We start from the raw sequence: 56,438 nt of genomic DNA, 5'->3' as shown, positions 1-56,438 counted from the left end.
GGGATCTTCCACACCGGAACCTGCTTTGTGAAGTCAAAGGGCGGGTGCTGCGTGGCCCGCTGCAGATCGGCGATCTCAAGCGGCTTTTTCACGTCGACGGGCATCAGCGAGTAGATGAACAGCTCGCTCCGATAGGCGGGGTCGTCGGGGTCGATGAAGAAAACATAGCGCCCGTCCGTGCAGTTCAGCGGCCCGCCCCAGATGCCAAACAAAGCAATATCGCGCCCGGTCTCGCCGCTCTTGCAGGCCGGGACAAGCGAGCGCCCGGTCATGTCCTTGCTCGGCGCGGCGCCGAAGGCGTCCAGGATCGTCGGCGCGATATCGGTGGTCTGAGACAGCGACTTCACCGGCGCGCCCGGGGCGGTGCCGGGCATGTGCAGGAACATCGGGATCTGCGAGATCTGGTTGTAAAGCGGCATGACGCTTTTGCCCCAGTACCCGTGCTCTGATAGCATGAACCCGTGATCCGTGGTCAGGACCAGCGCCGTGTCCTCCCACAATCCCTGCGCGTCGAAGGCGTCCAGCAGCCGGCCAAGCTGTTTGTCGCAGAACCGCAGCAGCGCGCGGTAGTTCTTGCGCAAAAGCTCGGAGACGCGCGCGTCGTATTCCGGCGCGCCATAGGCGGGCCAGTCGGCGATGGGGTCGTTCGGGTCAATGCCTTCCGCCTTCAGGAACTCCATCGGGGCGTGGAAGGGCTCGTGCGGGTCGAAGACCTCCAGATGCAGCAGCCAGTCGTCCTTGGTTTGGTTTTCGTCCAGGAACTTAAGCGCGGCGGTGAAGCTCTGATGCGACGAGAATTCCGCCTCATCCCGGATATAGGCGCGGTTGATCGCGTGGCGGCGGTATTTCTCGACTGTCAGGTCATAGACGTCGGGGTCGAACCGGTCGACGATGTCGTCGTCGATGGGCGTGGCCGTGCCGCGCCAGACATCCGATTCCTGGCCGCGAAACAGCTCCCAAGAGTTGTAGCGCGTGTGAAAGCTCCAGCCGCCTTCCTCGAAGTAATGGTAATGATCGGTGATCAGATGGGTGTAGACGCCGCTGTCGCGCAGGGTGCTGACAAAGCTGTCGTCAAAGGGCTCCAGCGGGCCCCAATGGCGGTGAAAGAAGTTCAACCGGCCATTATGCAGGTCGCGCCGGGCGGGCATGCAGGGCAGGCTGCCGACAAAGTGGTTGTCAAAGCGGCCGCAGCGCGCATCCAGCCTGGCAAAGTTCGGCAACGCCTGCGGATCACCGCCATATTGCGGCAGCAGGTCCCGCACCAGCGAGTCGAACAGCAAGAAAACCATACGCATGCCGAAAAGGGTAACATGACACTTTCATAACGAGTACGGGCATTATATCGATTCTGTTATGCAAGAATTTGATAACAGCCTGGTGGCCCGGCAGCTCAAGCACTTCACGGCCATCGCCGAGGCCGGAAGCCTCAACAAGGCCGCCGAGATGCTGGGCATCGCGCAGCCAGCCCTGACCCGCAGCGTGCGCCAGCTGGAGGACAGCATTGCGTGTAAGCTCTTTGAGCGCGGGCCGCGCGGGTCGGCCATCACGCCGCAGGGCGAAGTCCTGCTGAAATACGCGCAGCGCATCAAGAGCGAGACCAATCTCGCGCTCATGGCGATCTCTCTGCTCTCCAAACAGGCCGCACCCACGATCCAGATCGGCGTTGCCCCGGCCTTTGGGCTGGGGGTCTTGCCTGACGCGATCGCCGGGTTCCAATCCGAGCATCCCGGGACCAAGATTCAGATCCGGCAGGCCGCCCCCGCCGGGCTGATCAAACGGCTCGTCGCGGCGGAGTTGGACCTTTACGTGGGCCCCTTCGCCGGAACGCCTCCCTCGTCTGATATCGTGCTGGCCGGAACCTTCGAGATACCGTCAGAGGTCTATGCCCGCCAGGACCACCCCCTGACGCGCATGCAGACAGTCGGCCCGGCCGAGCTTGTGGAGTTCGAATGGGTCTCATTGATCGAGGAGGCCGGGACCGCGATGCCGGGCAATTGGATGGACGAGTTGACGCGGCTCGGCTACGAGCACGGCCTAAAGCCGCCCTCCGTGGCGATCGAAACCACCTCCGCCATAAACGCGCTCAGCATCGTTTCAAAAACCCTCTGTCTTTCGTGCCTGTCGAGCCTGCTGCGCCACGAGGCCGAGGTCCGTGGCGTCACCAGCCTGGCCCTGCCCAAGCCGCTGACAAATCACAGCACCGTCATCGCGTACCGACAGACTGCACAGCGCAACCCGCTGGTCATGGATCTGGTGGATCGGGTGCTGGGGCTGATGCCACGCGCGTAGCTGCGTGAGCGTCACCGCTTGGGTATCGTCAAGCTTGGTCGCAAGGTCCTTGGGCAAGGCCAACCCGGCGCGCGCGCAGAGGGGAAGGGGGCTGTACGACCGATGCGGTCTTCTTCGCCTGCGGCGGCGCTACGGGATCAGCACCGTCGAGCCAGTCGTCTTGCGCCCCTCCAGGTCGGTATGCGCCGCCGCGGCGTCGTCCAGCGGTCGCGTCGTGGTGTTGATCCGCAACCGGCCATCCGCAATGCCCGCGAACAGCGCCGCGCTTGCGCGCTCCAACCACGCGCGGGAGGCCGCGTATTGAAACAGCGTGGGGCGCTGCAGGTAGAGGGACCCCACCGCGAGTTGGGCGATGCGAAAATCCTCGGGCGGGCCAGAGCTTTGGCCGAAATTCACCAATGTCCCAAAGGGCTGCAGGCAGTTGATCGAGCCCTGAAGGGTGTCCTTACCGACGCTGTCATAGACCACGGGCACGCCCGCCCCGTTGGTGATTTCCTTGACGCGGGCGACGAAATCCTCGGCGCGGTAGTCGATGACCTCGTCATAGCCATTCGCCTTGGCCAGGGCGACCTTCTCGGGACCACCCGCCGTGCCAATGGCACGCGCGCCCTTGGCGGCCATCCATTGGCCCGCCAAAAGCCCGACGCCCCCCGCCGCGGCGTGGAAAAGCACCGCCTCGCCCGCCGAGACGCGGTAGCTGTCATGCAGCAGGTAATACGCCGTCAGGCCCTTAAGCATCGCGCCCGCGGCCTGGATGTCGCTGACATCGTCGGGCAGGGGCACAAGCATCTTGGCAGGCACCGCGCGATGCGTGGCATAGGCTCCGTTGGGAATGGTGTAAGCCACGCGGTCCCCGGCGCGGAAGCCGTCCACATTCGGCCCCAGAGCCTCGACCACGCCGGCGCCCTCGCTGCCCAGGATCAGGTCGCGCTCCACCGGCCAGGGATAAAGCCCCGAGCGGATGTAGATGTCGAGGAAGTTCACTCCAATTGCGGTCTGGCGGATCAGCACCTCGCCTTCGCCCGGCGTCGGAGGCGTAATCTCTGCGCGGGTCAGTACATCCGCGCCGCCCGGCACGCTGGCGGTGATCGCATAGGCCATAAAGTCGTATTCCTTGTGTGAGTGTCCCAATCCTTTCAGCCTAGGGGCGCATTGCTGGTTTTGGCAAGTTCCAGCGACGGCGCGCGGCCACCGGGCGGGCTGCTATGTGAACCAAAACTCAAGATTCTCTCTCATTTTTCGCTTAATCATTTGTCGCTTAAAAGACTCAGGTTTCGGTGAGAGTGGCCAGGAGCGTGCCTTGCAAACACGCGCGACCCTAACAACGCTTGCCGACACCAGACGCAACGCCGCCCAAGCCGCGCCACCGCCCGAGCTTGCCTCGGGCAGCGGCCGACCTCCCCCAGGAGGCCGCTTTTGCTACGTTGCAAAATACTTAAACAACTGCGTTAGCAGGGCCCGCGTGCCAAGTGTCTACGCTGCGCAGGCGACCTCCAGGTCGGCCGCTGCCCGCGTTGCGCTTGGTTCAAGGGGGAGGCCCCGAGGCAAGCTCGGGCGGTCGCTCTATGTGAGTCCCGTTGCATCTGGTGTCGGCGTGCGCCCCTCGCGGGCGGCCTCGGTGCAGATATTCGCAAAGCCCTCCTGCAAGCGCAGGCTGCGTGATCTCATACAGCGCCCATCCGAGCCTCAACAAAACCCAAACCCACCGCGCGGTCCGTTAACTCGGGCGCTTTCCGCCCATCTGCCATACGAGGTGCCATACGCATGGCCGACGTTTTTCCGACGCTTTGCCGACACGGGATTTCTCAACAAAATAAGGCATTAACCCACCGATGCGCGGCTTTACCCCCAGAACCGCCGCGCGCAGGGTTAACCTTTCGGAAATGCCCGCCGCGACGATGGACGGGCCGGATCCCCAGCTCGGCGCGGTGCGGGAAGGGTCTCGTCAGGTCGCCGCAGCCCTGCGCATCCAAAACGGCAACGAGAAGATGCGCGGCTTTGGCATGGCCCGCTTGGCCTTTGGTATGGCCCTCTTGGCCAATGCACGCATCTCATCGGCGCGCGCCTTACGCCCGATTTTGATGTAATAGCCTGTATCTATTGACCCATTCAGGTGGCGTTTGATCTCTGGCGTTTCAAATTGTGTCATGGCGGGAACTCCTTTTTTGTCCTGACATCATTGGACGGCAATCGCCTGGCCAGTGCTTGAAGGCAGGCTTTAGAATTCCTTGTCATTTCTATATTTCTGCCCCGCCTGGGCCGAAATTCCTTGAGCATCGCCGCCGTTTCGCCGTTCAATGTGCCATGGCGTATGCGTTCGCAAACTGCTTGATCGACCCTGAGAGGCACCTGTTTCGGTGCGATGGGCGGCCAGTGCATCTCGAGCCGCAAGTCTTTGATCTTCTGTGGATTCTTGTCGATCGGAAGGGCCGGCTGGTCACCAAGGACGAGCTTGTCGAAACCGTTTGGCACGGGCTAAGCGTGTCCGACGCCACGATAAGCGCCCGGATCAACGCCGCCCGAAAGGCGGTTGGGGATACGGGCCGGGCGCAGGCCGTCATCAAGACGGTCCACGGCAGGGGCTTTCAGCTGAATGTCGAGGTGAAACCCGCTGCCCCAGCCGCCGCGCAACCGCCCGATCAAGCGCCCTCGGAGACGCAGAATATCAGCTTCACCCGATCCTCTCACGGTGCCAGAATTGCGTTCGCCAAGAGCGGCCATGGCCCGCCGCTGCTCCGGGTCGCGCATTGGCTGTCGCACTTGGAGTTCGATTGGCAAAGCCCGGTCTGGCGGCCCTTGATCGAAGCTCTGGATGGCAAGAACACGCTTTATCGCTACGATCAAAGGGGCACCGGGCTGTCCTCGCGCGACCTCGAAGGCGCTGATATTGATGCCTTTTCCGACGACCTAAAGGCCGTCGCCGACGCCAACGACTTGGACCGCTTCCCGATCTTCGCCGCGTCGCAGGCCGTCCCGGTCGCTATTCGCTTTGCCCAAAGACATCCCGAGCGGGTCAGCGGATTGGCTTTGTATGGCGGCTATGCGAAGGGGCGCGGATTGCGCCAAGCGGCGCCGGGCGACATCGACGAAGATACTCTTTTGGGCCTCATCAAGGCGGGTTGGGGCAGGGCGGACAGCCCATTTGTGAACGCGTTCTCGACCCTGTTCATGCCCGACGCCACGCCCGAGCAATTGGCCAGCTTTGTGAGGATGCAGACGCAAACGATATCTCCAGAGAACGCGGCACGCCTGAGACAAATAGTTGACCGGTTTGATGTCTCAGACCAATTGGCGTCCATTCGCACCCCGACGCTGGTCATACATGCGATCTCTGATGCGATTCAGCCCGTCGAACAGGGGCGCATACTCGCAAGTGAAATCCAGGGCGCAAGATACGTTTCGCTGGAAAGCCGGAACCATGTCCCGCTTCCGCAAGAGCGCACATGGACCACGATGATTCACGAAGTTCAGTTGTTTCTGGACAGCTTACAGCGGCCTGGGAAATCTTAGGACGGCAACCCGCGGTTTGAATTGCTGGAATTCTGACAGCTTGGCTATTCGCGGTTGCCTGTCCCGCATCCGCAGGCTACACAGCCCGCAATGCACCCATAGCTCAGCTGGATAGAGCGCTGCCCTCCGAAGGCAGAGGTCAAAGGTTCGAATCCTTTTGGGTGCGCCACCATCTATAGTTTTCTATGCGAAACGCGCCTTGGGCGTAGACGCCGAGCGCCATCTATGTGTTCGTAAGCTAAGAGCGCGAAGAATCGCACCTTGCCAACATGTTACGCTGGGATCTTAACATGAAAGATGTGGCAGAGCGGCGGGACGAGGCTCGGCAAACCGGCGTCACGTCTGGGCGCGGCCAAAAACCAATGTCGCGTTGATGCCACCGAAAGCGAAGGAGTTCGACATCGCATAGCGGCCATCCAAGGCGCGCGCCTCGGTGACCGGGGTGAATCCGATCTTTGGGTCCTGCTCGGTGAAGTGCAGGTTGGGCGGCGCGATGCGTTCGCGCAGCGCATTGATCGTCACGATCGCCTCCAGCGCCCCCGCCGCACCCAGCCCATGGCCGTGCACCGGCTTGGTCGAGGACACCGCGACCGCGTCGAACCCGTCCCCGAAGACCTGGCGCATGGCCTCGGTTTCGGAGACGTCATTGGCCACCGTGGCCGTGCCATGGGCGTTCACATAGGCCACGTCCGACGGCGCCAGGCCGCCGCTTTGCAGCGCCTGCGTCATCGAGCGCGCGGCCCCGTTGGGGTTGGGGCGCAGCAGATCGCCCGCATCGGCGGTCGTGCCATAGCCCGCGACCTCGGCCAGGATGGTGGCCCCGCGCGCCTGGGCGCTCTCTTTCGTCTCTAGCACAAGGATGCCCGCGCCCTCTCCCAGCAGCATCCCGTTGCGATCGCGCGAGAAAGGGCGGCACAGGGTCGGCGTCATCACGCGCAAGACCTCCCAGGCGCGGAACACGCCGGCCACGACGCAGCCCTCGGTGCCGCCGGTGATCGCACGGTCCAGCATGCCGGACTTGATCATGTGGTACGCCATGCCGATGGACTGCCCCGCCGAGGAGCAAGCGGTGGAGTTGCAATAGATCGGACCGTTTGCGCCAAAGGTCATCGAGATCCAGGACGCCGCCGCATTGGTCATGATCTTGGGGATCGAGAACGGATCCATCCGGACATCCAGATGCGGGCGCGCGTGGAAGTAATAGTTGTCGTCCAGCGTGTTCGCGCCGCCAAAGCCCGAGCCCACAATCACGCCCGCGTCCTTGAAGTCGGCTTTGCTGAGGCCCGACTGCTGCACCGCCTCCTCGGCCGCGATCAGCGCCATATGCACCACGCGGTCCTGCATCCGTGGCCGCACATGCACCGCGTTTTCGCTGACCGTCTCCGGCGGCACGCCAGCGGCCTGCGTGACCTTCTGGTCCTCGATGCGGTCAAACTCGTATGTGCGCGCGCCGCTCTTACCATCGCGCGCCGCGCGCCACAGTGTGTCTGCGCCCGCGCCATGGCAAGAGATCGCCCCGACGCCGGTTATGACAACTGCGCGTTCGCTCATTCCGTTTTTTCTTCGGCGATTTTCTGCGTGGCGAGGGTCAGCAGGTCTTGCACCGTCTCAATCGTAGAAATCTCGTTGTCTACGGGGATGTAAATTCCGTATTTTTCCTCAATTGCCAGCAGCACCAAGACGAAATCTGCCGAGGCGATGTCGAGATCCTCTAAGCGGGCGTCCGGCTTGAGCAGCGCGCGCTCGACCATGGTTTCATCCGCGACGATGTCCAGGAGTTCGTTCTCAAGTTTTTGCGTCGGGCTCGAGTTATTGCTCATCTGCCGTCCTTTGGTCATAAGGTCACCGGTATTAGAGGGAAATCCAAGCTGAAAGCAAGCCGATGACGCGGTCACTGGACAATACGCCGATCATTGCCGCGCGGTCGGTGCTATTTCACCTCTGCTCGGTACTGGCGACGCTGTTCTTTCTGCTGTTCGTGCCGTTCCTGCTGGCGCCCGTCCGGATCGGGTGGCCGGTGCTGCGGGCCTATATCCGGGTGCAGCTCTTCCTGCTGCGGGCGATCTGCGGGCAGCGGTTCCATGTGCTTCAAGATGCGGAGTTTCCGTCCGGGCCAGTGATCCTCGCCAGCCGGCATGAGGCGCTCTGGGAGACGCTGGTTTTGCCGCTGCTGTTCGAGAACCCGGTGGTGCTGCTCAAGCAAGAGATCCTGCGCTACCCCGTGGCGGGGGCGATTGCGCGCAAGCTTGGGCATATCGGGCTGGATCGCTCTGGCGCGGCGGATCGTGCGCGCGAGGCATTTGGGGCTGCGCGTGCGCGTGCCAAAGAGGGCCGCAGCTTTTTGATCTTTCCCAGCGGGACGCGCGACCCGGCGCGGCGGTTCGAGGTGCAAAAAGGCACGGCGGTGCTCTATCGCGCGCTGGGTTTGCCCTGCGTGCCCGTGGTCTTGGACAGCGGCACGTTTTGGCCATACCGAAGCTGGCTGCGTCGGCCGGGCGTCATCACCGTGCGTGTCCTGCCAGCGATCCCGGCGGGGCAAGAGACCGCCACCTTTTTGACCCGACTCCAGGCCGATCTGGGGCGCCCTGCGTGAACGGGCGCTGGCGTGTCGTTTTCGGTCATTCAGGGGGCGTAGAAACGTGCTTTTAGCACGCCAGAAAATCGGAGAGTTGCCATGCAGTTTGGGCTGAGCCAAGAACAAGAAATGATCGTCGAGACGGTGCGCAGCTTCGTCGAGCACGAGATCTACCCGCATGAGGCGGAGGTCGAGCGCACCGGTACCGTGCCGGTGGAGCTGGGCAACGAGATCAAGCAAAAATGCATCGATCTGGGGTTCTACGCCTGCAACTTCCCCGAGGAGGTCGGCGGCGCCGGGCTGTCGCATTTCGACTTCACCCTGGTGGAGCGCGAGCTGGGGCGGGGCTCTATGGCGCTGACGCATTTCTTTGGCCGTCCGCAGAACATTCTGATGGCCTGCAATGACGAGCAGCGCGAGCGCTACCTGCTTCCCGCCGTGCGCGGCGAGCGGATGGACGCGCTGGCAATGACCGAGCCCGACGCGGGCTCGGATGTGCGCGGCATGAAGTGCCAGGCGGTCAAGGATGGCGACGATTGGGTTGTGAACGGCTCCAAGCACTTCATCTCTGGCGCCGAGCATGCTGATTTCTTTATCGTTTTCATCGCCACCGGGGTGGATGAGACACCGAAGGGGCCGAAGAAGCGCATCACCACTTTCCTGGTGGACCGCGACACGCCCGGCTTTGACGTGCGCCACGGCTACAACTCGGTGAGCCACAAGGGCTACAAGAACTACATCCTGAGCTTTGATGACTGCCGCCTGCCGCAGGCGCAGGTGCTGGGTGAGGTCGATGGCGGCTTTGCGGTGATGAACGAGTGGCTCTATGCCACGCGCCTGACCGTGGCGGCCTTCAGCGTGGGCCGCGCGCGGCGCTGTTTTGACATGGCGCTTAACTACTCCGCCGAGCGCAAGCAGTTCGGCCAGCCGATTGGTAAGTTCCAGGGCGTGGGCTTCCAGATCGCGGATATGATCACCGAGATCGACGCGGCGGACTGGCTGACGCTGAGCGCCGCCTGGCGGCTGGATGAAGGTCTGCCCTCGAACCGCGAGATCGCCTCGGCCAAGCTTTATGCCTCCGAGATGCTGGCCCGGGTGACCGACACGACGCTGCAGATCTATGGCGGGATGGGCCTGATGGACGACTTCCCGATCGAGCGCTTCTGGCGCGACGCGCGGGTCGAGCGGATCTGGGACGGGACCAGCGAGATCCAGCGCCACATCATCAGCCGCGATCTGCTGCGACCGCTTGGGGCCTGATTTGGTTTCGCCGCCTTCGGCGTCGACCAATTGGGGGGCTGTCTGCCCCCCAAACCCCCCGAGGATACTTAAAAACCGAAGAAGTAACGGACGGTTAACCTTGTTCTTGAAAGATGAACCCGCGGTACAGGCGGGGACGCCGATGACCGCAACCGGAGAAGGCCCCTCGCATTCGGAGACGGATCGGGGGGCTGGACCCCTCTGCTTCTCCGGTTCTACAAATATCCCCGCCGGAGGCTCCCGAACTCTCCGCGATTGCGAGGTCAGCCGATGACACGCGACCTCAGCCGCCTGCTGCGGCCCAAGAGCATCGCCGTGATCGGCGGCGGGTTGGTCGGGCGCTATGTGCTTGAGAACTGCCGCAAGCTGGGCTTTGCGGGCGAGATCTGGCACGTGCATCCCACGAAGGGGGATTTTGCCGACATCGCGGATCTACCCGCGGCGCCGGACGCGGTATTCGTGGGCGTCAATAGGATCGCGACGATCCCAATCGTCGCCGCCCTGTCAACGATGGGCGCCGGGGGCGTGGTCTGCTATGCCAGCGGTTTTGCCGAGGCCGCGCAGGAGCTCGGCGATGGCGGCGACATGCAGGCGCAGCTTCTGGAGGCCGCGGGCGAGATGCCGCTGATCGGGCCGAACTGCTATGGATTCTTGAACTATCTCGACGGGGCAGGAATCTGGCCGGACCAGCAGGGCGGTCAGCCCGCCGAGTGCGGCGTGGCGATCCTCACACAGAGCTCCAACATCGCAATCAACCTCACCATGCAAAAACGCGGCTTGCCGATGGCCTATCTGGTCACCGCGGGCAACCAGGCGCAGCTGGGGCTGGCGGATCTGGGATCCGCGCTCCTGGCCGATGATCGGGTCACAGCCCTTGGCATGCATATCGAGGGCGTGGGCGATATCCGCGCCTTCGAGGCGCTGGCGGAGCAGGCCCGCAAGCTGGGCAAGCCCATCGTTGCGCTAAAGGCGGGCCGCTCGGAGCAGGCGCGCGCGGCCACGATCTCGCACACCGCCTCGCTGGCGGGCAGCGCGGCGGGCGCGCAGGCGCTCCTGCGTCGGCTGGGGATCGCGGAGGTGGCGTCGCTCTCGGAGATGCTGGAGGCGCTGAAACTTCTGCATGTGCACGGGCCCCTTGCGTCGAACAAGATCGGCTCGATGTCCTGCTCGGGCGGCGAGGCGAGCCTGATGGCGGATCGGGCCGAGGGCAGGGCGGTGATCTATCCCACCCTGCTTGAGACCCAGAAGGCGGCGCTGCGCGACGCGCTCGGCCCCAAGGTTGCCCTGGCCAACCCCTTGGATTACCACACCTATATCTGGGCGGATGCCGATGCGATGGGGGCCGCCTATAGCGCCATGATGCTGGGCAGCGAGCTGGCCCTGGGCTGCGTGGTGGCGGACTTCCCGCGCGCGGATCGCTGCTCGGAAGCCGACTGGGACCCGGTGGTCGCGGGCGTGGTGGCCGCCATGGAGGCCAGCGGCAAGCCCATGGCCATCGTGGCCTCGCTGCCTGAGACCCTGCCAGAGCACCGCGCCGAGGAACTGATCGCCAAGGGTGTCGCGCCGCTGAACGGCATGGACGAGGCGCTTGCGGCCATCGAGGCCGCAGCCTTCCTGGGTAGGACGGGCGCGGTGCCCGCGCCGATCCTCTTGCCGCAGGTGCCGGGGGAGACGCGTGTTCTCACCGAGGCCGAGGGCAAGGCCGCGCTGCGCGCCTATGGTGGCGACGTGCCGAACGCGGAGCGGGCACAAGGGTCCGGCCTCGCAGAGGCCGCCACCCGGGTGGGTTTCCCGCTGGTGCTGAAGGGCGAGGGGATCGCGCATAAGACCGAAGCGGGCGCCGTGGCACTGAACCTCAACTCCGCCGCGGAAGTGACTGCGCGTGCTGCGAAAATGCCCACCGACAGCTTTCTTCTGGAAGAGATGATCACCGGCGGGGTGGCCGAGCTTTTGATCGGGGTCACCCTGGACGAGGCGCATGGTTACTTGCTGACCCTGGCCGCGGGGGGCACCCTGACCGAGATCCTCAAGGACAGCGCCAGCCTGCTGCTGCCCGCCACTGATGAAGAGATCACCGCCGCGCTGCAAAGCCTTAAAATCGCGCCCATGCTCGCGGGGTACCGCGGGGCGGCGGCGGCCAATATGGCCGCGATCCTGGACAGCGTGCGCGCGGTGCAGGACTATGTCACCGCCCATCAGGGCCAAGTCGCCGAGATCGAGATCAACCCCCTGATCTGCACCCCCACCCGCGCCGTGGTTGCGGACGCATTAATAAGGAGAGCGCCATGAGCGACAGCCTAAAAACGACCCGCAAGGGCGGCATCCTGGAGGTCGTGCTGGACCGCCCCAAGGCCAACGCCATCGACCTGGCCACCAGCCGCGAGATGGGCGAGGTGTTCCGCGACTTCCGCGACGACCCCGAGCTGCGCGTGGCGATCATCACCGGCGGCGGAGAGAAGTTCTTCTGCGCAGGCTGGGACCTGAAGGCCGCGGCTGGCGGCGACGCGGTGGATGGTGACTACGGTGTCGGCGGCTTTGGCGGTTTGCAGGAGCTGCCGCATCTGAACAAGCCGGTCATCGCCGCGGTGAACGGGATCTGCTGTGGCGGCGGTTTGGAGCTGGCCCTGTCGGCGGATATCATCCTGGCCGCGGATCATGCCAGTTTTGCGCTGCCAGAGATCCGCTCCGGCACGGTGGCTGACGCCGCCAGCGTGAAGGTGCCCAAGCGCATCCCCTACCACATCGCCATGGAGATGCTGCTGACCGGGCGCTGGCTGGACGTCGAGGAGGCCGCGCGCTGGGGGCTGGTGAACTACGTCCACCCCGCCGAGGCGCTGCGCGCGGAGGCCTGGAAGATGGCCGAGCTTCTAGAGAGCGGCCCGCCGCTGGTCTACGCGGCGATCAAAGAGATCGTGCGCGAGGCGGAGGACATGAAGTTCCAGGACGCGATGAATCGGATCACCAAGAGCCAGTTCAAATCGGTGGAGGCTCTGTATCGCTCCGAGGATCAGCTTGAAGGCGCTAAGGCGTTCGCTGAGGGCCGCGACCCCGTTTGGCAAGGGCGGTAAGAGCGGTTCTGGCCTGGAGCGGGCGTTTGGGGGCGCCAAATCTCTTGCAAGAGATTTGCACTTTCCTTCCAAGGAAAGTGGCCCCGCGCGCCGGTAAGAGGTTGCGATAGAAGAAGCATTTCGGGGCGCGCTGAAGAAACTCTTGCAAGAAAATTGCGGCGCGCCAATGCCCGCTCCCGGTCAATGGCGCGCCCAGGGAGGCCATCACGACCCGTGTCGCATAGAGTAGTCACAAAACGCTTGGGCGACAGCCGGGTCTGGCGCTGATCCGGTGAACCCCTCCAGGTACTCTGTGGTGCGCCGCATCCGCTCGACCATGGGTTCGCGCACCTCTAGCGCATGGTATCCGAGCTGCATATAGTACAGGATGCGTGCGCGTGCGTCCGCGGCCATCGGCTCGAAGCCGAACCGCGCGTACATCTCTTTCACTGCCGCCAGCCGCGCCGCGTCCGCGGCGTCGATCCTTTGGCGCACGGCGCCAGAGCGCCGCGACCACTCGCGCACCGCGAAATCCAGTCCCTGGTCGAAGAGGTCAGGGTTCACGAAGCACTTAAAGAAGTTGCAGACGGCCGCGTGGATCGAATCCGCTGGCATCGCGCAATGGGCCACGATTGTGGCGGTGTTCTGTGCCTCCCAATCGTCCAGGAGCCCGTCCAGCAGGTGCTTGCGGCTCTTGAAATACCAATAAAAGCTGGACCGCGAGACGGCCAAGCGCTCGCTGATCGCCAGGACCTTCACCTCGGCCATGCCATCGGTGACTAGGATGTCTCGGGCGACGTTGATCCAATCCTCACGGGTGACCTTCACATGGCCAACCAGCGGGTCTTTGTCTGGGTCGTCGCGGTGCAGCAGGATTTTGTCGCTCATGGGTTTGGAGTATTGGACATGCCTGTCTAGACAGCAAGGGGGATCGCGCCTAGGCTCGCGCGGAATTTGCATTGGGAGGTTGGCATGAAGTCGCAATACCGCGTTGTGGTCATCGGCGGGGGCGTGGTGGGCGCGTCGGTGCTTTATCACTTGGCGAAGTTCGGCTGGACCGATGTCTGCCTGCTTGAGCGCTCGGTTCTGACGGCGGGGTCCTCCTGGCATGCGGCGGGCGGCATCCACGCGCTGAACGCTGATCCGAACATGGCCGCATTGCAGGCCTATACGATTGATCTGCTCAGCGAGGTCGAGGCCGAGAGCGGCCAGAATATCGGGCTGCACATGACCGGCGGGCTGACCATGGCGGGCACGCCGGAGCGCTGGGAATGGTTGCAATCCGCCTACCGCGTCTTTCAGTCCATCGGCATCGAGGATTGCGAGCTGGTGACCCCGGAGGAGGCGCAAAAGCGCTGCCCGATCATGTCCACCGACGGCCTGCTGGGCGGCATGTGGGCCGACCGCGAGGGCTATATCGACACGACCGGGACCGTGCATGCCTATGCGGTCGCCGCCAAGAGGCGCGGCGCGGAATATTTCGAGCACACCAAGGTCGAGGCGCTGGAGCAGGTCCATGATGGCTGGATCGTCAGGACCGACAAAGGCGACATCCGCGCCGAGCATGTGGTCAACGCGGGCGGGCTCTGGGCCAAGCAGCTGGGGCGCATGGCGGGGATCGAGCTGCCCGTCTCGCCCCTCAAGCACCATTATTTGATCTCGGACACGATCCCGCAACTAGAAGAGCTGGATTTCGAGGTGCCGATGACGGTGGACCTGGAAGGGTTCACCTATCTGCGCCAGGACCAGAAAGGCGTTCTGCTGGGCATCTATGAGGTCGACCACGAGCATTGGGCGATGGACGGCGCGCCCTGGGATTACGGCATGGAGCTGTTCCAAGAGCAGACCGACCGCATTGAGCATGAGCTCACTTGCGGGTTCGAGCGCTACCCGGCCCTGCAGGATGTTGGCGTCAAGACCTGGGTGAACGGGGCGTTCACCTTCTCGCCCGATGGCAACCCCCTGGTGGGCCCGGTGCCTGGCAAGCCGGGCTATTGGTGCGCCTGTGCTGTGATGGCGGGCTTTCTACAGGGCGGCGGTGTCGGCAAATCGCTGGCGGAATGGATGATCCATGGCCACCCAGAGGCGGATGTCTTCTGCATGGACGTGGCGCGCTATGGCAAGTTCGCCGAGAACCGGCAATACATCAAAGAGACCACCGGGCAGTTCTATTCGCGCCGCTTCGTGATGACCTATCCCAACGAGCAGCTGCCCGCCGGGCGGCCCCTAAAGATGGCCCCGGCGCATTCCGAGATGAGCGCGGCGGGCTGCCGCTGGGGGCAAAGCTGGGACCTGGAGGTGCCTTTGTACTTCGCGCCAGAGGGCTATGAAGAAGAGGGCACGCTAAAGCGCTCCAGCGCCTTCGACATCGTCGCCGCCGAGTGCAAGAACGCCCGCGAAAACGTTGGAATGGTTGATATAACCGGCTTTAGCCGTTTCGAGGTGACGGGGCCGAAGGCGCGGGAATGGCTCGACGGGTTGATGGCGTCCAAGATCCCCGAGGCCGGGCGCGCGGGCCTTGCACCGATGCTGGCCGACGACGGGCGGCTGAAGGGCGACCTGACTGTGATGAACTGGGGCGATGGCAGCTTTTGGATCATGGGCAGCTATTACCTGCGCGCCTGGCATATGCGCTGGTTTGACGATCACATGATGGATGGCGTGCAGGTGCGCGACCTGGGCGAGGAGATGGCCGGTTTCGCCCTGACCGGGCCCAACAGCCGCAAGGTGCTGCAAGAGCTGGTCGCGCATGACCTGGCGCCGATGCCGTTCATGGGCTGCGCCAGCTTTGATGTCGGCATGATCTGGGGCCGCGTGGCGCGCATGAGCGTGGCGGGCGAGCTGGGCTACGAGATCAACTGCCGCATGGGCGACCATATCACGCTGCGCCGGACGCTTCTGGAGGCCGGCGCCAAATTCGGCCTGCAGGAATACGGGTTCAACGCCATGCTGTCGCTGCGGCTGGAGAAGAGCTTTGGCATCTGGTCGGCGGAGTTCACCCAGCTTTACACCGCGGCGCAGACCGGCATGGATCGCTGGATCGACTGGGACAAGGACTTCGTCGGCAAGGCGGCCGCCATGGCCGAGCGCGAGGGCAACGGCCCGGCGCAGGTGGTGGTGACGCTCGAGGTGGAGGCCAGGGACGCCGATGCCAGCGGTTATGAGCCCATCTGGGCGGGCGACAAGCGTGTGGGCTTTGTGACCTCGGGCGGGTTTGGCCACACGATTGGCAAGTCCCTGGCCATGGCGATGGTGGACCGCGAGCACGCTGCTGAGGGTAGCGAATTGAGCGTGCATGTCGTGGGTGTGGAGCGCCCGGCGCGGGTGATCGCGCCGTCGCCCTACGACCCTTCTGGGAGAGCGATGCGCGGATAAGCCGCTGGATATGTTGATGAATTATTAACTGGAGGGGCGGATACTGAAAATGGGTGGGCAACGTTGCTCTTTTGCAGGGTTCCCCAACCACCACCCGTTTAGGGTGGCATGATTCGCCCTAATATTTTCCAAAGATTTCACCTCGGGCCCGCCCTCTGCGGCATCTCGCCCGGGGCGCAGAGGAGGGCGGAACCATGGCGCGACGCGGCAGGAAAGCACATCTGGAGGACAGCTCCCCCAAGCGGCGGGTGAACTACCGCCAGCTTAAGAACCCGTTCCCGCCGATGGACGTGTTCTCGTCGGATGAGATCGCCAGCATGCATGACGCCGCACTGCGTGCGCTGGAGGAGCTGGGCATGCGCGTGCTTCTGCCCGAGGCCCGAAAGATCTTTATTGCGGGCGGTGCAAGGGCTGACGGCGATATGATCTATATCGGCCGCGAGATGGTCGAGGCGGCCCTGGCAAGCGCGCCGAAATCGATCCTGGCGCGGGCCGGCGCGCGCGACCGTGACGTGCTCTTGGAGCTGGGGAGCCTGGTCTTTCAGCCCGGCGCCGGGGCCCCGCATGCGACGGATCTGACACGGGGGCGGCGCCCCGGCACGGCGCGGGACTTCAAGGAACTCGTCCAGTTGACGCATCACTATGACGTGCTGCAGATGATGCCGCCACTGATTGAGCCGCAGGACGTGCCCACGCATCTGCGGCATTACTTCACCATGCGGGCGCAGTTGGAATTGAGCGACAAGCTCCCCTTTGTCTTCTCACGCGGCACGCCCCAGGTGCGCGAAAGCTTCGAGATGCTGCGGGACTTCCGCGGGCTGAGCGACGCGGATTTCCACGCCGCGCCGCATTGCTACACGATCATCAACACCAACTCGCCGCGCACGCTGGATATCCCCATGGCGCATGGGGTGATTGATTTCGCGCGGGCGGGGCAGGTCTCGATCATCACGCCGTTTACGCTGATGGGGGCGATGGCGCCGATCACGGTGGCGGGGGCGGTCACGCTCAGCCATGCCGAGGCGCTGGCGGCGATCACGCTGGGCCAGCTCGCCCGCCCCGGCGCGCCAATATGCTACGGCACGTTTACCAGCAATGTGGATATGAGGTCCGGCGCACCCGCCTTTGGCACGCCCACGCATTTCCAGGCCTCGCTGGCAGCGGGTCAGCTCGCGCGGATGATCGGACTGCCCTGGCGTTCTGCTGCGGGCTCGGCGGCGAATATCAACGACGTGCAGGCCGCCAACGAGAACCAGTTCGGGCTGTGGGGCTGTCTGATGGCGGGGGCGGCCGTGGTGATCCATTCCGCTGGCTGGTTGGAGGGCGGGCTAACCGTCAGCTACGAAAAACTGATCTGCGATGTGGAGATCCTGAACATGGTGGCAGAGCTTTGCGCGGGCGCTCAGGCGGGCGCGGCCGAGATCGGCTTTGATGCGCTGCAAGAGGTCCAACCGCAGGGGCATTTCTTTGCCGCGGCCCAGACGATGGCGCGCTATAACACGGAGTTCTACGAGCCGGTCGTGCACGACTACGCCAATTTCGGCACATGGACCGAGCGTGGCGCCGAGGATGCCTCGGCCCGTGCGACGCGTGTCTGGCAGGATATCCTCGCCGCGGATCAGCGTCCGCGGGTCGACGGCACCCGGCTGGAGGCGCTGAAAGACTACATCGCTCGACGCACCGACGCGGGTGGCGCCGCGCCGGAGAGTTAATCGCAAGGACTGAGAACGGCGGTCATCAGTTGCGATGACGGTGCCCCGGGCGTCGGAAGCTTTGAAAGCTTCCGACGCCCGCGAAGGCCGGTCACATTGACAGTACGTTGAATCGGGTGCAGGCGCGGCCCTAGAACGGGATCTCGTCGTCAATGTCGCCCGCCGGGGCCCCACCACCAAAGTTGCCGCCTTGCTGGCTGCCACCGCCGCCGAAATTGCCGCCGCCAGAGCGGTCTTCGATATAGCCGCCGCCGCCACCGCCGCCGCCAAAGTCACCACCGCCGCCGCCACCGCGCGGATCAAGCATCACCAAGCTGCCGCCGAAGCCCTGCAGCACCACCTCGGTCGAATAGCGATCCGCGCCGGATTGGTCCTGCCATTTGCGGGTCTGTAGCTGGCCCTCGATATAGACCTTTGAGCCCTTCTTGAGGTATTGCTCGCAGACGCGCACCAGCCCCTCTTGAAAGATCGCAACCGAGTGCCACTCGGTCTTTTCGCGGCGCTCGCCGGTGTTGCGGTCCTTCCAGGTCTCAGAAGTCGCGATGCGCAGGTTGCAGACCTTGCCGCCGTTCTGGAATGTGCGGACCTCGGGGTCGCGCCCTAAGTTCCCGATCAACATCACCTTGTTTAACGACCCGGCCATGCCATGCTCCTTACGAATCTCATCTCTCGGATGGCAGTTACACCACCGGATCAAGGTAAAGGGAAGGTAAATATCGCGTCGTTCGGAGCCGGGGCCGCAAAATCGTGAGGCCCTTGGGGCTGGCTCCCGCGGCAGAAAGAGCTATAGTACGCGCTGAGCGAGGGGGCTGGTCTCATGCGAATTCTTGTGAGCCTTTTTATCATGATATCGATTATAGCCATGCCTGATTTGGGCGCGGAGGATGGGGTTACGTTCGGCTCTAAAAACCGCAAGTTGCTGTTCAAGAACCAGACCAGTGTGCTCGACAGCCGCGCGTCCACGCAATACGCCGCGTCGGTGCGCCTGCAGCCGCGCAACTTTGACTATTTGACCGACGCGGGCCCGGCCTTTCGCGGCAAGTACAACGGCCCATACCTGGCGATGGCCCGCGCGGCGGCGTCTCGGCACGGGGTGCCAGAGGATCTGTTCCTGCGGCTGGTGCAGCAGGAAAGCGGCTGGAAGCCCACCGCCAAATCGCACAAGGGCGCCTACGGCCTTGCGCAGCTGATGCCCGCAACAGCGCGCGCGCTTGGGGTGGACCGGTTGGACCCTTACGAGAATCTGGACGGCGGCGCGAAGTACCTGCGGCAACAATACGACCGGTTCAAATCCTGGCGCCTGGCGCTTGCGGCTTATAATGCCGGTCCCGGCGCGGTGGAGAAATATGGCGGCGTGCCGCCCTATAAAGAGACCAAGAACTACGTGCGGATCATCTGGGGCAGCTGACGCGCCGCGGCGCCCTCCCGGATCTATGATCCGGCACGAATCGCTGAGATTCCCCTAACTTCGCCCATCGCTCTCCCGGCGTCGCCACGGCCACCGAATGATCACTCATCGTCATGCCCAACAGCCCCCCTTCGGCGAGCTTAGGACTGGGTGCGAAACGGCACATTTTACAATAATTTGGTCGTCCACTATTGGTATTTAACATATCATGCCGTATCCGGTATTGAACTTAGCCAGCCAATGACGCGTGCATCCCCGGAAAGCGCGACGCGGGCAGAATTTATGCGAAGAAGGTAAGCGGGCAGGGTGTGTGTCTAAGGTCAAAGATTTAATCTAAAGGGGCTCGCGCAATCTGGAGGGAATTTGGACTGCGTACCTCATCACAGCCGACCGATATTCGTAGGTCTGGCGCGTGGTGCGGACTAGGAACTAGGTGAATGTCGGAAATAGTGAGTTATCAATCTGCTTTTTGTGTGCCGGGAGATCGAGTCAATAGGCAGATAACGACGTTCGGCATTTTCGACGAGCATGGAAGTCTTGTCGAAAATGCAGAGATAAGAACATCTTCATGGACAAACGCTCCGCCCAAAAAAATTCGAGAGACCCGTAGCGAGTTGCAGATCTTCGGGCCAGCGATGTTTGCTGGCAGCGCTGACAAGCAATTCGGGTTCGTTCTTTTGAACTCTCTTGGACGGCTTTGGGCGCTCGACGCACTGCCGCCAGAAACAACCATAGTGTACACTCACAAGACCCCAAATAGATTCATAGTATACCAGTATGTCGCGATGATCTTGCGGTCACTTGGGATCCACAATCCAATTTTGGCCTTGAGGGTCAAAACACATTTCGAAACATTGCATGTCCCGAAGGAAATTTTTGGCGAAGTCAAAGGGGGCTGTGGGACTTCGGAATTCTATGAGTGGATCGATAGGAAATGGAACTGTCAACAGGTCCCCAAAAAGGGACGAAAACTATATGTAACGCGTTCTGCGCTCGGGCAAAAGGCCGGCCGATACGCTTGTGAGGATCATTTGGAACGGCTCCTTCAAGAGGAAGGGTATGAAATATATGCGCCTGAGCAGCATCCAATTCTTCACCAGATTGAGACCTTTCTTTCCGCCGAGAAACTGATTTTCGCTGAAGGCTCGGCACTGCATCTGTTTTCCCTTATTCGACAACCTCATCAAATATCAGCGGTCATTATGCGCCGTCATAATTTTCCGCAGGTTCTGACGAACCAAATGGCTGACCGGACAGGTCCAGCGACGGCTGCGATTGACGCAATCGTGACTATTGGTTGGCCCCCTTTACACGGCGCTCATCAATCGCGTGCCGAATTGAATTTCTCGACCCTACGCGATCAGCTTGTATCGGCGGATTTCATCTCGGGTCACACATGGAAAAATCCATCAGCTGAAAGCATCTCGACGTCTATGCGCGCGGGTCTTTCGTCAGATGAAAAACTTATGACTAGAGCCGAGCATAGAGCTTGGAGAAGGGCACGACGTGGATTATCGGACTGACGATTTCAATCAAGCTAACGGAATGCGATATGTTCGTTTCCTATCGAATATTCTGGATCGCCATATCTTCGATTGGTACCTGGAAGTTGGATGCCGAACCGGCCGAATATTCCAGAGATCGCGCGGCAAGACGATTGCCGTTGATCCGTATTTTCAGGTGGAGAGAAATGTCATTGGGGTAAAGCCTGGCCTTCATATTTTCCAGGAAACGAGCGATGATTTCTACGCGTCGAATTTTTTGAAGGCCATGAAGGTCAAACTATCCTTTTCCTTTCTGGACGGGATGCATTTGTTCGAGTTTCTTTTGAGGGACTTTATCGAAACAGAGAAGCATAGCACAGCTGACAGCGTGATAGCTTTGCACGATTGTTGCCCGTTCTCGCATGAAATGACGACACGGGATCTGGAAAACTTACCCGACGGAAACTGGACCGGTGATGTCTGGAAGCTTATCCCCATACTCAAGAAGTATCGCCCCGAATTGAATGTCAGAGTTCTCGATTGCGCCCCAACGGGCTTGGTTTTGGTAAGTGGTCTTAAGCCGAAGTCTCGAGTTCTTAAAGAATCCTATGATGAGATCGTTGCTGAGTTCGAAAGCATCGACCTGAAGACGTTCGGTGTGGACAGTTTCAATGGATTATTTGAATACGAGAGCGCGAAAGACCTACTGGCCGAAAGCCATGTTTTGTTTGACAAAGTCTCACAAGGGCCAGACGCAGTTCTTACGCCAACGAAAATCACGCCTTGAGGCAGGGCTTCCCTAACGTTTAACCTCTATGGGCATCACGTAACATCCGATAGCAGCTGCGCAGGATGGGGCGGCGATCCAAGCCGGAACACCGTCCCTTGGGGCCGCCCCTTAAGCGTTGGCGCGGCAATAGCAGCTTGCCTTGATCTCAATATCCGACCGGGCCATGGCTAGATCAAGCTGCGCACGCACGTGATTGATCTCTTGATCCTCATTTCGCTTGGCCAAGCACTCGTGCAACCCGTGCAGGGCCCAAACGTTGCCTGGGTGTTGGCACGGGCGGGCCAGCGTGGCGTCTAGGCCCAGATCGGCGCGATACACGGACTCGGCCTCCTCGTAGTGCTGCTGATCCATCAACAGACCGCCAAGCGCGTGCCGAGCGGGCTGCATCCAGCCCCAGGGCTCATCATAAATGAGCCCATCATCCAGGCGCACCGCATCTCGGAGATGCTCTAGCCCCTCAGCATGGCGCGCGGCCTTATAGGCCAGCTCGCCCAGCAGCATTGCCTCGGCGACCTCAAGCACTGCGGCGCAGGGGTTGTTGAACATGTAGCGGTCCTCGGGCACGGCGTCCCGCGCCGCCATGAACGCGTCACGCGCGGCTTCTGCCTCGGCGATGCGATCCAGATTGGCCAAGGCCACGCCGCGCGCATAATGCGTCAGCGCCGTGGTAAAGCAGTATAGCTCCGTATCCGAGGGCAGCTCTAGCGCCAGGATTTCCTCCCACTTGCCAAACCGCACCAGGATATGGCGGTCCATTGCGACGAAGGCCTCAAACAGCTCCGGCAGGTAGCGCACGGTGGCTTCGGGCAGGGCGTCGCGCAGCGCCGCGCAAGCCTCCAACGCTGGCGTGGGCTGGCCTAGAAACATCGCGCCATAGGCGATGAAATGGATATTGTGGATGCGGTATACGGTGTAGAAATTCTCACTCCCCGCCTGCGCCTCATAGGCCTTGTCCACCTGCGCCGCCACCTTGTTGCGCGCAATCACGTTTTGGTAGTCGCCGCAGAGCACGTCGATATGGGTGGCCATGTGCACCAGATGACCGGCATCCGGGCAAAGCGTCATCAGCCGGTCGCCATGCCGCAGCGCCTTTTCGGGCCAGGGCGACATCTCCATGAGGTGGATGTAGAGGTGCAGCAGACCGGGGTGGTCCCAGGCGCCGGGCAGGTTGTCAAAGGCGTTTTCAATAACGCGCCGGGCCTCCTCGGTGTCCGCGCCCTCCGCTGGCTGCCCGCTGGCGAGGTCCCAGAGGGCCCAAGGCGTGCGGTTCATCATCGCTTCGACAAAGACGGACGTCACATCAAGGTCATCCGGGAAGAGGTTGTGAACTCTGCGCATTTCAGCGGCGAAGGCGTCATTGAACGGGCGAAAATCCTCCAGCGTGGGATCGGTCGGGTAACGCGCGGCCAGCGCCTCGATCAACGCCATCTCGGGCTCGGAACCACCGGCGTCTTTGCCCAAGGCCAGCGCGGCATGGGCGCGGTCGAGCATCTGCTGACGTTCCTCAACCGCGTAAAAATCCCATTCCTGGTTGTAGTGCGGGCCGACCGCGAAGGCGATGCCCCAATGCGCCAATGCGCAGCTTGGATCAGCGCTCAGCGCGCGTTCGAAACAGCGGATCGCCTCGGCATGGTTGAAGCCGAAAACCCAAATGAGCCCCCGATCGAACCAGGTATGAGCCTCTGGTGTCGCGTTTGAGAGTGCCCGCGAATAGTCTCCAAGATCATAATAAGACATATTTACCCCCATCAATGTGGCGGCAGTATACACTAAATTAGCGTCCCTCGGGGCCGGAATATTGCCGCTCAACCTTGGCCACGCGCAGGGTGTAATGGCTGTACCATTTGTCCTTGCCCATGGATTGCGCGACCAGGTGCTTGGCGTCGGCCTTCCAGGCCAGCAGCGCCGCCTCGCTGTCCCAGTAGCTAACCGTGATCCCAAGCCCCGCGCCGTCGCGGGTGGTCTCCATGCCGATACAGCCGGGCTGCTCTAGCGCGCGGGCCGCGATCACGTCGGCCATGGCGCCATAGCCCTCGGTGTCATCGGATTGCTGCGCGGTGAAGATCACCGCCCAATAGGGCGGCTCGGGCAGGGGGGCGAAACGGGACATAAAAGAGCTCCGGAAAGGCTACCTGCCGGAGCCTACACCGGATCGCAACAAACCTGAATCAGGTTTTCAGGAACGCTTTGGAAGTTTGCCATCCAGGCGCAAGCTACTCTCCCGCGATCTGGCGCGCGTAGTCCTCGGCATCGAACCAACCGCGCGAGGCCTTCACCTTAAGATCCGGGCCGAGATCCCACTCCTCCCAACCTGACACGCGCAAAGGGTTCTTGGTCTCTGTGTCATGCCCGGTGAAGGTCCATTGGAACACCGCGTGGTCCCCCGCGACAAGCACCCCGTCGCATGTCAGTTCAAGGTCCGGCACCGCGGCGTAGAAACCCGCGACCATCGCCTGCATCGCGGCTGTGCCCATATGCGGGTCACCTTTGTTGATCACGATGCCCGCATCGGGCGCATAGAAGGACGCCACCTTTGCCGGATCGCCGGAATTCCAGGCCTCGGTGTAATCCGCCGACATGCGCTCGATTGCCTGGGGGTCCAATGCCATGTTCCAAATTCCTTTCCGAGCCCTGCACAAGATGCGCGGGGCAATAAGCAGAGAGGGCGGGTGGCCCGCCCCCTCCTATGCGTTGTTACTCCGCTGCGACCTTGATCACCGGCATCATCTCGGCCAGCAGATCATTCGAGAGGTGGCATTTGATCTGGTGCCCGTCCGCCAGGGTCTTCTGCTCTGGGATCTCCGTCTCGCAAAGCCCGCCAGGCACCTTATCCTTCCACCGGCAGCGCGTCTGGAACGGGCAGCCCGGTGGCGGGTTCATTGCCGAGGGGATGTCGCCTTCGAGCACGATATGCTGCTTTTCGATCTTGGTGTCCGCGATGGGCACGGCCGACAGAAGCGCCTCGGTATAGGGGTGGTAGGGTGGGGCGAAGACCTGCTCGGTATCGCCCAGCTCGACCACATGGCCCAGATACATCACCATCACGCGGTCGCTGAGGTAGCGCACAATCGACAGGTCATGCGAGATGAAGAGCAGCGTCGTCTTCTCCTCGCGCTGGATCTCCATCAGAAGATCCGTCACCGCCGCCTGCACCGACACATCCAGCGCCGAGACCGGCTCGTCCGCCACCACGATCCGCGCGCCGCCGGCGAAGGCCCGCGCGATGCCCACGCGCTGCTTCTGGCCGCCCGAGAGCTGCCGCGGCATACGTTCGGCGAACTCGCGGGGCAGCTTCACCAGGTCGAGCAGCTCCAGCATCCGATCATGGCGCGCCTTGTCGTTGTCGCCGATGCCAAAGATCTCCAGCGCGCGAATGATCTGCCGCCCGACCGTCATCGACGGGTTCAGCGTGTCAAACGGGTTCTGGAACACCATCTGCACCGAGCCCACGGTCTTGGTGTCGCGCTCCTCGATGGGCACCGCCTCGATGTTGCGGTTGTCCAAAAGGATCTGGCCGTCCGTGGCGGTCTCTAGCCCCATCAGCACCTTGGCGAAGGTGGACTTGCCGCAGCCGGATTCGCCGACGATGGCCAGGGTCTCGGATTCGCGCGCCTCGAAGGACAGCGTCTCGTTGGCCTTGACCACCTTCTTGTCGCCGCCCCCGAACAAGGCGTTCGCGGCCACCTCGTAGTGTTTCTTGAGGTTGTCCATCTTCAGGACGACATCGCCGACCTTGGCCTTCTCCTTTTGCTCGGTGACGACCATCGGCGCGTCCCAGTCGATCTCCTGCCATTTCAGGCAGCGGCTGCCATGGCGGTCATCGCCGGGCACGTCCGACATAAAGATGTCGCCCTGGTTGCAGCGCCCGTCCTCGAAATAGTCACAGCGCGGGCCAAAGTTGCAGCCCGGCGGGCGCTCGTGCGGCAGCGGGAAGTTGCCCGGGATCGCCTTGAGAGGCCGCGCGTTCTTGTCGGCGCCGGGCAGGGGGATCGAACGGAACAGCGCCTGCGTATAGGGGTGGCGCATTTTATCGAACACGTCCTCGATCGAGCCGGTCTCGACCGCCTCGCCGGAATACATCACGCAGATGCGGTCGCAGGTCTCCAGCACCAGGCCCAGGTTGTGCGAGATAAACAGCATCGAGGTGCCGTATTTCTTGCCCAGGTCCTTGACCAGCTCGACCACGGCGGCCTCCACCGTCACGTCAAGCGCGGTGGTGGGCTCGTCCAGGATCAGCAGGCTGGGGTTGGCCATCAGCGCCATCGCGATCACGATCCGCTGTTGCTGCCCCCCCGAGAGCTGGTGCGGGAAGCTGTCCAGCATCCGCTTTGGGTCGGGCAGCTTCACATCCGTGACCACCTCCAGCGCGCGGGCATAGGCCTCTTCCTGGCCCACGCCCTCATGGATCATCGGCACTTCCATCAGCTGTTTGCCGATCTTCATCGCCGGGTTCAGCGAGGCCATGGGCTCTTGGTAGATCATCGCGATCTCGTTGCCGCGAAGATGGTTGAGATCCTCCATCGACATCTCGTTCAGGTCGCGGCCCTTGAACTTGATCGAGCCGCCAACGATGCGCCCGTTCACACCCAGGTCCTGCATCACCCCCAGCGCCACGGTGGACTTGCCACAGCCGCTCTCGCCGACGAGGCCCATCGCCTCGCCGGGTCGCACGGTGCAGGAAAAATCCATCACCGCCGGGATCTCGCGCAGCCTGGTGAAGAAGGAGATCGAGAGCTTGTCGATCTCCAGGATCGGGCCGTCATATTCCTCTTTAGACATGATAGCCTCCTAGTCCTTCAGGGATTCTTCGCGCAGGCCATCGGCCAGCAGGTTCAGGCCAAGCACCAGGCTCAGAAGCGAGAGCGCGGGCGGCAGGGCCGGATGCAGGTAGATCGACAAGAGCTTGCGCCCGTCATTGATGGTCGAGCCCCAGTCCGGGCTTTCCGGCGGCAGGCCCAGGCCAAAGAAGCCCAAGGTGCCAAGCAGGATGGTCACATAGCCAATCCGCAGGCAGAAATCGACGATCAACGGCCCCCGCGCATTTGGCAAGATCTCCCACAGCATGATGTACCAGGCGCCCTCGCCGCGGGTCTGGGCGGCGGCCACATAGTCCCGCGTCTTGATGTCCAGCGCCAGCCCGCGCACGATCCTAAAGACCGTGGGCGAGTTCACAAAGACCACCGCGACGAAGACCACCAGCACCCCGCCGGGGATATCAAAGAGGTCCATCCAGGCCGGCAGCAGGTCCACGACCGTGCCGCGCTCCCATTCCGAGACCATCGAGGCGTAAAGCCAGAAGCCCACCGCCAGCACGATGATCAGCAGCGGCGTGCGCACCGAGGGCTGCGTGTGGTAGCGGCTGTTCAGCAAGACCCCGATGAATATCAGCGGGAAGGCGAACAGGACCGCCGCCATATAGGCCGGGATGCCCGTGGCGCGGATCTCTGGTGTCACCAACAGATAGAACAGCAGGATCACCGGGAAGGCCAGGATCAAGTTGGCCGCGAAGGACAGCAGCGTGTCGAAGCGACCGCCGTAATAACCCGCCGGCAGGCCCAGCGTGATGCCGACCATAAAGGCGAAGATCGTCGCCAGCGGCGCAATCGCAATCACGATGGGCGCGCCCTTGATCACACGGGTGAACACGTCTCGCGCCAGGTTGTCGCCGCCCAGCAGATACCAGGCATAGTCGCCCTCTTCGGCGCCGCGCAGCGGCGTGCCGGGCACCTTGTTCTTCATGCCCGAATACTGCTCTAGCGGCTCGTGGGTCGCGATCATGTCGAAAAGACCGGTGAAGATCGCGGTGAAGACCCAGAACAGCACCAGGCCAAGCCCGATCATGCCCACCGGGCTGTCAAACAGCTTGCCGTAAAGACCCAGCCTGCGCTTATAGACCATCGACGCCGCGAAGGTCAGGATCAAGGCGATCCAAACCGGCGCCATCTGCGCCGAGAGCGCGCCGATGATGCCCGCGCCGCGATGGCCCAGGAACATGCCCACCACGATGTAGCCCAGCACCACCGCCACCAACGCATAGAAGCTGTATTTCAGCGCATTGTTGCTCAGCCCGGTAAAGCCCGCCTCGGCGACGGCAACGCCGTCCTCGCCATAGCGGATCCGGTCGGCCCCGGCGAAGGTCGTGGCCAGGAATTGCACCACCACCGAGACCACAAAGGCGATCACGGCGATCAAAAGAAGCGGGTTCAGAACTGTGCCCAGCCCGCCTGTCCAAGTAAGAGGTTCCATTGCTCTCTCTCCTCGCTACGCGATGCGGATCCGGGGGTTCAGATAGACATAGCCGATATCCGAGATCAGCTGTGTCGTGAGAACCACGATGACCGACACCACCGAGACCGCCAGCAGGAGGTCGATGTCATTGTTGCTTGCGGCCTGCACCAGCAGCCAGCCGAAGCCCTTATAGTTAAACAGCGTCTCGACGATCACCACGCCATTCAGCAGCCAGGGGAACTGCAGCATGATCACGGTGAAGGGCGCGATGAGCGCGTTGCGCAGCGCGTGCTTCATCACGATATTGCCGAAGGAGACGCCTTTCAGCCGCGCGGTGCGGATATACTGCGCGGTCATAACCTCGGCCATCGAGGCGCGCGTCATCCGGGCGATGTAACCGATCCCGTAAAGCGCAATCGTCATCACCGGCAGCGTGAAGTTCACGAACGTTATGTCATCCATCGCCGATGTGGCGCTGCCCTTGAACCATTTCAAACCCACCGCGGACGAGGCGAAGATCGCGATGAACAAAACGCCCGAGACGTATTCCGGCGTTGCTGTGGTGGTGATCGAGAAGGTCGAAAGCGTCCGGTCCAGGCGCGAGCCTTCGCGCATCCCCGCCAGCACCCCGATGATCAACGCGCCGGGGATCATCACCAGCATCACGCAGAGCATCAGCTTGGCGGTCAGGCCCAGCCGCTTGCCGACGATGCCGCCGACCTCTTCCTTAAAGACCGTTGAGAGCCCCCATTTGCCTTGCAGCACCCCGCAAAACCGCGGCGCTTCCTCGGCGTCCATGCCCGGCAGGATACACCGGCCCAGGACCTCGCCGTTCTCATCGGGCTCGGACACATGCCCCGGCAACACGCCCAGCCATTGCGCGTATTTTATCGGCAGCGGTTCCAGGTAGCCGCGCGGCTCCAGGAACGAGGCCACCTCGGCGTCCGTCATGCGGAAGTTGCCCTGCGTTTTCGCCAGTTTTTCAAGGTTTGGGTAGAGGTTCGTTAGAAAGAACACCACGAACGTCAAGCAGAGCGCGGTCAAGATCATAACCCCGACGCGCCGTAAGATAAAAAGTCCCATGATTTCCCCTGTCGTCGGGACGTGGCGGCGTTGTTATCTTGGTTCGTAGGTGCCGCCTACGTTACTTTGCTACGCGCCCGAGATGGCGCTTGGCTGAGTAGTAAAAGGCCGCGCCCCTCGGGGGGACGCGGCCAGTTTCGTCTGCCTTAGGCGGCCCAGCCCCATTTGTAGATCTGGGGCAGGTAAGCGATGTGCATATCCACACCGACCAGGCCCTCTACGTGGTGGCGGGTGATCGTGCGGAAGTAGGGCTGAATTATCACGCCCTCGTCGATCATGATCGCCTGCAGTTTGCCCATCACCTCACGGCGCGCGTCCACATCAGCGATCGAGTTAGCCTCGTTCAACAGAGCGTCGAACTCGGCATTGGCAAAGGCTGTCTCGTTCCAGGCCTCGCCAGAGCGATAGGCCAGACCCAGCACCTGCGTGCCCAGCGGGCGGTGGTTCCAGTTCGTCGAGGAGAACGGGTACTTCGCCCAGTCGTTCCAGAAGGTCGAGCCCGGCAGGATGGTCCGCTTGACCTTGATGCCCGCGTCGCGCAGCTGCGCGGCCACGGCGTCGGTCGTGGGACGGCGCCAGTCGTCGTCGATCGAGATCAGCTCGTGCTCGTAGTCACCAAAGCCGGCCTCGTCCATCATGGCTTTCGCCTTGGCGGGATCGAAGGCCGCGCGGGTCACAGAGCTGTTCCACTCGGGGTGCACGGGACCCACGTGGCAGTTGTCGGCCACGATGCCCAGGTCGTTGACCCCCAGCTCAAGCGGCACGGCGTTGTCGACGGCCATCGCCAGCGCCTGGCGCACGGCCTTGTTGTCGTAGGGCGCGTTGTCCTGGTTGGGACGGATCACGATGGTCGTACCCGATACAACGTCGGACTGGGTTAGGCCAAGGCCGGTCATCACGTCGATGAACTCGCCGGTGGATTCCCAGTTCATGTCGATCTCTTCGGCCTCGAACGCCACCACGAAGGCGGACATATCGGTGCCGTAGTCGATGAACTCGATGCGGTCGAGATAGCCGCCCTTACCTGCGGCAGTGCCCCACCACTCGTGGTCCTCGTTGCGCACGACCACGCCCTTGACGCCAACCTCAAGGCTTTCCGGCAGCATGTAGCCAGTGCCCACCGGGTTGCCGAGCATGTTGTCGGGGTCGTGGCTGGAATGCACGATGGCGGCCGGATAGTCGGCCATGCCCGGAATGATGGTGATGTCGGGCGCGTTGGTCTTCAGCTTCAAGGTGTGGCTGTCGACAACGGTGATCGCGCCTTCGGACGCCTTGTTGGTGTCGGGGTCGATCATCGACGACATACGTCCGGCCATCGAGTTGCCCTCGACATCCTTCTCGCACCAGCCAGCGATGTTGCGCGCCACGTCCTCGGCGGTGAAGTCGTCGCCATTGTTCCACTTCACGCCCTTGCGAACGTTCAGCGTGTATTCGGTGGCGTCATCGTTGGCTTCCCAGCTTTCCAGGAGCATGCCCTCAAAGGAGCCGTCCGAGTTGTACTCGACCAGGTACTCCAGCCAGCCCGCGGTGAAGGTCGCAATCTGGGTCCAGTCATAGGTGCGCGGATCTTTAAGCGCGCGGACTTCCATCTGCATGCGCAAAGTGCCGCCTTGTTGGGCGTGGCCTGCGGCCTTCGCCGGGCTGGCGCCGATCAGTCCATAGGCCGCGGTCGCGGTCAGTCCAAGCGCGGTGGCGCGCGAAAGGAATTCGCGGCGGTCCAGCTGGCCTGCCTTGTGCTCCTTGGCATACATTGCTGCCGCAGGATGCACCCGCAGGTTGGTTGCTTTACTCGTCATCATTTTCTCCCTGTGTGACGTAGTGTTTCTATTTGGGTGATTGCAGGCGCGATCCGGTCCCGGCTGCTTTTTCTTTTTGGTTGCCGTCAGTTCACGCTGTCTCATCTCCCCTTGGTGTATTCCGCACAGAACAACGCGGCCCGTCTACGGCCGCTTTCGCCCTTTCGGGGGCGAAAAACGACATGGTTATAGGAAAAACGACACGCGGCGAATTCGCAAGAAAAAAACGGGCCTAGCAAGCAAAGTTGATGGGCCGGACGGTCTCTTGACGTAAGGGGATGCCTAGGTTTGACGGCGAAACTCGGTGGGCGTGAGGCCGGTCTGCTTCTGGAAGGCGCGGGTGAAATACGCCGCCGAGCTAAAGCCCAGATCCTTCGCGATGTCCTTCACGGGCCGCGCTGTGTCGCGCAGCATTCGGCGCGCCTCAAAGTGCAGCCGGTCCGCCAGGATGGCCGAGGCGGGCCGCCCGCAGGCCACATTGCAGCTTCGCGTCAGATGGGTGGGCGTCACACCCAGCCGCGCGGCATAGTCGTTGATGGACCGGCCAGAGCGGAACTCGCGCTCCACCATGGACGTGAACGCAGCCGCCAGCCGGCGCGTCGCGTCGGACACCAGGTGGTGCAGGTTTTCCTCGATCATCTGCCGGTCAAGCCAGACCGACAACAGCCCGGCATGGGCCAAGAGCGCGCGGTCCTGGCCGCGGCGGTCGCCCTCAAGCTCTCGTGACAGGTTGTCGATGAGCCCGGTCAGCTCGGCTTGCTGCTGCACGTCGCGGAACCGGAAATGCACCGGAGCCTCGGGCAGGCTCAGCTCGCTTTCCTTGGGGAAGGACACGCTCATGCCGAAAACTTGGCCAAGCATCTCGTAGCTGTGCATGGTGCCCGCGGGCAGGAACACGGCGTGATGCGGGCCGAAACCGTGGCGGACGCCCGCGATGGTGATGCGGCCCTGGCCGCGGGTGAACCACAGCAAAATGGGCTGATCGTAAGAGCGCATCGCCTCGATGCGCCACTTGTTATCCGGCGTCAGGCGCGGCAATTGCTCGACGCGAACGCGGTTGGATTTGACACTCGAATTAATGTCAGGTCGTGTTGGATCAAAGATCTTCATAGATCGATTTGTGCAGCTATACCGGGATCACCGGCACCGTCCCCAGGTTTTTATGTTCGGTCTGTGCGATTCCTGTTATCCCTAATCCAGCAGAATCGCACGCCATTCCCCCATTCTCGACCGAAACCATGTTCGTTGTCGCTTGGCATATTGCCGGGTAAACCGTTTTCCTTCGGCGACTGCGTCCTTCAGGTCACGGTTACCGCGCAGATGCGCAATGAGGCCAGCGGCTCCGATGGCCTTGGCGCTTGGCCAGGCTGGGTCCCAATCGGCCAAGTTCTGGCGGGCCTCTTCCAGCGCGCCTCCGGCCACCATAATGTCAAAGCGCCGGTCGATGCGCGCGTTCAGCCAATCGCGATCCGCGCTTAAGAGAATCGGTTGCGCGCCGGACAGCGGAAGGAGCGGGGCAGGGGTCTCGTTCTGCCATGCGGCGATGCCGCGCCCGGTGGCGCGTTGGACCTCCCAGGCGCGCTGCACGCGCATCGGGTTAAGCTGGTCAATCCGCGACAGCGTGTCCGCGTCAAGCTCTGCCAGCATTGGCGCGGTGCCCTGCTTGGTCCGCAATGCATCAGCCTCGGCCCGTATCTCTGCGGGGGTCGGCGGGATCTCGGCCAGGCCCTCGGTCAGCGCCGAGAAATTAAGCCCGGTGCCCCCGACAATGATCGGGCGCGGGCCGCCGGAGAGATGCGGCGCGAGGTCGCGCAGCCAATGCCCGACCGAGTATTCTTTGTCCCCCGCCACGTGCCCATAGAGCCTATGCGGGGCCTGCGCCTCTTCCTCGGGCGAGGGGCGCGCGGTCAGGACCCGCCAGTTGCCAAAGACCTGCAACGCGTCCGCGTTCACGATGACGCCGCCCTGCGCGGCGGCGATCTGCAGCGCCAGGCCCGATTTGCCCGACGCCGTCGGCCCCGCAATCAGCACCGGAAGCTCCGGCGACAAACCGCCTATCAGTTTGGTAAACAATCCGCGCTTTCCCCGTTGATCATGTCGACGTTTTGCGACATTTAGCGCGCCAAGCAAAGAGCAAGACGGAGCGGGCCAATGACTGAGACATCCACGCAGGACCCCGCCACACAGTATCAACGCGTCATGCTCAAGATCTCTGGCGAGGCCCTTATGGGCGACCAGGGCTACGGGCTCCACCCTCCCACGATCCAGCGCATCGCCAAAGAGGTGCAGACGGTTCACGAGATGGGCGTCGAGATCTGCATGGTGATCGGCGGCGGCAACATCTTTCGCGGGCTGCAAGGCGCGGCCCAGGGGATGGAGCGCACGACCGGCGACTATATGGGCATGCTGGCCACGGTGCTGAACGCGCTGGCCATGCAGTCCGCGCTTGAGGGTCTGGGCATCTTCACCCGCGTGATCAGCGCCATCCCGATGGACCAGGTCTGCGAGCCCTATATCCGCCGCCGCGCGGTGCGCCACCTGGAAAAGAAGCGCGTGTGCATCTTCGCCGCCGGCACCGGCAACCCGTATTTCACGACCGATACCGGCGCGGTGCTGCGCGCCTCCGAGATGTCCTGCGACGCGATCTTTATGGGCAAGAACGGCGTGGACGGGGTGTATGACAAGGACCCGGCCAAGCACGATGACGCCAAGCGCTATGACAAGATCACCTATGACGAGGTGCTGGCGCAGCATCTGGGCGTGATGGACGCCACCGCGATCGCGCTGGCCCAGGGCAACAGCCAGCCGATCATCGTCTTCCCGCTGGACGAGCCCGACGGGTTCCGAAAGGTGCTTGCGGGCGAAGGGACCTTTACGACGGTAAGCGGCTAGGCCTCACGACCTTTACACCGCGCAGCGACTCGCGCTATAAGAGCGCATAAATCGAACTCAAAAAACACGAGCGGCGCCCATGTCTGACGAAGAAATCATTGAACCCGACCTGGATGATCTGACCCGCCGGATGGACGGCGCGATGAGCTCGCTAAAGGCCGAATTCGCCTCGCTGCGCACGGGCCGCGCCTCGGCCAGCATGATCGAGCCGGTCACGGTCGACGCCTATGGCGCCCAGACGCCGATCAACCAGGTGGGCACGGTGAACGTGCCCGAGCCGCGCATGGTCACCATCAACGTGTGGGACAAATCGCTGGTCTCGAAGGTTGAGAAGGCGATCATGGAGAGCGGCCTGGGCATCAACCCGCAGACCAACGGCACCATCATCATGCTGCCGATCCCCGAGCTGAACGAAGAGCGCCGCCGCGAGCTGACCAAAGTGGCGGGCGGCTATGCCGAGAATGCCCGCGTCGCCATCCGCAACGTGCGCCAGGACGGCATGCAGCAGCTCAAGAAGGCCAAGAACGCCGGCATGTCCGAGGACGAACAGAAAATCTGGCAGGACGAGATCCAAGAGCTGACCGACGGGCATATCAAATCCGTCGATGACGCGCTTGAGAACAAACAAGCCGAGATAATGCAGGTTTAACCCCTCGATTTTCTTATCGTTTCTATTATGAGAACAGCAGTCGCAGCAATATTAGCGGCAGCCCATAACATAGACGATGAAATTCAGGGTGAGCAGTATGAGGGACAAAGTCATGGCCGGCCCACGCCACGTGGCGATCATTATGGACGGGAATGGTCGCTGGGCCACCCAGCGGGGCAGGCTGCGGCTGTTTGGCCACCACGCTGGCGCCCGCCGCGTGCGCGAGATCGTTCGGGCCTGCCCGGATATCGGCGTGAAATACCTGACCATCTTTGCCTTCTCCACGGAGAACTGGAAACGCACCCAGACCGAGGTCGCAGGGCTGATGTCGCTGTTTCGGCGCTACATCATGCGCGAGGCCAAGGCGCTCTTCGAGGAAGGCGTGCGGGTGCGCTTCATCGGCGACCGTATCAAGCTTGATGAAAAGCTGGTGCGGATGATGGACGATCTAGAGCTGATGACGGCGGATAATTCTAAGGTTCACCTGACGATCGCGCTGAACTATGGCGGCCGCGACGAAGTTGCCCGCGCGACCAAGCGCTTAGCCCGCGAAGTTAAGGCCGGGAAGATCGACCCAGAGAGCGTCGATGGCGAGACCCTGGCGCGTTACCTCGACACCTGGCTCCTGCCCGACCCGGATCTTGTGATCCGCACCTCTGGCGAGGCGCGCATCTCGAACTTCCTGTTGTGGCAGTCGGCCTATGCGGAATATGAGTTCATCGACACGCTCTGGCCCGACTTCACCCAGGACATCTTCGCGCAGATCGTTGGCAATTACGCCGAGCGCGACCGCCGCTTTGGTGCCGTCCCTGCATGAGCGGCCCGCGTCGATGGGATGACCTTAGGCCGCGGGTGATCACCGGCGGGCTCTTGATTGCGCTGGGGATCACCGTGATCTCGATGGGCGGCATGGTCTTTGCGCTGACCTGCGCCGCCGTGACCGGGATCATGGTCTGGGAACTCAGCCGGATGATCGACGATGATCGCGCGTCGCAGGCGATCCAGCTTGGCGTGGTGACGGCAATCTGTCTTCTGTTGGCGCGGCAACTGCCTGATATCTATACGCTTCCCTTATTGCTCATCCCGGCCGTCTCGGGGGCATTTCTGCTGCGCAAGCACCCCTGGCTCTTCGCGGTCTACGCGGTGGGGATCACGGTTGCGGGGTTCGGCCTGACGGCCTTCCGCGACACTTACGGTGTGGTCTGGCTGTTCTGGCTAGTGATCGTGGTCGCGATGACCGACATCGCGGGCTACTTCGCCGGCAAGATGATCGGCGGGGCCAAGTTCTGGCCCTCGATCAGCCCCAAGAAGACATGGGCGGGCATCATCGCGGGCTGGCTGGCGGCGGTGCTGGTGTCTTTCGTGTTCCTGGCGATCACCGATGCGGGCCGCGACCTGATCTGGATCTCGGCCTTGCTGAGTTTTGCCTCGCAGATGGGCGACATCGCCGAAAGCGCCGTGAAGCGGCGGATGGGCGTGAAGGACAGCTCTAACCTGCTGCCCGGGCATGGCGGTCTTTTCGACCGCTTCGACGCGCTGCTGGGCGCCTCGCTGTTCATGCTGCTGACGGCGTTGATCGTGGACGTGCCGGAGCTACAGTTCTAGCCCATGCGCCGCGTCTCCATTTTCGGGTCCACCGGATCGATTGGTCAGAACACGCTGGATTTGATTCGGCGCGACCCCGGCGCGTTCAAGGTCGTGGCGTTGACCGGCGGCGCGAATATCGCGCAGCTGGCCGCGGACGCGCGGGAGTTCGGCGCCGAGGTGGCGGTTACTGCCTATCCTGAGCACTTGCGCGCGCTGCAAGAGGCCTTGTCTGGGGCGCCTATAGTGGCGGCGGCTGGTCCGGACGCGATCCTTGAGGCGGCAGACCGCCCCGCGGATTGGATCATGTCGGCGATTATTGGCGCGGCGGGATTAGAGCCCGGATTGCGCGCGCTGCGCCACGGCTCGACCCTGGCGCTGGCCAACAAGGAAAGCCTGGTGACCGCGGGACCCTTGCTGATGCAGACGGCGGCAGCGCATGGCGCCACGATCCTGCCCGTGGATAGCGAGCATTCCGCGGTGTTCCAGGCCCTGATCGGCGAAGACCACGGCGCCGTCGAGCAGGTGATCATCACCGCAAGCGGTGGCGCGTTTCGCAACACGCCGCTGGATGTCCTGAAGGATGTGACCCCCGACCAGGCGATGCGCCACCCCAACTGGTCCATGGGCGCGCGCATCACCATCGACAGCGCGTCCATGTTCAACAAGGCCCTGGAGTTGATTGAAACCAAAGAGTTCTTTGGCTTCGCGCCGGACCAGATCAGCGCCGTGCTGCACCCCGAGAGCATCGTGCACGCCCTTGTAGGGTTCAGCGACGGTGGGTTCATGGCGCATCTGGGCGCGCCGGATATGCGCCACGCGATTGGGTTCGCGTTGCATCACCCAGAGCGGCGGGCGCTGCCGGTGCAACGCATGGACCTGGCCAAAATCGGCCAGCTCAACTTTGCCACGCCGGACGAGACCCGCTGGCCGGCGCTGCGCCTCGCCCGCGAGGTCATGCAAATCGGCGGCCTGGCGGGGGCCGCCTTCAACGCTGCCAAAGAGCGCGCGCTGGATGCTTTCATCGCCAAAGAGATCCGATTCACCGACATGGCACCGGTCGTTGAGACCACGATTAACCAATTGTCATTGAATTCTGGCCTTAGTTCAGCCCAGATTACGCTTGATATGGTGCGCGAGATGGACCATCTCGCACGTATCCGCGCAAAAGAGGTGATTGAAACCACCCACGCGGCGTAAGGGCAAACAAACACTAATAAGGGGCGCGCAGGCCTTGGAACTGATTAACCTACTCCCGAATTTCGGAAACCTGTTCTTCACCGTGGCGGCCTTCATCATCGCGCTGAGCGTGATCGTGGCGATCCATGAATATGGCCACTACATCGTGGGCCGCTGGTGCGGGATCAAGGCGGATGTGTTCTCGCTGGGCTTTGGGCCGGTGATCTTTTCGCGCCCCGACAAGCACGGCACGGTTTGGCAGATAGCGGCCTTGCCGTTGGGCGGGTTCGTGAAGTTTCGCGGTGACGCGAACGCGGCCTCGGCGGGCGATGACGGCTCGATTGCCGAGCTGACGCCAGAGGAGCGCCGCGCCACCATGCATGGCGCGCCGCTTTGGGCGCGCTCCCTGACTGTGGCCGCGGGGCCCGTCTTTAACTTCATCCTCTCGACCATCGTCTTTGGCGCGTTCCTTTATGTGCAGGGCACCACTTCGGACCCGCTGACCATCAAGGAGGTCAAGACCCTACCGGGGATAGAGCAAACGCTGGAGCCGGGCGACGAGATCCTGCAGATCGCCGGCACGGATGTGCCCACCATCGACAATATGAGCGGTTTTCTAGAGGCGCTGCCGCGTGACAGCGCGTTGCTAGAATATACCGTGCTGCGCGATGGGCGCGAGGTGACGCTGCAGGCGCCGCACCCATACACCACCATTGTTTCAGCCCTGACGCCGGGCGCCTCGGCCATGGCCGCGGGCGTGGCGCTTGATGACGTCATCGTGGCCGTCGACGACGCCCCGATCCGGCATTTCTACGACCTCTTGACCACGGTGGAGACATCCGAGGGGCGCACCATGAAGGTCTCTGTGGTGCGCGGCTCGGACGAAATTGACTTTCAGCTGACGCCCCGTGTGATCGACCTTCCCAATGCGGAGGGCGGGTTCACCAGTGATTACAAGATCGGTGTTGGCGCGCAGCTGTTGTTCTCGGCGGACACCGAGACGCCGGGCTTTGGCGAGGCGATTTGGTTCGGGCTTGATCAGACCTGGTATATCATGAAGGTCTCTGTCTCCGCGCTCTACAACATCGCCACGTTCCAGATCGACCGCTGCAACATGCGCGGCTTGGTCGGCATCGCCCAAACCAGCGGCGAGGCGGCAAGCCAGGGGCTGGACACTTTCATTCGCTTCATCGCGGTGTTGTCCGCGGCGGTGGGGCTGCTGAACCTGTTCCCGATCCCGGTGCTGGACGGCGGGCACCTCGTTTTCTTCGCCTACGAGGCGGTGCGGGGTAAGCCGCCCGGTGACCGCGTGATGCAGGTTCTGATGGTCGGTGGATTGATGATCGTGCTGTCTTTGATGTTGTTTGGGTTAACCAACGACTTCACCTGTCCATAAAAGTTCTGCGTTCTGCCTCAATCGCGCCACAATGCCTTTGTAGCTAGGGCGCGAGCCAGCAAAGGGAGGCCGACATGCAGACCATCAAAGAGGGAGTGGAAAGCCTATCCCTGCTTGCGTATTTGAACATGGACCGCTTCTTGGTCTTGTTCGCGACCGGATCTGGGCTGTTCGTGGCGAGCTACCTCGTTTCGCTCTAAGTCCTGGTAACAGAACGGTTTATTGGCGCTCGAATCTCGGGCGCCTTTTTGTTTTCCACAGGGGTGCGCGGATTCTGGCCGGGCCTGTGTATAACTTTCCCGCCTGGCAACACAAGGTGTTGTGGTCGGGGTGCAAATCAAACCCATTCGGTGGGGGCAAAGCGCTTTTGACAAGCCAATTTATTCCCGATACTCAGACAGAAAGCCTGGGCACGACGGGGATCGGTAATGGGACGACACTTAGGGGCTGACAGCCAAGGCTGTGGTTTGGCAGCACGTTTACTAAGCATAAGATTTTCCTTGGTAATTCTTGCGTTTTCGATTTTCTCGCTGCCGCTTACCAGCCCTGCCGAGGCGCAGACCTATCGATTCACCAACGTGACCGTTGAGGGCGCGACGCGCATCGAGCCGGCGACGATCCTGACCTATGCGGGCATCGCTCAGGGCGAAACCATCTCTGCCGGGCAGTTGAACACGGCGTACCAGAACGTCCTTGGATCGCGCCTGTTCGAGACCGTGGAATTTGTGCCCAGCGGCAACACTCTGATCATCCGCGTCGTGGAATACCCCACAGTGAACCGCATCAATTTCGAGGGCAACCGCCGCCTGAAAAACGAAGAGCTGTCGCAGGTTGTGCAGTCCCAGGTGCGCCGCGTTTATTCGCCCAGCATCGCCGAACAGGACGCCGCGCGGATTACGCAGGCCTACGAGCAGCAGGGCCGCCTTGCCGCAAGCGTGGACCCGGTGATCATTCGCCGGTCGAACAACCGCGTCGATCTGGTGTTTGAGATCCGCGAAGGCCGCGTCTCTGAGGTCGAGCGGATCAGCTTTGTCGGCAACCGGAACTACAGCGACCGCAGGCTGCGCCGGGTCTTGGAATCCAAGCAGGCGGGCATTTTCCGCCGTATCATCCAACGCGACACGTTCATCGCGGATCGGATTGAGTTCGATAAGCAGGTGATCCGGGATTTCTACCTGGCGCGCGGCTTTGTCGACTTTCAGGTGCTGTCGGCCACGCCGGAGTTCAGCCGCGAACGCGATGGGTTCTTCGTGACGTTCAACGTGCGCGAGGGGCAGCGATATTCCTTCGGTGAGATCACGGTCACCTCCGAGCTTGGCAACATCGACCCAGATGAATTCGCGCGCGAGGTCAAAATTCGCCCCGGTCAGACCTATTCGCCCAATGGCGTCGACGACACGATCCGTCGACTAGAGCGGCTGGCGGTGCAAAAAGACCTGGACTTCATTCGTGTTGACCCACGCGTGACGCGCAATGATCGTAACCTGTCTTTGGATATCGAGTTCGCCGTGGTCAAAGGCCCGCGCGTCTTCGTTGAACGCATCGATATCGAGGGCAACGCGACGACGCTGGACCGCGTGGTGCGTCGGCAGTTCGAAACCGTGGAAGGTGACCCCTTCAACCCGCGCCAAATCCGCGATGCGGCAGAGCGCATTCGCGCCTTGGGCTTCTTCTCGAATGCGGAAGTGAACGCCCGCGAGGGATCTTCGCCCGAGCAAGTGATCGTGGACGTCGATGTCGAAGAGCAGCCCACGGGCAGCCTAGGTTTTGGCGCCAGCTACAGCGCATCGGGTGGCGTCGGAGTAAACGTCAGCTTCTCGGAGAGAAACTTTCTGGGTCGTGGTCAGCGCTTGCAGTTGGAGTTTACGACGACAGCGGACACAGGCACCTATGGTTTCAACTTTGTCGAGCCGGGGTTTTTAGGGCGAAATCTGCAGTTTGGCATCTCCGCCAGCTATTCAGAAACCACGACTGCCACCAATACCAGCTATGACACTGTCCGCGGCCTCTTCTCTCCATCGTTGGAGTTCCCCGTGTCAGAAAACGGTCGGTTGCAGGTGCGTTATGTTTTGAACGCGACCGAGATTTCGGATGTTCCGGCCACTTCCTCTGCGATTTTGCAAGCCGAGGATGCCGTTGGGATGCAGATCGCCAGCGGCGTCGGATACACCTATAGCTATCGCACGTTGGACACCGGGCTTAACCCAGATGCGGGCATTCTGTTCCGGTTCGGTCAAGATTTCGCCGGGCTTGGGGGCGATCTTGAGTATGTGCAGACGAACGCGCTGCTGGTTGCTGAACGGAAAGTGCTAAACAATGACGTGACCTTGCGAGCGGTGTTCGAGGGCGGGGCGCATTCATCGCTCGGCGGCGACGTCAGCCGTATCACGGATCGCTTCAATCTGAACGGAAAGATGCGCGGGTTTGATTCCTTCGGAATCGGGCCACGGGATCTGGGTGCCGCGAACCAGGACGCGCTAGGCGGCAACTACTTTGCCGTCGCCAAGTTCGAGGCAGAATTCCCGCTTGGCCTGCCAGAGGAGTACGGCGTCCGCGGCGGCGTCTTCCTGGATGTTGGCTCGGTCTGGGGGCTGGACAATGTCGCGGGCACAGGTGGTCCCGTCGACGATAGCTTACATCTTCGCTCGGCGGCGGGGGTCTCGTTGTTCCGGGACACGCCCATTGGACCCTTGCGGTTCAACTTCTCGAGGACGCTTGAGAAACAGCCCTATGACATCGAGCGCGACTTTGATCTGACGATCTCCACCCGGTTTTAACCATGTTCAGATACACGGGCCTTGCATTGGCGACTGCCCTATGCGCTGCACTGGGCTCAGCTGGCGTGCGCGCGCAGGACGCATCGGCGCCCCTGATCGCGTCGCGCATCGTGGTCGTCGACCGCGATCGTGTGCTCGAGAGCATTGGCGCCGAAATCTATGCGGCATTCGACTTTGATGGCAAACTCCGGGAGCTAGAAGAAGAGGTCCGGCGCATCGAAGACGAGCTGAAGGCCGAAGAGCTGGAGCTGACCGAGCTTCGGCCGGATTTGCAACCAACAGAGTTCCGCAGGCTCGCGGATGCCTTTGACGAGAAGGTCCGCAAAATTCGCACTGAGCAGGACAATAAGCTGGCGAGTCTAGAGCAGCAAAGAGTTGAGGTTGTTCAAACCGCGTATGTCCAGAACATTCTACCGGTTGTCGAGGTCATCGCCCGTGAGCGCGGCGCGCTCCTGGTGCTGGACAAAAGATTAACGCTACTGTCCGCGGATGTTATCGACATCACAAACGAAACGATTGGGCGGGTTTCTGCTGCACTCAACCTAGATCAGCAACCCCCCTTGGACGTCACCCCACCGTAGGAGTAACCCGGCCTTGCTTGTCTCGACCTGGACCAGTTGCTACCCTTTGCCAAAACAAGGACCAAGACCAACCCCATGAACGCGCCTTTGCCGTCCGCAGATATTGATCTGATCCAACGGATCATCCCGCATCGCTATCCGTTTTTGCTGGTGGATCGCGTCGTTGACATCAACGGCACGACCTCGGCCACCGGGCTTAAGAATGTCAGCTTTAACGAGCCGCATTTTCAGGGTCACTTCCCCGGCGCGCCGATCATGCCCGGGGTCACGATCATCGAGGCCATGGCGCAGACCGCGGCTGTCATGGTGGGCGTGACCGAGGACATGGCGGATCAGAACTTTCTGATCTATTTCATGGCCATCGACAAATGCAAGTTCCGGCGCAAGGTCGTCCCGGGCGACGTTCTCAAGCTGCATGTCGAGACCATTCGCGGCGGATCGAAAATCTGGAGGTTCAGAGGCCGCGGCGAGGTTGATGGAGAGCTGGCCGCGCAAGCCGAGTTCACCGCCATGATCGATATCCCCGAGGCCGATTCGTGAGCATCTCTGCCAACGCGCAGATCCATCCCAGCGCCGTTATAGAGCAGGGGGCGACAATCGGCGACGGCTGCATCGTCGGTCCGTTCTGCGTTATCGGCCCGCGGGTGACGCTGGCCGACGCGGTCGAACTAAAGAGCCATGTCGTGATCAGCGGTATCACGCGCGTCGGGTCGGGGACGATTGTGTTCCCCTTCACATGCCTGGGCGAGATCCCCCAGGATCTGAAGTTCAAAGGCGAAGAGACCAGGTTAGAGATCGGCGCCCGCAACCGCATCCGGGAAAACGTCACGATGAATACCGGCACCGATGGCGGTGGCGGTGTGACCCGCGTGGGCGATGATGGGCTGTTCATGGCCGGGTGCCACGTGGCCCATGACTGCCAAATTGGCGACCGTGTGATCATGGTGAACAACTCTGCCTTGGCCGGGCATTGCGTTGTGGGCGATGACGTGATCATCGGCGGCCTGTCTGGCGTGCATCAATGGGTGCGGATCGGTAAGGGCGCGATCATCGGCGCCGTGACCATGGTCACGAATGACGTGATCCCGCATGGCTTGGTTCAAGGCCCGCGTGGGACCCTAGATGGGCTGAACCTGGTGGGGCTTAAGCGCAAGGGCGTGTCGCGGGCCGACATCACCGCGCTGCGCGCCGCCTATCAGATGCTGGCGCAGGGCGAGGGCACGTTCCAAGATCGCGCGCGCCGCCTGAACGAGGAAACGGACAGCGCCTATGTGCGCGAGGTAACTGCGTTCGTGATGGGGGCGACGGATCGCTCTTTCCTGACGCCGGATTGATGCAAGTGACCAATTCGTTAACGCGTCATGCGCTGAAGTTACCCCCTCCCTACCGCCCTTTATCCTTTGGCGATTCGGTTAATTTTTGCTGCATGGCCGCGAATGCGCATGTATTTTGGCGACAGAGCGCCGCGCGGGGCTGTGAAATCCAGCCACGAGGCGCCGCATGAACCGCCTCGCGATCCTTGCCGGGCAGGGCAGCCTGCCCAACCAACTTGCCGCGGCGCATGCGCCTGCGCTTTTCGTGACCTTCGAGGGGCTGGACGTCTCGCCGCCCGACAATGAGCATCTTCATACCTCGTATGAACGCTTCGGCGAGATGTTCGATGGGCTGAGCGTCGCTGGCGTGACAGAGGTCGTCTTTGCCGGCGGCCTGGCCCGACCGCAGCTGAACCCCGCCAATTTCGACGCCAAGATGATGCAGCTCGCGCCGCGGTTCATGGCGGCGATGCAGGGCGGCGATGATGGGCTGTTGCGGGCGGTGATCGCGGCCTTTGAAGAACATGGGTTCGCGGTGCGCGGCGCCCATGAGCTCCTGCCCGGGCTGACCTGTGCGGCGGGTCTGCTGACCGGCCCCGAGCCTTCGGATGCCGATCGCAAGGACATCGCACGCGCGCGCGATGTGCTGAGCACGCTCGGGCCGCTAGATGTGGGGCAGGGGGCTGTGGTCGCGGGCGGGCAGGTTCTGGGCATTGAGACCGCGCAGGGCACGGACGCGATGCTGCGCTTTGTGGCCGAGACGCCCGAGGGTCTGCGGCGCGGCAAGGGTGTCTTGGTCAAAGCGCCCAAACCAGGGCAGGACCTGCGCGTCGACATGCCCGCCGTTGGCCCCAAAACAGTCGAAGCCGCCGCAAAGGCGGGATTGGCGGGCCTTGTCTTGGATGCGGGCCAGGTCGTGCTTCTTGAGCGAGAAGAGACGCTGCGCCGCGCAAAGGCTCTGGGCGTCTTCATCCTGGCCGAAGAGCCGTGAGGGTTTTTGTCATCGCGGGCGAGGCCTCTGGCGATCGCCTGGGGGCGGCGCTGATGTCGGGGCTCAAGGACCTGGTGGGAGAGGTCAGTTTTGACGGCGTGGGCGGTCCCCTGATGCAGGCCCAAGGCATGACCAGCCGCTTCCCCATGGAAGAGCTCACCGTTTTCGGCATCCTTGAAGTCTTGCCGAAGTATCGCCAGCTCAAGCGGCGCATTCGCGAGGTGGCAGAGGCGGTGATCGAGACCCAGCCGGACGTATTGATCACCATCGACAGCCCCGATTTCTGCCTGCGCGTCGCGCGCCTCGTGAAGGCCGCCAGCACCACCCATACCGTGCATTACGTGGCGCCGTCGGTCTGGGCCTGGCGCGCGGGCCGGGCCGAGAAGATGGCCAAATGCATCGACCAGGTGCTGGCAATCCTGCCCTTCGAGCCGCCCTATATGGAGGCGGCGGGGATGCGCTGCGACTTCGTGGGGCATCCGGTGGCGACGGAGCCTCAGGCATCCGATGGTGACATCCAGGCCTTCCGCGCGGAACACGGCATAGGCGCCGCACCGCTTTTGATGGTGCTGCCGGGGTCGCGGCGGGGCGAGATCTCTCGCCTGGGGCCGGTCTTTGGCGAGGCCCTGCGACCCGTCCTGGCGCAACATCCCGAGATGCGGGTGGTTTTGCCTGCGGCGCCCTCTGTGGCAAGTGCTGCGATTGAGGTGGCCAAAAGCTGGCCGGGCAACCCCGTGGTGCTGGACCCGCGCGATCAGACCACCGAGGCCGCCACCCAAGAAAAGAGCCGTGCCTTTGCCGCGGCGGATGTGGCGCTGGCCGCCTCGGGCACCGTCTCGCTGGAGCTTGCAGCCGCTGCGACGCCCATGGTCATCGCCTACGATATGAACTGGCTCAGCTGGCAGATCATGAGCCGGATGCTGAAATCCGACACGGTGACGCTGGTCAACCTGGTCAGCGAGACCCGCCATATAGAAGAGTTCCTGGGCCCCGCCTGTCGACCGGACGCGATTGCCGGGGCGCTGAATGACCTTTTGAGCGACCCCGCGCGGCTTACCGCACAAAAGGCGGCCATGGCCGAGGCGATGATCAAGCTTGGCGCGGGCGCCGAGCCGCCGGGGCTCCGCGCCGCGCGCGCCGTACTTGACGGCCTGGCCCGCGCCTAGGCGGTCTGCACATTATATATGGGGCGTAGCGGCCAAAGCAGCGCCGCCGCGAAGGCGATATTGCCCAACACGTTCATTGGCGCGCCGGCTATGATCGAAAACACGCTGTCCACGCCGAACCACATTAGGACCGAAATCGCCACCGCGCGCCGGACGGTTTCGCCCTCGACCGTGGCCAATTGCCAGATCAGCGCGCTACTGCGCTGCCAGACCTCAATATCCGCGCCAGATCCAGCCGCCGCCATAGATGCGCGAGCCATTCGGGTCATAGAACACGCAGGCCTGGCCGGCCGAGACGCCCTCTTCGGCGACGATCAGTTCCACCTCGGCCTCGGTCTCTGACTTCGGGCGGATCACCGCGTCGCGCGGCGGCCGGGTCGAGCGCACCTTGACCGCCAACGGCCATTCATCCTGCGAGGTGAAGGGCGTATCGCCGAGCCAATTGATCTCGCGCACCGGCACCACGCGGGTGGCCAGCATCTCTTTCGGGCCCACAATCACGCGCCGCGCCTCCACGTCCAGCCGGACCACGTATAGTGGCTCGTCCAGCCCGCCGATGCCGAGGCCCCGCCGCTGCCCAATCGTGTAATGGATCACGCCGCGGTGCTCTCCCAGCACGCGGCCATCGACATGCACAATCTCGCCGGGGTCCGCGGCACCCGGGCGCAGCTTTTCGATCACCGAGGCATAGTCGCCGTTGGGGACAAAGCAGATATCCTGGCTGTCGGGCTTATCCGCTACCATCAGGCCATGCTTGCTGGCCAAGGCGCGGGTCTCGGCCTTGCTGGGCAGGTGCCCCAAAGGAAACCGCAGATAGTCGAGCTGCTGCGGCGTGGTGGAGAACAGGAAATAGGACTGGTCCCGCGCCGCGTCTGCCGCGGAGTGCAACTCGGCGCCGCCCGCGCCCATCTTGCGCTGGATATAGTGCCCCGTGGCCATGCAGTCCGCGTCCAGGTCTTTGGCGGTCTCCAAGAGGTCCTTGAACTTCACCCGCTCGTTGCAGCGGATGCAGGGCACCGGAGTGGCCCCTGCGAGGTACGAATCAGCGAACTCGTCGATCACCGCGTCCTTAAAGATATTCTCGTAATCGAGAACATAATGCGGAAATCCCATCTCCTCGGCGACGCGCCGCGCATCATGAATGTCGATTCCCGCGCAGCAGGCGCCTTTCTTGGCCAGCGCCGCGCCATGGTCGTATAGTTGCAGCGTGACGCCCACCACGTCATAGCCCTCGCCTGCCAGCTCGGCGGCCACCACGGACGAATCGACGCCGCCCGACATGGCCACCACCACGCGGGTCTCTGCGGGGGGCTTGGCGAAGCCAAGCGAATTTAAGGCGCCGTCCAGGCTCATGAAGACCTCCTTAATGGCCGTTCAGAATATAGGAAAATCCTAACTACTCACAAGGCGCGATTTCACCCACTGTTAAGCCTGCCGCCTCACAATCCAGGTGTTTCCACGAGGGGTAGCAAGATGTACCTGCGAAAAATAGATGGGCCTAGGACGGTCACTTTGCCAGATGGCACTGTGATGTCGCGCGCGGATTTGCCGTCGGCGAATACGCGGCGCTGGGTGGCCAGCCGTAAGGCCGCCGTGGTAAAGGGTGTCGCATATGGATTATTGTCGCTAAATGAGGCGCTTGAGACATATGGGTTAAGCGAAGAAGAGTTTGACGCATGGCGTGGTGCGGTTGAAAAGCACGGAGAAGCGGCTTTGAAAGCGACGGCGTTGAAAAAATATAGACAACTTTAACTAGAACGGTTTTCTCTGTAATGGTTGGTAACCGGGCGTTAACCTTTTTTGATCACAGTAACGTTAACGGTTCAAATGATGCGGAGAGACTTGATGCGCGTTCTATTGGTAGAAGATGATCCCACCACCTCGCGCAGTATCGAATTGATGCTGACGCACGCCAACCTCAACGTCTACGCGACGGATCTGGGGGAGGAAGGGATAGATCTCGCCAAGCTGTACGATTACGATCTGATCCTGCTTGATCTGAACCTCCCGGATATGAACGGGCATGACGTGCTGCGCCAGTTGCGCCTGGCTCGGATCGAGACGCCCATTTTGATTCTCTCCGGCGCGGACGATACCGAAAACAAACTAAAAGGGTTTGGATTTGAGGCCGACGATTACATGACCAAACCGTTCCATCGTGAGGAACTGGTCGCGCGTATTCACGCCATCATCCGCCGCTCCAAGGGACATTCCCAATCGATCATCCGCACCGGCCAGATCGAGGTCAATCTCGACGCAAAAACCGTTGATGTGGAAGGAAAGTCCGTGCATCTGACCGGCAAGGAATACCAGATGCTAGAGCTTCTTTCTCTGCGTAAAGGTACGACTTTAACCAAAGAGATGTTCCTCAACCATCTTTACGGCGGCATGGATGAACCGGAATTGAAGATCATCGACGTCTTCATCTGCAAGTTGCGAAAGAAATTGTCTAAAGCCACCGGTGGAGAGAATTACATCGAAACCGTATGGGGCCGCGGCTATGTGCTGCGCGATCCAGAGCCATCGGTTATGGACGAGCAGTTTGCCATCGGCGCCTAGCGCGTAATCGCATCAGAATTACACTCACGGTATGGACCTTGCCAAGGTGCGCTCCTATCACTGGAGCACATCTTGGGAGGGTCCAATTTGTCTGAGAAAGACGTTTCCTCATTAACCGAAGAATACGCGAAGGCTGAGCTGGAAAGGCTCTCCTCGGTGTTGAGTGTGGCGAATCGTGCGTATCATACTCAAGATGCACCCGAACTTTCGGATGCCGAGTATGACGCCCTAAAACGGCGCAATACGGCAATCGAGACCGCGTTCCCGCATCTAAAACACGTCGATAGCCCGTCAGAGCAGGTCGGCGGCCCGGTCAACGAGACGTTTTCCAAGGTAACGCATGCCGTGCGGATGATGTCTTTGGCCAACGCGTTTGACGATAATGATGTCCGCGAATTCGAGGACACCGTGCGCCGTTACCTTGGCTTACAAAAAGACGCGCCCTTGGCCTTCACGGCGGAGCCAAAGATCGACGGCCTGTCGCTGAGCTTGCGATATGAGGACGGGCGTTTGGTGCAGGCGGCCACGCGTGGCGATGGCGCGACCGGTGAAAATGTCACCGCAAATGCGCTGACCATCGCCGACATTCCAAAGCAAGTCTCCGATGCCCCGGCGATCATGGAAATCCGCGGCGAGGTTTATATGAGCCACGCGGATTTTGCCGCCCTTAATGCCCGCGCCGAGGCGTCTGGCGGCAAGAGTTTTGCCAACCCGCGCAACGCTGCCGCAGGCTCGCTGCGACAGCTGGACGCCGAGATCACCCGGGCCCGCCCGCTGCGCTTTTTCGCCTATGCATGGGGTGAGCTGTCTGAACCCCTCGCCGATACGCAGAATGGTGCCATCGAGAGGATGGCGAAGCTGGGGTTCAAAACCAATGAACTCACGAAGCGCTGCCAAAGCGCCGAGGAGGTGCTGCGGCATTACGCTTCGATCGAGGAGCAGCGCGCGCTCCTGGGCTATGACATCGACGGCGTGGTCTACAAGGTCGACGACCTGGAGTATCAGCGCCGCCTGGGGTTCCGCTCTGCGACGCCTCGCTGGGCCATCGCGCACAAGTTCCAGGCCGAATTGGCCTGGACCGAGCTGCTTGGGATCGACATTCAGGTCGGCAGAACCGGCGCGCTGTCGCCCGTGGCCCGACTGAAACCGGTCACGGTGGGCGGGGTCGTGGTCTCGAACGCCACGCTGCATAACGAGGATTACATCGCGGGGCGCGGCGCGGATGGCCAGGAAATTCGCAATGGCAAGGACATCCGTGTGGGCGATTGGGTGCAGGTCTATCGCGCGGGGGACGTGATCCCAAAGGTGGCCGATGTTGACCTGTCCAAGCGGAGTAACGGGCAACCCTATGTCTTCCCTCAGAAATGCCCGGAATGCGGCAGCGACGCTGTGCGCGAGCAGGGCGATGCTATCCGGCGCTGCACCGGCGGGATCATCTGCCCTGCCCAAACGGTTGAGAAGCTTAAGCATTTCGTCAGCCGGGCGGCGTTCGACATCGACGGGCTGGGCGCAAAGCAGGTCGAGATGTTCTTTGCGGACCAGGCGCTGCCCATTCGCGAACCGGCGGATATCTTCACGCTGGCCGAACGGGATGCGGGGAATGTCTCGAAACTGGCGAACCGAGACGGGTTTGGCACCAAGAGCGTCAAGAACCTGTTCCAAGCCATTGAAGAAAAAAGAAAGATACCTCTCGAACGCCTCATCTTCGCGCTTGGCATCCGGCATGTCGGGGAAAGTGCAGCCAAGCTTCTTGCGGCCAATTACGTGACCTGGCCCAACTTTGAACACGCCATGACCCATGCCCAAATTGGGGACGGCCCCGATTGGGTGGCGCTGAATGCGATCGACGGCGTGGGGCACGTGCTGGCGGCCTCTGTCGTGACAGCGTTTCAGCAAGAGCAAGAGCGGGCCTCAATCGACCGGCTGGTCGCGCAGCTCAACGTGCAAGACGCCGTGCAGCGGGGCAGCGCCGACAGCCCGGTCGCGGGCAAGACGGTTGTGTTCACCGGAACGCTCGAAAAGATGACCCGGGCCGAGGCCAAGGCGCGCGCCGAAGCGCTCGGCGCGAAGGTGGCCGGCAGCGTGAGCGCCAAGACTGACCTCTTGGTGGCCGGCCCCGGCGCGGGCAGCAAGGCAAAGAAGGCGGCGGATCTGGGTATCGAGACCATCGACGAGGATGGTTGGTTAACCCTTATTGGCGAGGCATGACCGGTCGCCCGCCCATCCTGTTCCCGCTCTTTGCCGGGCTTGAGACGCTGGACGGCGTTGGCCCCAAGACCGCAAAAAGCCTGCCCGCGCTTGGGGTGCACACGCCCAAGGACCTGCTCTTTACCTTGCCCTATTCCGGCGTGGATCGGCGCCGCCGAGATACGATCCTGGGCGCCGAGTTCCCCGCCGTTTTGACCGTGGAGGTCGAGGTTGGGCGGCACCTGCCGCCGCGCCGCCGCGGTCATCCCTACCGGGTGGAGGTGCAGGACGCGAAAACCACCTTCAGCCTTGTGTTCTTCCACGCCCGCGATGAGTGGCTGCGCGGGCAGTTGCCCACCGGGCAGCGCCGCGTGGTGTCCGGCAAGGTCGAGCTCTACGACGGCGTGGGCCAGATGCCGCATCCAGACCACATCCTGCGCGTCGAAGAGGCCGACACGATCCCGGCATTCGAGCCCGTCTACCCGCTGACCGCCGGGGTGACCCAAAGGGTCATAGCCAAGGCCTCGGATTCGGCGCTGATGCGCGTGCCCGAGCTGGCGGAATGGATCGACCCCGGGCTTCTGAGCAAGGAGGGCTGGCCCGCTTGGCATGACGCGGTGGACCGCGCGCATCGCCCGGAGGGCCTTGATGAAATTGCGGTGACGGCTCCGGCGCGGCAGCGCCTGGCCTATGACGAACTCTTCGCGCATCAGGTGACACTCGCCCTAGCGCGGGCGGAGGTGCGGCGCGGCAAGGGGCTGGCCTCGACCGGCGACGGCGCGCTGCGCGACAAGGTGCTGTCGGCGCTGCCATATGAGCCAACCGGCGCGCAATCCCGCGCCATAACCGAGATCGCCGGCGACATGGCGCAACCGCTGCGGATGAACCGACTGCTTCAGGGCGATGTCGGCGCGGGCAAGACGCTTGTGGCGCTGATGGCACTGCTGGTGGCGGTGGAAGCGGGCGGGCAGGGCGCCTTGATGGCGCCAACCGAGATCCTCGCGCGCCAGCACCTAGAAGGGCTGCGCCCCTTGGCCGAAAGCGCCGGCGTGGTGCTAGAGATCCTGACCGGGCGCGACAAGGGCAAGGACCGGGCGGCTAAACTTGCGGCGCTGCGGGCGGGTGAAATTCAAATCCTGGTCGGCACCCACGCGGTGTTTCAGGCCGATGTGGAATTTGCCGACCTGCGCCTGGCCGTGGTCGACGAGCAGCACCGATTCGGGGTGACGCAGCGCATGGAGCTGGGCGCGAAAGGCGCCGCCGCGGATGTGCTGGTGATGACCGCCACGCCGATCCCGCGCTCGCTGTCGCTGGCGCAATATGGCGATATGGACGTCTCTATTCTCGACGAGAAACCGCCGGGACGCAAACCCATCACCACCGCGCTGGTGTCCACGGGACGGCTAGACCAGGTGGTGGAGCGTCTGCGCGAAGCCATGGCCGAGGGGCGGCAGGCCTACTGGGTCTGCCCGCTGGTCGAAGAGAGCGAAACCATGGACATGACCGCCGCCGAAGAGCGGTTCAAACGCCTGCGCGCCAGCCTGGGCGAGGGTCAGGTGGGCTTGGTGCATGGGCAATTGCCCCCGGCGGAAAAGGACGCCGCCATGGCGGATTTCGTGGCCGGGCGCACCCGCGTGCTGGTCGCCACGACCGTGATCGAGGTGGGGGTCGACGTCCCGAATGCCTCGATCATGGTCATCGAACGCGCCGAAAGCTTTGGCCTGGCGCAGCTGCACCAATTGCGCGGGCGCGTGGGGCGCGGCGAGGCCGCATCGACCTGCCTTTTGATGTATCAATCTCCGCTGACCGAGACCGGGCGGCGCCGGTTAGAGATTATGCGCGAGACCGAGGACGGGTTTCGCATCGCCGAGGAAGACCTGGCCATTCGCGGCGCGGGCGACCTGATCGGGACCGCGCAATCGGGCGTGCCGCGGTTCCGTGTGGCAGACCTGGAACGCCAGGCGGCCCTGATGGCGACCGCGCAGTCGGACGCGCGCAAGCTGCTGCATGACGACCCGACGCTAGATTCCCCGCGCGGCGCGGCCACGCGCAATCTGCTGTGGCTGATGGAGCAGGACCGAGCGATCCGTTTGATTTCAGTGGGTTAAACCCGCGGATGGCAATTTGTTCGCAAATGTTCTCAAAAAGTTCTTTACAATCCGTTCGCAATTTGAGAACAAATGGGCAACAAACAACAGAGAGCCCGCCCCGATGCTAACCGACCTTAAAGCCACGATCGCCCGCTCCGGCCACACAATGCTGCAAGACCTGGCGGGCGCGGCAACGCTGATCCTCCTGCTCGCAATCGGCCTGCACCTGCCTGTTATTACTTAGGTTTCTGCCTGCGTCCGTATCCCGGTCGGCTCTCTGCGTCCCTGTCCCAATAGACGCAACGTGCCGCTACCTGTCCCTGGCACATCGGGCCTTCCCCAACGCCCATCCCCGCCGACCGGAGCAATTCGACGCCACTACCCGCCGCCTCGTTCCCCCGAGGCGGCGGTTTTTTTGTTAAGGAGCGTGATCCAAATGTGTGCTTCCGCACGCTCTTTTTTTCGGCAAGGCACAAGGTGCCGTCGAACGCACCCGCTGCGGTCTGCGCGGGGTCGGGAATTGTGAATTTCATGCGGGCGGCCGCTAGGCGCAGGCGGATTTCTCGGCCTCGGCCATAGCCTCTGCGGTGGCCTCCAATGACAGCAAGATCGAGGCGTGCCGGTTCCGGAACTCCTTGGCTGGGATCAGCACCTCCAGGCCATCAAAAGGCGCATCCGGCGCCGGGCCATCGGATTTCAACATGGCCTTGAGTTGGTCGCGCGCCGTTTCTACCTCGACCCGGTTGCGCCCGATGATGTTCCCGCCAACGACCGAGGCCGCTGCTTGTCCCAACGCGCAGGCCTTCACATCCTGACCGAATGCCGTGACGCGCCCGTGATTCATGGAAACATCCACGGTGATCGTAGAGCCACAAAGCGGCGAGCGCTTTTTCGCGCTGGCATCCGGCGCCGAAAGACGCTCGGTGAAAGGGATATCGCTGGCGAGTTCCAGAATCCGCCCCGAATATAGCTTGATCAGGTCCGCGTCGCTCATGGCTTCCCTCACCTCGTTGGACCCCCTACATAGGGTGTCCGAGTGATGTTGAAAAGGATAACTGATGGCCTTCGATCCGGCGACACTGAAATTCAATGACCAGGGCCTCGTGCCGGTCATCGCCCAGGCGGAGGGGACCGGCGAAGTCCTAATGCTGGCCTGGATGAATGCGGCGGCTATCACGCGCACGCTTGAGACAGGGCGCGTGACATACTGGTCGCGTTCGCGTCAGGCGTTTTGGGTGAAGGGTGAGAGCAGCGGACACACGCAAGAGCTGGTGGATCTGCGGGTGGATTGCGACCGCGATTGCCTTTTGGCGATCGTGCAACAAACGGGCCCGGCCTGCCACACCAACCGCCGGAGTTGCTTTTACACCTCGGTGACCGGCGAGGAGGAACGCGAGTTAATGGCACCGATGGTGGAATGAGCGTCAAAATTAGAGAAATCTTTGCCGAATCAACGCAACAATCGTTTCAGGGCGGGCACGGCGCCGGGTCAGAGACCGACCATCGACCGGACCTCGTCCGGCGTGGCCCCCTCGGCGCGGTACGTCGCGATGGATCTTGCATCGTCCCGCTTGGCCAACCGCTTGCCCGCGTCGTCCCGGATCAGGCGGTGATGCCAATAGCTGGGCGTTGGCAAGCCCAGCAGGCGCTGCAGCACCAGGTGGATCTGCGTCGCGGGCTGCAGATCTTCACCCCGCACAACCTCAGAGATGCTCTGATCTGCGTCATCCAGCACGGCGCAAAGGTGGTAGCTGCCCAAGAAATCCTTTCGTGACAGCACGATATCTCCGACGCTCTCGCTGAGGTCCGGGGCAGCTTTGGTCATGTCCAACCTTAGCGCCACCTGGTCCGGCATCTCTTCGGGACAAGTTCCGCGGCAGGTGCCGGGATAGATCACACCATCTGGGCCCATCGGCGGCTCGCCTTCGTGGGGCGCGCTAGAGGCGGTCTCAATATCCCGGCGCGAACAGCTGCACGCAAAAAGCTGACCGCGCGACCAAAGCTCTTGCAGGGCATCCCGGTACCGGTCTAACCGGTCCGACTGCCGCATCACCGGCCCGTCCCACGTCAAGCCGAGCCAGGTCAGGTCCTCGTAGATTTGCTGCTCCCAGGCGGGCTTTGATCGCTGCCTGTCGATATCCTCGATCCGCAACAGGAACCGCCCGCCGCGTTCCCGCGCGCGGTCATGCGCCAGGATGGCCGAGTAGGCGTGCCCAAGATGCAGCGGACCGGTCGGCGAGGGCGCGAACCTTGTGACGTAGCTCAAATCTTCTCGAGCACAAAGATCTTTGACATCGGGTTCGATCCAAGGCCGGGCAGATGCGGGCCATATTCCTCGGAGACCAGCCGCGCCTTGTCGGCTTCGGTGTAGCTCTCAAGCTTTTCCATGTACTCGGGATGCTCCAACGCGTGGTCGTTGTAGCTCAGCACAAAGAGCCCGCCCCGGGGCCAGGGCCGCCATCACATCATCAAAGACCGAGACCGGTGCGGCACCAAATCCGATCACGCCGACCGCCGCGATCGCGTCATAGCCCAAGGGCAGGGCGCTGCCGGGTTCGATTTGCGTCAGCGTGCGATAGACGCCCTTGGCCCGCGCGCCCTCCAGCATTTCGCCCGAAGGGTCGATCCCGTCGATCACAGTGAACCCCGCCTCGGCGAAGGCAAGGCCGGACAAGCCAGTGCCGCAACCGAAATCCAGGATCGCGGAGCCCTGGTCCGCCACCGCCGCCGCCAACGCCTTTGCGGCGCGCCCCGGTGTGGCATAGCCCGCGCTTCCCACATCGGCCTCGTATTGATCGGACCATTTGTCATAGAAATCACGCGTCTGGCTCTCGTCCATCGGCGTGTAGACTTTGTTAAGTAAGTTATCTGCCATGCGGCATTGGTAAACCGTCCGTTTAGGCCGCGTCCAGTACTGATTGCGCGAGCCAGGTCGTCCAGGCCTGTTTTGCGCGGTCCGTATAGGCCTTGTAGCGGGCCGGGCGGTTCCTGCGCCCGCCCTTCAGGTCGACGGGCGGGAAGAGCCCGAAATTGACATTCATAGGCTGAAAGGTCTTCGCCTCTGCGCCGCCGGTGATATGGGTCACAAGCGCGCCGGTGGCGGTCTCGGGTGGCGGCGCGTGCAGCGCCCGGCCAAGCATCTGCGACGCCGCAAGCCGCCCTGCCAAAAGACCCATCGCGGCGCTTTCCACATAGCCCTCGACGCCCGTGATCTGCCCGGCAAAACGGATATGCGGCATGGCGCGAAAACGCATCTGCTGGTCCAGGAGCGTCGGAGAGTTCAGAAACGTGTTGCGGTGGATCCCGCCGAGCCGCGCGAATCGCGCCTCCTGCAGGCCGGGAATCGTTTTGAAAACATCCGCCTGCGCGCCGTACTTCATCTTAGTCTGGAAACCCACGATGTTGAACAAGGTGCCCAGCTTGTTGTCGCGGCGCAACTGCACCACGGCGTGGGGCTTGACGTCCGGGGCATGCGGGTTGGTCAGGCCCACCGGCTTCATAGGGCCGTGGCGCAGCGTTTCGCGACCGCGCTCGGCCATCACCTCGATGGGCAGGCAGCCGTCGAAATATTTGGCGGTCTCGCCCTCGTGGAATTCGGTCTTGTCGGCCGCAAGAAGTGCGTCGATGAAGGCCTCGTATTGGTCGCGGTCCATGGGGCAGTTCAGATAGGCGCGGCGCTCGTCCTCGGTCTCGCCTTTGTCATAGCGCGACTGGAACCAGGCCTGGCTCATATCAATGCTCTCGGCATAGACGATGGGCGCGATGGCGTCGAAAAAGGCCAGCGCCTCTGCGCCGGTCTCTGCGGCGATCGCCTGACCCAGAGCGTCTGACGTCAGCGGGCCGGTGGCGATGATCCATTCGCCGTCCTGGGGCAGGGCGGTCAGCTCTTCGGCCACGACTGTCACCAATGGATGGGCTCGCAGGCGGGCCGTTACGGCCTCGGCGAACGGGTCGCGGTCCACGGCCAGCGCGCCCCCGGCGGGCAGGCGATGCGCATCCGCCGTCTCCATGATCAGCCCATCGGCCTGCCGCATCTCCCAATGCAGGAGCCCCACGGCGTTCTGCTCGCTGTCGTCGGAACGGAAGGAGTTAGAGCACACCATCTCGGCAAGATGGCCGGTCTGATGGGCAAAGGTGCCCACATGCGGGCGCATCTCGTGGATCACCACGGGCACGCCCATCTGTGCGGCCTGCCAGGCGGCCTCGGCACCGGCCATGCCGCCGCCAACGATGTGAAGAGGGGGTCTGTCAACGCTCATGCCGCCCAGATAGACGGCATTTGCGCGGCGTGAAATGGTTTTCTTACGGAGTTACAGTAATCTTGAATCCAGTGTCATGCCATGCGCGCGTGGCGCTTTGCGGGTTCCCAGGCATCCTCGAAGAGGTTCTCGGGCTCCCCGGCCGCGTCGCGGGTTGCGTTGGCGCCCTTGCGCCGGGTCTGGCCCGCGGCCGGGATAAAGGTCGCGCCGGTCAAGATCGCGTCCCGCGTCAGGAGCTCGTCCTGCTTGATCGGTCGC

The 56,438-nt window shown here is 62.5% G+C and carries 54 protein-coding genes and 1 tRNA gene (2 of these 55 cut by a window edge); 31 read left to right on the top strand and 24 right to left on the bottom strand.

From position 1 onward, the window contains the following. Positions 1-1,295: the 5' portion of a sulfatase-like hydrolase/transferase gene (locus AIOL_RS11295; protein ID WP_082152548.1), read on the bottom strand. Its footprint begins 217 nt before the window's first position; only the first 1,295 of its 1,512 coding nucleotides appear in the window; its start codon is at positions 1,293-1,295; the stop codon falls past the left edge of the window. A 58-nt stretch (positions 1,296-1,353) separates the two neighbouring features. On the opposite strand from AIOL_RS11295, the gene AIOL_RS11290 reads away from it, so the two are divergent. Further along, positions 1,354-2,289 carry a LysR family transcriptional regulator gene (locus AIOL_RS11290; protein WP_049643065.1) on the top strand — a complete coding sequence of 312 codons (936 nt, stop codon included), beginning with the start codon at positions 1,354-1,356 and terminating at the stop codon, positions 2,287-2,289. Positions 2,290-2,418: 129 nt separating this feature from the next. On the opposite strand, the gene AIOL_RS11285 is transcribed toward AIOL_RS11290, so the two are convergent. Then, positions 2,419-3,390 carry a quinone oxidoreductase family protein gene (locus tag AIOL_RS11285; RefSeq protein ID WP_049643064.1) on the bottom strand — a complete coding sequence of 324 codons (972 nt, stop codon included), beginning with the start codon at positions 3,388-3,390 and terminating at the stop codon, positions 2,419-2,421. Positions 3,391-4,234: 844 nt separating this feature from the next. Further along, complete coding sequence (locus AIOL_RS25505; RefSeq protein ID WP_160314469.1) at positions 4,235-4,438, bottom strand: hypothetical protein; 204 nt, start codon at positions 4,436-4,438, stop codon at positions 4,235-4,237. A 56-nt stretch (positions 4,439-4,494) separates the two neighbouring features. Between AIOL_RS25505 and AIOL_RS11275 the strand changes: the two genes are divergently transcribed. Both AIOL_RS11275 and AIOL_RS11270 read left to right on the top strand, forming a co-directional pair. Further along, on the top strand, positions 4,495-5,799 hold the full coding sequence (locus AIOL_RS11275) for an alpha/beta fold hydrolase (protein WP_152912491.1): 1,305 nt from the start codon (positions 4,495-4,497) through the stop codon (positions 5,797-5,799). Positions 5,800-5,891: 92 nt separating this feature from the next. Then, positions 5,892-5,968: transfer RNA gene (locus AIOL_RS11270), tRNA-Arg, on the top strand. Positions 5,969-6,135: 167 nt separating this feature from the next. Here AIOL_RS11270 and AIOL_RS11265 read toward each other — a convergent pair. Both AIOL_RS11265 and AIOL_RS11260 read right to left on the bottom strand, forming a co-directional pair. After that, positions 6,136-7,350 (bottom strand): beta-ketoacyl-[acyl-carrier-protein] synthase family protein, encoded by a 1,215-nt coding sequence (locus AIOL_RS11265; protein ID WP_049643061.1) that lies wholly within the window; start codon positions 7,348-7,350, stop codon positions 6,136-6,138. Then, positions 7,347-7,619, bottom strand: a complete 273-nt coding sequence (locus AIOL_RS11260; RefSeq protein ID WP_152912490.1) for a phosphopantetheine-binding protein — start codon at positions 7,617-7,619, stop codon at positions 7,347-7,349. Before AIOL_RS11260 ends, AIOL_RS11265 begins: the two co-directional genes overlap by 4 nt. A 62-nt stretch (positions 7,620-7,681) precedes the next feature. On the opposite strand from AIOL_RS11260, the gene AIOL_RS11255 reads away from it, so the two are divergent. From AIOL_RS11255 to AIOL_RS11240, 4 genes are all read left to right on the top strand, one after another. Beyond that, a complete protein-coding gene (locus AIOL_RS11255; protein ID WP_049643059.1) occupies positions 7,682-8,392 on the top strand; it encodes a lysophospholipid acyltransferase family protein in 711 nt (236 codons plus the stop codon). Between the two features lie 81 nt (positions 8,393-8,473). Beyond that, positions 8,474-9,634, top strand: a complete 1,161-nt coding sequence (locus AIOL_RS11250; protein ID WP_049643058.1) for an acyl-CoA dehydrogenase family protein — start codon at positions 8,474-8,476, stop codon at positions 9,632-9,634. 270 nt (positions 9,635-9,904) lie between these two features. Then, on the top strand, positions 9,905-11,923 hold the full coding sequence (locus AIOL_RS11245) for an acetate--CoA ligase family protein (protein WP_049643057.1): 2,019 nt from the start codon (positions 9,905-9,907) through the stop codon (positions 11,921-11,923). Then, a complete protein-coding gene (locus tag AIOL_RS11240) occupies positions 11,920-12,702 on the top strand; it encodes a carnitinyl-CoA dehydratase (protein ID WP_049643056.1) in 783 nt (260 codons plus the stop codon). The genes AIOL_RS11245 and AIOL_RS11240 overlap by 4 nt, the downstream gene beginning before the upstream one ends. A 204-nt stretch (positions 12,703-12,906) precedes the next feature. Here the strand turns inward: AIOL_RS11240 and AIOL_RS11235 are convergent, their stop codons facing one another. Then, positions 12,907-13,569 (bottom strand): TetR/AcrR family transcriptional regulator, encoded by a 663-nt coding sequence (locus AIOL_RS11235; RefSeq protein WP_049643055.1) that lies wholly within the window; start codon positions 13,567-13,569, stop codon positions 12,907-12,909. An 84-nt stretch (positions 13,570-13,653) separates the two neighbouring features. Here AIOL_RS11235 and AIOL_RS11230 point away from each other — a divergent pair, with 84 nt between their 5' ends. Together AIOL_RS11230 and AIOL_RS11225 are read left to right on the top strand one after the other, a co-directional pair. After that, positions 13,654-16,056 (top strand): GcvT family protein, encoded by a 2,403-nt coding sequence (locus AIOL_RS11230; protein ID WP_049643054.1) that lies wholly within the window; start codon positions 13,654-13,656, stop codon positions 16,054-16,056. Between the two features lie 194 nt (positions 16,057-16,250). Continuing rightward, positions 16,251-17,768 (top strand): trimethylamine methyltransferase family protein, encoded by a 1,518-nt coding sequence (locus AIOL_RS11225; RefSeq protein WP_049643053.1) that lies wholly within the window; start codon positions 16,251-16,253, stop codon positions 17,766-17,768. 130 nt (positions 17,769-17,898) lie between these two features. On the opposite strand, the gene ssb is transcribed toward AIOL_RS11225, so the two are convergent. After that, positions 17,899-18,411 carry a single-stranded DNA-binding protein gene (ssb, locus tag AIOL_RS11220; RefSeq protein WP_049643052.1) on the bottom strand — a complete coding sequence of 171 codons (513 nt, stop codon included), beginning with the start codon at positions 18,409-18,411 and terminating at the stop codon, positions 17,899-17,901. A gap of 219 nt (positions 18,412-18,630) precedes the next feature. Between ssb and AIOL_RS11215 the strand changes: the two genes are divergently transcribed. From AIOL_RS11215 to AIOL_RS11205, 3 genes are all read left to right on the top strand, one after another. Next, positions 18,631-19,176, top strand: a complete 546-nt coding sequence (locus tag AIOL_RS11215; RefSeq protein WP_235438984.1) for a lytic transglycosylase domain-containing protein — start codon at positions 18,631-18,633, stop codon at positions 19,174-19,176. Positions 19,177-19,613: 437 nt separating this feature from the next. Then, entirely contained in the window at positions 19,614-20,699 is a 1,086-nt protein-coding gene (locus AIOL_RS24435; protein WP_082152547.1) for a glycosyltransferase 61 family protein, read from the top strand. After that, on the top strand, positions 20,683-21,447 hold the full coding sequence (locus tag AIOL_RS11205) for a hypothetical protein (protein WP_152912489.1): 765 nt from the start codon (positions 20,683-20,685) through the stop codon (positions 21,445-21,447). Before AIOL_RS24435 ends, AIOL_RS11205 begins: the two co-directional genes overlap by 17 nt. Before the next feature lie 111 nt (positions 21,448-21,558). Here the strand turns inward: AIOL_RS11205 and AIOL_RS11200 are convergent, their stop codons facing one another. From AIOL_RS11200 to miaA, 9 genes are all read right to left on the bottom strand, one after another. Next, positions 21,559-23,187, bottom strand: coding sequence for a tetratricopeptide repeat protein (locus AIOL_RS11200; RefSeq protein WP_049643049.1), 1,629 nt, complete (start codon positions 23,185-23,187; stop codon positions 21,559-21,561). A 37-nt stretch (positions 23,188-23,224) separates the two neighbouring features. Next, a complete protein-coding gene (locus AIOL_RS11195; protein ID WP_049643048.1) occupies positions 23,225-23,560 on the bottom strand; it encodes an antibiotic biosynthesis monooxygenase family protein in 336 nt (111 codons plus the stop codon). Between the two features lie 103 nt (positions 23,561-23,663). After that, positions 23,664-24,059 (bottom strand): nuclear transport factor 2 family protein, encoded by a 396-nt coding sequence (locus tag AIOL_RS11190; protein ID WP_049643047.1) that lies wholly within the window; start codon positions 24,057-24,059, stop codon positions 23,664-23,666. An 85-nt stretch (positions 24,060-24,144) separates the two neighbouring features. Then, the gene (locus tag AIOL_RS11185; protein WP_049643046.1) at positions 24,145-26,229 is read right to left on the bottom strand and encodes a dipeptide ABC transporter ATP-binding protein; all 2,085 of its coding nucleotides are present in this window, start codon (positions 26,227-26,229) and stop codon (positions 24,145-24,147) included. A gap of 9 nt (positions 26,230-26,238) precedes the next feature. Beyond that, positions 26,239-27,696, bottom strand: a complete 1,458-nt coding sequence (locus AIOL_RS11180; RefSeq protein ID WP_049643045.1) for an ABC transporter permease — start codon at positions 27,694-27,696, stop codon at positions 26,239-26,241. A 15-nt stretch (positions 27,697-27,711) separates the two neighbouring features. Continuing rightward, complete coding sequence (locus tag AIOL_RS11175) at positions 27,712-28,761, bottom strand: ABC transporter permease (protein ID WP_049643044.1); 1,050 nt, start codon at positions 28,759-28,761, stop codon at positions 27,712-27,714. Between the two features lie 146 nt (positions 28,762-28,907). Further along, positions 28,908-30,557: an ABC transporter substrate-binding protein gene (locus AIOL_RS11170; RefSeq protein WP_049645402.1), complete on the bottom strand. Its 1,650-nt coding sequence runs from the start codon at positions 30,555-30,557 to the stop codon at positions 28,908-28,910. Between the two features lie 282 nt (positions 30,558-30,839). After that, positions 30,840-31,667, bottom strand: a complete 828-nt coding sequence (locus AIOL_RS11165) for a helix-turn-helix domain-containing protein (protein ID WP_049643043.1) — start codon at positions 31,665-31,667, stop codon at positions 30,840-30,842. 81 nt (positions 31,668-31,748) lie between these two features. Then, positions 31,749-32,606, bottom strand: a complete 858-nt coding sequence (gene miaA, locus AIOL_RS11160) for a tRNA (adenosine(37)-N6)-dimethylallyltransferase MiaA (RefSeq protein ID WP_326973102.1) — start codon at positions 32,604-32,606, stop codon at positions 31,749-31,751. A 102-nt stretch (positions 32,607-32,708) separates the two neighbouring features. Between miaA and pyrH the strand changes: the two genes are divergently transcribed. From pyrH to lpxB, 13 genes are all read left to right on the top strand, one after another. Then, the gene (pyrH, locus tag AIOL_RS11155) at positions 32,709-33,449 is read left to right on the top strand and encodes a UMP kinase (RefSeq protein ID WP_049643042.1); all 741 of its coding nucleotides are present in this window, start codon (positions 32,709-32,711) and stop codon (positions 33,447-33,449) included. 79 nt (positions 33,450-33,528) lie between these two features. After that, positions 33,529-34,098, top strand: coding sequence for a ribosome recycling factor (gene frr / locus AIOL_RS11150; protein ID WP_049643041.1), 570 nt, complete (start codon positions 33,529-33,531; stop codon positions 34,096-34,098). Between the two features lie 97 nt (positions 34,099-34,195). Then, on the top strand, positions 34,196-34,915 hold the full coding sequence (gene uppS, locus AIOL_RS11145) for a polyprenyl diphosphate synthase (protein ID WP_082152546.1): 720 nt from the start codon (positions 34,196-34,198) through the stop codon (positions 34,913-34,915). Beyond that, the gene (locus tag AIOL_RS11140; protein WP_049643039.1) at positions 34,912-35,703 is read left to right on the top strand and encodes a phosphatidate cytidylyltransferase; all 792 of its coding nucleotides are present in this window, start codon (positions 34,912-34,914) and stop codon (positions 35,701-35,703) included. Before uppS ends, AIOL_RS11140 begins: the two co-directional genes overlap by 4 nt. Positions 35,704-35,706: 3 nt before the next feature. After that, positions 35,707-36,882, top strand: coding sequence for a 1-deoxy-D-xylulose-5-phosphate reductoisomerase (gene dxr, locus AIOL_RS11135; RefSeq protein ID WP_049643038.1), 1,176 nt, complete (start codon positions 35,707-35,709; stop codon positions 36,880-36,882). A 34-nt stretch (positions 36,883-36,916) separates the two neighbouring features. Beyond that, the gene (gene rseP / locus AIOL_RS11130) at positions 36,917-38,257 is read left to right on the top strand and encodes an RIP metalloprotease RseP (protein WP_049643037.1); all 1,341 of its coding nucleotides are present in this window, start codon (positions 36,917-36,919) and stop codon (positions 38,255-38,257) included. A gap of 74 nt (positions 38,258-38,331) precedes the next feature. Continuing rightward, a complete protein-coding gene (locus AIOL_RS26140) occupies positions 38,332-38,457 on the top strand; it encodes a hypothetical protein (protein WP_268760202.1) in 126 nt (41 codons plus the stop codon). Between the two features lie 228 nt (positions 38,458-38,685). Then, positions 38,686-41,034, top strand: a complete 2,349-nt coding sequence (gene bamA / locus AIOL_RS11125) for an outer membrane protein assembly factor BamA (RefSeq protein WP_082152545.1) — start codon at positions 38,686-38,688, stop codon at positions 41,032-41,034. A 2-nt stretch (positions 41,035-41,036) separates the two neighbouring features. Then, a complete protein-coding gene (locus AIOL_RS11120) occupies positions 41,037-41,615 on the top strand; it encodes an OmpH family outer membrane protein (protein WP_049643036.1) in 579 nt (192 codons plus the stop codon). Positions 41,616-41,690: 75 nt separating this feature from the next. After that, positions 41,691-42,155 carry a 3-hydroxyacyl-ACP dehydratase FabZ gene (gene fabZ / locus AIOL_RS11115; RefSeq protein ID WP_049643035.1) on the top strand — a complete coding sequence of 155 codons (465 nt, stop codon included), beginning with the start codon at positions 41,691-41,693 and terminating at the stop codon, positions 42,153-42,155. Beyond that, positions 42,152-42,949, top strand: coding sequence for an acyl-ACP--UDP-N-acetylglucosamine O-acyltransferase (gene lpxA / locus AIOL_RS11110; RefSeq protein WP_082152544.1), 798 nt, complete (start codon positions 42,152-42,154; stop codon positions 42,947-42,949). Before fabZ ends, lpxA begins: the two co-directional genes overlap by 4 nt. 166 nt (positions 42,950-43,115) lie before the next feature. After that, entirely contained in the window at positions 43,116-43,919 is an 804-nt protein-coding gene (locus AIOL_RS11105; protein WP_049643034.1) for an LpxI family protein, read from the top strand. Beyond that, entirely contained in the window at positions 43,916-45,085 is a 1,170-nt protein-coding gene (gene lpxB / locus AIOL_RS11100; RefSeq protein ID WP_049643033.1) for a lipid-A-disaccharide synthase, read from the top strand. Before AIOL_RS11105 ends, lpxB begins: the two co-directional genes overlap by 4 nt. Here the strand turns inward: lpxB and AIOL_RS11095 are convergent. Then, positions 45,082-45,330, bottom strand: coding sequence for a hypothetical protein (locus AIOL_RS11095; RefSeq protein ID WP_049643032.1), 249 nt, complete (start codon positions 45,328-45,330; stop codon positions 45,082-45,084). The two genes, lpxB and AIOL_RS11095, sit on opposite strands and share 4 nt — an antisense overlap. Continuing rightward, positions 45,299-46,438 (bottom strand): tRNA 2-thiouridine(34) synthase MnmA, encoded by a 1,140-nt coding sequence (gene mnmA, locus AIOL_RS11090; RefSeq protein WP_049643031.1) that lies wholly within the window; start codon positions 46,436-46,438, stop codon positions 45,299-45,301. The genes AIOL_RS11095 and mnmA overlap by 32 nt, the downstream gene beginning before the upstream one ends. A 120-nt stretch (positions 46,439-46,558) precedes the next feature. Between mnmA and sciP the strand changes: the two genes are divergently transcribed. The 5 genes from sciP (at position 46,559) to AIOL_RS26135 (ending at position 52,165) form a co-directional block, all read left to right on the top strand. Then, positions 46,559-46,837 (top strand): CtrA inhibitor SciP, encoded by a 279-nt coding sequence (gene sciP / locus AIOL_RS24430; protein WP_082152543.1) that lies wholly within the window; start codon positions 46,559-46,561, stop codon positions 46,835-46,837. Between the two features lie 93 nt (positions 46,838-46,930). Then, positions 46,931-47,644, top strand: a complete 714-nt coding sequence (ctrA, locus tag AIOL_RS11085; protein WP_049643030.1) for a response regulator transcription factor CtrA — start codon at positions 46,931-46,933, stop codon at positions 47,642-47,644. An 87-nt stretch (positions 47,645-47,731) separates the two neighbouring features. Beyond that, the gene (ligA, locus tag AIOL_RS11080) at positions 47,732-49,852 is read left to right on the top strand and encodes an NAD-dependent DNA ligase LigA (RefSeq protein WP_049643029.1); all 2,121 of its coding nucleotides are present in this window, start codon (positions 47,732-47,734) and stop codon (positions 49,850-49,852) included. After that, the gene (gene recG / locus AIOL_RS11075) at positions 49,849-51,939 is read left to right on the top strand and encodes an ATP-dependent DNA helicase RecG (protein WP_049643028.1); all 2,091 of its coding nucleotides are present in this window, start codon (positions 49,849-49,851) and stop codon (positions 51,937-51,939) included. Before ligA ends, recG begins: the two co-directional genes overlap by 4 nt. A gap of 103 nt (positions 51,940-52,042) precedes the next feature. Next, positions 52,043-52,165 (top strand): hypothetical protein, encoded by a 123-nt coding sequence (locus tag AIOL_RS26135; RefSeq protein WP_268760201.1) that lies wholly within the window; start codon positions 52,043-52,045, stop codon positions 52,163-52,165. 300 nt (positions 52,166-52,465) lie between these two features. On the opposite strand, the gene AIOL_RS11065 is transcribed toward AIOL_RS26135, so the two are convergent. Then, positions 52,466-52,915 (bottom strand): iron-sulfur cluster assembly scaffold protein, encoded by a 450-nt coding sequence (locus AIOL_RS11065; protein WP_049643026.1) that lies wholly within the window; start codon positions 52,913-52,915, stop codon positions 52,466-52,468. Positions 52,916-52,979: 64 nt separating this feature from the next. Between AIOL_RS11065 and hisI the strand changes: the two genes are divergently transcribed. Then, positions 52,980-53,342 carry a phosphoribosyl-AMP cyclohydrolase gene (gene hisI / locus AIOL_RS11060; protein WP_049643025.1) on the top strand — a complete coding sequence of 121 codons (363 nt, stop codon included), beginning with the start codon at positions 52,980-52,982 and terminating at the stop codon, positions 53,340-53,342. A gap of 68 nt (positions 53,343-53,410) precedes the next feature. Here the strand turns inward: hisI and gluQRS are convergent, their stop codons facing one another. From gluQRS to AIOL_RS11040, 5 genes are all read right to left on the bottom strand, one after another. Beyond that, positions 53,411-54,187: a tRNA glutamyl-Q(34) synthetase GluQRS gene (gluQRS, locus tag AIOL_RS11055; protein WP_049643024.1), complete on the bottom strand. Its 777-nt coding sequence runs from the start codon at positions 54,185-54,187 to the stop codon at positions 53,411-53,413. Next, positions 54,184-54,309, bottom strand: a complete 126-nt coding sequence (locus AIOL_RS26130) for a hypothetical protein (protein WP_268760200.1) — start codon at positions 54,307-54,309, stop codon at positions 54,184-54,186. The genes gluQRS and AIOL_RS26130 overlap by 4 nt, the downstream gene beginning before the upstream one ends. Further along, positions 54,296-54,796, bottom strand: a complete 501-nt coding sequence (locus AIOL_RS11050; protein ID WP_235438983.1) for a class I SAM-dependent DNA methyltransferase — start codon at positions 54,794-54,796, stop codon at positions 54,296-54,298. Before AIOL_RS11050 ends, AIOL_RS26130 begins: the two co-directional genes overlap by 14 nt. Positions 54,797-54,818: 22 nt before the next feature. Then, positions 54,819-56,189, bottom strand: coding sequence for a methylenetetrahydrofolate--tRNA-(uracil(54)-C(5))-methyltransferase (FADH(2)-oxidizing) TrmFO (trmFO, locus tag AIOL_RS11045; RefSeq protein WP_268760230.1), 1,371 nt, complete (start codon positions 56,187-56,189; stop codon positions 54,819-54,821). Positions 56,190-56,254: 65 nt separating this feature from the next. After that, positions 56,255-56,438, bottom strand: the 3' portion of a protein-coding gene (locus tag AIOL_RS11040) for a DoxX family protein (protein ID WP_049643022.1). The gene runs 419 nt beyond the window's last position; only the last 184 of its 603 coding nucleotides appear in the window; its start codon lies off the right edge, out of view; its stop codon occupies positions 56,255-56,257.

Source organism: Candidatus Rhodobacter oscarellae (assembly GCF_001078595.1).
GTDB lineage: Bacteria > Pseudomonadota > Alphaproteobacteria > Rhodobacterales > Rhodobacteraceae > Rhodobacter_B > Rhodobacter_B oscarellae.
This window is presented reverse-complemented; position numbering and strand designations above follow the sequence as displayed.

Excerpts from the sequence above, each read along its gene's own strand:
- AIOL_RS11095 (WP_049643032.1), bottom strand. The coding sequence starts at position 45,330 with ATGGCGGCGGCTGGATCTGGCGCGGATATTGAGGTCTGGCAGCGCAGT.
- AIOL_RS11255 (WP_049643059.1), top strand. The coding sequence starts at position 7,682 with ATGACGCGGTCACTGGACAATACGCCGATCATTGCCGCGCGGTCGGTG.
- AIOL_RS11140 (WP_049643039.1), top strand. The coding sequence starts at position 34,912 with ATGAGCGGCCCGCGTCGATGGGATGACCTTAGGCCGCGGGTGATCACC.
- AIOL_RS11290 (WP_049643065.1), top strand. The coding sequence starts at position 1,354 with ATGCAAGAATTTGATAACAGCCTGGTGGCCCGGCAGCTCAAGCACTTC.
- AIOL_RS11285 (WP_049643064.1), bottom strand. The coding sequence starts at position 3,390 with ATGGCCTATGCGATCACCGCCAGCGTGCCGGGCGGCGCGGATGTACTG.
- AIOL_RS11215 (WP_235438984.1), top strand. The coding sequence starts at position 18,631 with ATGCCTGATTTGGGCGCGGAGGATGGGGTTACGTTCGGCTCTAAAAAC.
- AIOL_RS11185 (WP_049643046.1), bottom strand. The coding sequence starts at position 26,229 with ATGTCTAAAGAGGAATATGACGGCCCGATCCTGGAGATCGACAAGCTC.
- mnmA (WP_049643031.1), bottom strand. The coding sequence starts at position 46,438 with ATGAGCCTGGACGGCGCCTTAAATTCGCTTGGCTTCGCCAAGCCCCCC.
- AIOL_RS11170 (WP_049645402.1), bottom strand. The coding sequence starts at position 30,557 with ATGACGAGTAAAGCAACCAACCTGCGGGTGCATCCTGCGGCAGCAATG.
- dxr (WP_049643038.1), top strand. The coding sequence starts at position 35,707 with ATGCGCCGCGTCTCCATTTTCGGGTCCACCGGATCGATTGGTCAGAAC.
- AIOL_RS11105 (WP_049643034.1), top strand. The coding sequence starts at position 43,116 with ATGAACCGCCTCGCGATCCTTGCCGGGCAGGGCAGCCTGCCCAACCAA.
- fabZ (WP_049643035.1), top strand. The coding sequence starts at position 41,691 with ATGAACGCGCCTTTGCCGTCCGCAGATATTGATCTGATCCAACGGATC.
- AIOL_RS11065 (WP_049643026.1), bottom strand. The coding sequence starts at position 52,915 with ATGAGCGACGCGGACCTGATCAAGCTATATTCGGGGCGGATTCTGGAA.
- AIOL_RS11225 (WP_049643053.1), top strand. The coding sequence starts at position 16,251 with ATGGCGCGACGCGGCAGGAAAGCACATCTGGAGGACAGCTCCCCCAAG.
- AIOL_RS11120 (WP_049643036.1), top strand. The coding sequence starts at position 41,037 with ATGTTCAGATACACGGGCCTTGCATTGGCGACTGCCCTATGCGCTGCA.
- pyrH (WP_049643042.1), top strand. The coding sequence starts at position 32,709 with ATGACTGAGACATCCACGCAGGACCCCGCCACACAGTATCAACGCGTC.
- AIOL_RS11195 (WP_049643048.1), bottom strand. The coding sequence starts at position 23,560 with ATGTCCCGTTTCGCCCCCCTGCCCGAGCCGCCCTATTGGGCGGTGATC.
- AIOL_RS26140 (WP_268760202.1), top strand. The coding sequence starts at position 38,332 with ATGCAGACCATCAAAGAGGGAGTGGAAAGCCTATCCCTGCTTGCGTAT.
- AIOL_RS11175 (WP_049643044.1), bottom strand. The coding sequence starts at position 28,761 with ATGGGACTTTTTATCTTACGGCGCGTCGGGGTTATGATCTTGACCGCG.
- AIOL_RS11245 (WP_049643057.1), top strand. The coding sequence starts at position 9,905 with ATGACACGCGACCTCAGCCGCCTGCTGCGGCCCAAGAGCATCGCCGTG.
- AIOL_RS11200 (WP_049643049.1), bottom strand. The coding sequence starts at position 23,187 with ATGTCTTATTATGATCTTGGAGACTATTCGCGGGCACTCTCAAACGCG.
- hisI (WP_049643025.1), top strand. The coding sequence starts at position 52,980 with ATGGCCTTCGATCCGGCGACACTGAAATTCAATGACCAGGGCCTCGTG.
- AIOL_RS11165 (WP_049643043.1), bottom strand. The coding sequence starts at position 31,667 with ATGAAGATCTTTGATCCAACACGACCTGACATTAATTCGAGTGTCAAA.
- AIOL_RS11050 (WP_235438983.1), bottom strand. The coding sequence starts at position 54,796 with ATGGCAGATAACTTACTTAACAAAGTCTACACGCCGATGGACGAGAGC.
- AIOL_RS24435 (WP_082152547.1), top strand. The coding sequence starts at position 19,614 with ATGTCGGAAATAGTGAGTTATCAATCTGCTTTTTGTGTGCCGGGAGAT.
- AIOL_RS26135 (WP_268760201.1), top strand. The coding sequence starts at position 52,043 with ATGCTAACCGACCTTAAAGCCACGATCGCCCGCTCCGGCCACACAATG.
- AIOL_RS11240 (WP_049643056.1), top strand. The coding sequence starts at position 11,920 with ATGAGCGACAGCCTAAAAACGACCCGCAAGGGCGGCATCCTGGAGGTC.
- AIOL_RS11230 (WP_049643054.1), top strand. The coding sequence starts at position 13,654 with ATGAAGTCGCAATACCGCGTTGTGGTCATCGGCGGGGGCGTGGTGGGC.
- AIOL_RS11265 (WP_049643061.1), bottom strand. The coding sequence starts at position 7,350 with ATGAGCGAACGCGCAGTTGTCATAACCGGCGTCGGGGCGATCTCTTGC.
- recG (WP_049643028.1), top strand. The coding sequence starts at position 49,849 with ATGACCGGTCGCCCGCCCATCCTGTTCCCGCTCTTTGCCGGGCTTGAG.
- uppS (WP_082152546.1), top strand. The coding sequence starts at position 34,196 with ATGAGGGACAAAGTCATGGCCGGCCCACGCCACGTGGCGATCATTATG.
- AIOL_RS11235 (WP_049643055.1), bottom strand. The coding sequence starts at position 13,569 with ATGAGCGACAAAATCCTGCTGCACCGCGACGACCCAGACAAAGACCCG.
- ssb (WP_049643052.1), bottom strand. The coding sequence starts at position 18,411 with ATGGCCGGGTCGTTAAACAAGGTGATGTTGATCGGGAACTTAGGGCGC.
- sciP (WP_082152543.1), top strand. The coding sequence starts at position 46,559 with ATGTACCTGCGAAAAATAGATGGGCCTAGGACGGTCACTTTGCCAGAT.
- AIOL_RS11190 (WP_049643047.1), bottom strand. The coding sequence starts at position 24,059 with ATGGCATTGGACCCCCAGGCAATCGAGCGCATGTCGGCGGATTACACC.
- AIOL_RS25505 (WP_160314469.1), bottom strand. The coding sequence starts at position 4,438 with ATGACACAATTTGAAACGCCAGAGATCAAACGCCACCTGAATGGGTCA.
- AIOL_RS11180 (WP_049643045.1), bottom strand. The coding sequence starts at position 27,696 with ATGGAACCTCTTACTTGGACAGGCGGGCTGGGCACAGTTCTGAACCCG.
- AIOL_RS11250 (WP_049643058.1), top strand. The coding sequence starts at position 8,474 with ATGCAGTTTGGGCTGAGCCAAGAACAAGAAATGATCGTCGAGACGGTG.
- frr (WP_049643041.1), top strand. The coding sequence starts at position 33,529 with ATGTCTGACGAAGAAATCATTGAACCCGACCTGGATGATCTGACCCGC.
- AIOL_RS11260 (WP_152912490.1), bottom strand. The coding sequence starts at position 7,619 with ATGAGCAATAACTCGAGCCCGACGCAAAAACTTGAGAACGAACTCCTG.
- ctrA (WP_049643030.1), top strand. The coding sequence starts at position 46,931 with ATGCGCGTTCTATTGGTAGAAGATGATCCCACCACCTCGCGCAGTATC.
- AIOL_RS26130 (WP_268760200.1), bottom strand. The coding sequence starts at position 54,309 with ATGGAAAAGCTTGAGAGCTACACCGAAGCCGACAAGGCGCGGCTGGTC.
- bamA (WP_082152545.1), top strand. The coding sequence starts at position 38,686 with ATGGGACGACACTTAGGGGCTGACAGCCAAGGCTGTGGTTTGGCAGCA.